Annotated in this window: 56 protein-coding genes, 1 pseudogene and 1 riboswitch (1 of these 58 only partly in view); of the genes and pseudogenes, 20 read left to right on the top strand and 37 right to left on the bottom strand. The window is 72.8% G+C overall.

Translation table 11 applies throughout. The annotated features are described in order from the left end of the window. The 3 genes from AB0L45_RS20250 to AB0L45_RS20240 form a co-directional block, all read right to left on the bottom strand. Nucleotides 1-76 carry the 5' portion of a hemerythrin domain-containing protein gene (locus tag AB0L45_RS20250; protein ID WP_365841713.1) on the bottom strand. 551 nt of this gene lie to the left of the window's left edge, so 76 of the gene's 627 nt are visible here — the first part of the coding sequence; its start codon is at nt 74-76; the stop codon falls past the left edge of the window. Beyond that, complete coding sequence (locus tag AB0L45_RS20245; RefSeq protein WP_365841711.1) at nt 76-1,278, bottom strand: hypothetical protein; 1,203 nt, start codon at nt 1,276-1,278, stop codon at nt 76-78. Before AB0L45_RS20245 ends, AB0L45_RS20250 begins: the two co-directional genes overlap by 1 nt. A gap of 134 nt (nt 1,279-1,412) precedes the next feature. Beyond that, nucleotides 1,413-2,219 (bottom strand): ANTAR domain-containing protein, encoded by an 807-nt coding sequence (locus AB0L45_RS20240; RefSeq protein WP_365841709.1) that lies wholly within the window; start codon nt 2,217-2,219, stop codon nt 1,413-1,415. A 133-nt stretch (nt 2,220-2,352) separates the two neighbouring features. Here AB0L45_RS20240 and AB0L45_RS20235 point away from each other — a divergent pair. Beyond that, nucleotides 2,353-2,637: pseudogene (locus AB0L45_RS20235) on the top strand (helix-turn-helix domain-containing protein); the annotation flags it as partial. Nucleotides 2,638-2,724: 87 nt separating this feature from the next. Here AB0L45_RS20235 and AB0L45_RS20230 read toward each other — a convergent pair. From AB0L45_RS20230 to AB0L45_RS20200, 7 genes are all read right to left on the bottom strand, one after another. Then, complete coding sequence (locus AB0L45_RS20230; protein ID WP_365841706.1) at nt 2,725-3,444, bottom strand: hypothetical protein; 720 nt, start codon at nt 3,442-3,444, stop codon at nt 2,725-2,727. Between the two features lie 189 nt (nt 3,445-3,633). After that, nucleotides 3,634-4,830, bottom strand: a complete 1,197-nt coding sequence (locus AB0L45_RS20225; RefSeq protein WP_365841704.1) for a 4-hydroxybenzoate 3-monooxygenase — start codon at nt 4,828-4,830, stop codon at nt 3,634-3,636. 172 nt (nt 4,831-5,002) lie between these two features. Then, nucleotides 5,003-5,740 (bottom strand): AraC family transcriptional regulator, encoded by a 738-nt coding sequence (locus AB0L45_RS20220; RefSeq protein ID WP_365841702.1) that lies wholly within the window; start codon nt 5,738-5,740, stop codon nt 5,003-5,005. A gap of 186 nt (nt 5,741-5,926) precedes the next feature. Further along, entirely contained in the window at nt 5,927-6,793 is an 867-nt protein-coding gene (locus AB0L45_RS20215) for a GNAT family N-acetyltransferase (RefSeq protein ID WP_365841700.1), read from the bottom strand. Nucleotides 6,794-6,934: 141 nt separating this feature from the next. Next, nucleotides 6,935-7,897 (bottom strand): GNAT family N-acetyltransferase, encoded by a 963-nt coding sequence (locus tag AB0L45_RS20210; protein ID WP_365841698.1) that lies wholly within the window; start codon nt 7,895-7,897, stop codon nt 6,935-6,937. A gap of 87 nt (nt 7,898-7,984) precedes the next feature. Then, nucleotides 7,985-9,181: an alpha-hydroxy-acid oxidizing protein gene (locus tag AB0L45_RS20205; RefSeq protein WP_365841696.1), complete on the bottom strand. Its 1,197-nt coding sequence runs from the start codon at nt 9,179-9,181 to the stop codon at nt 7,985-7,987. A 303-nt stretch (nt 9,182-9,484) separates the two neighbouring features. Next, nucleotides 9,485-10,234 (bottom strand): NmrA family NAD(P)-binding protein, encoded by a 750-nt coding sequence (locus AB0L45_RS20200; protein ID WP_365841694.1) that lies wholly within the window; start codon nt 10,232-10,234, stop codon nt 9,485-9,487. Nucleotides 10,235-10,511: 277 nt separating this feature from the next. Continuing rightward, a riboswitch (cobalamin riboswitch) is annotated at nt 10,512-10,741 on the top strand. Nucleotides 10,742-10,901: 160 nt separating this feature from the next. Here AB0L45_RS20200 and metE point away from each other — a divergent pair. Both metE and AB0L45_RS20190 read left to right on the top strand, forming a co-directional pair. Continuing rightward, nucleotides 10,902-13,220, top strand: a complete 2,319-nt coding sequence (gene metE, locus AB0L45_RS20195; protein WP_365841692.1) for a 5-methyltetrahydropteroyltriglutamate--homocysteine S-methyltransferase — start codon at nt 10,902-10,904, stop codon at nt 13,218-13,220. Nucleotides 13,221-13,320: 100 nt separating this feature from the next. Then, entirely contained in the window at nt 13,321-13,896 is a 576-nt protein-coding gene (locus tag AB0L45_RS20190) for a hypothetical protein (protein ID WP_365841690.1), read from the top strand. A 268-nt stretch (nt 13,897-14,164) separates the two neighbouring features. On the opposite strand, the gene AB0L45_RS20185 is transcribed toward AB0L45_RS20190, so the two are convergent. The 4 genes from AB0L45_RS20185 to fdh are packed head-to-tail and all read right to left on the bottom strand — an operon-like array spanning nt 14,165 to nt 19,851. After that, nucleotides 14,165-14,551, bottom strand: coding sequence for a hypothetical protein (locus AB0L45_RS20185; protein WP_365841688.1), 387 nt, complete (start codon nt 14,549-14,551; stop codon nt 14,165-14,167). Further along, nucleotides 14,548-15,636, bottom strand: a complete 1,089-nt coding sequence (gene nrfD, locus AB0L45_RS20180) for an NrfD/PsrC family molybdoenzyme membrane anchor subunit (RefSeq protein WP_365841686.1) — start codon at nt 15,634-15,636, stop codon at nt 14,548-14,550. Before nrfD ends, AB0L45_RS20185 begins: the two co-directional genes overlap by 4 nt. A 4-nt stretch (nt 15,637-15,640) precedes the next feature. Then, complete coding sequence (locus AB0L45_RS20175; RefSeq protein ID WP_365841684.1) at nt 15,641-16,606, bottom strand: 4Fe-4S dicluster domain-containing protein; 966 nt, start codon at nt 16,604-16,606, stop codon at nt 15,641-15,643. Next, on the bottom strand, nt 16,603-19,851 hold the full coding sequence (gene fdh, locus AB0L45_RS20170) for a formate dehydrogenase (protein ID WP_365841682.1): 3,249 nt from the start codon (nt 19,849-19,851) through the stop codon (nt 16,603-16,605). The genes AB0L45_RS20175 and fdh overlap by 4 nt, the downstream gene beginning before the upstream one ends. 376 nt (nt 19,852-20,227) lie before the next feature. Here fdh and AB0L45_RS20165 point away from each other — a divergent pair, with 376 nt between their 5' ends. The 6 genes from AB0L45_RS20165 (at nt 20,228) to AB0L45_RS20140 (ending at nt 25,396) form a co-directional block, all read left to right on the top strand. After that, the gene (locus tag AB0L45_RS20165; RefSeq protein WP_365841680.1) at nt 20,228-21,706 is read left to right on the top strand and encodes an ornithine decarboxylase; all 1,479 of its coding nucleotides are present in this window, start codon (nt 20,228-20,230) and stop codon (nt 21,704-21,706) included. 1 nt (nt 21,707) lies between these two features. Then, nucleotides 21,708-22,253, top strand: coding sequence for an isochorismatase family cysteine hydrolase (locus AB0L45_RS20160; RefSeq protein ID WP_365841678.1), 546 nt, complete (start codon nt 21,708-21,710; stop codon nt 22,251-22,253). A gap of 116 nt (nt 22,254-22,369) precedes the next feature. Continuing rightward, nucleotides 22,370-22,564, top strand: a complete 195-nt coding sequence (locus AB0L45_RS20155; RefSeq protein ID WP_365841676.1) for a hypothetical protein — start codon at nt 22,370-22,372, stop codon at nt 22,562-22,564. Then, a complete protein-coding gene (locus AB0L45_RS20150; RefSeq protein WP_365841674.1) occupies nt 22,561-23,373 on the top strand; it encodes a hypothetical protein in 813 nt (270 codons plus the stop codon). The genes AB0L45_RS20155 and AB0L45_RS20150 overlap by 4 nt, the downstream gene beginning before the upstream one ends. Next, the gene (locus AB0L45_RS20145) at nt 23,370-24,305 is read left to right on the top strand and encodes a hypothetical protein (RefSeq protein WP_365841672.1); all 936 of its coding nucleotides are present in this window, start codon (nt 23,370-23,372) and stop codon (nt 24,303-24,305) included. Before AB0L45_RS20150 ends, AB0L45_RS20145 begins: the two co-directional genes overlap by 4 nt. Continuing rightward, on the top strand, nt 24,305-25,396 hold the full coding sequence (locus AB0L45_RS20140; RefSeq protein WP_365841670.1) for a serine hydrolase domain-containing protein: 1,092 nt from the start codon (nt 24,305-24,307) through the stop codon (nt 25,394-25,396). The genes AB0L45_RS20145 and AB0L45_RS20140 overlap by 1 nt, the downstream gene beginning before the upstream one ends. A 21-nt stretch (nt 25,397-25,417) precedes the next feature. On the opposite strand, the gene AB0L45_RS20135 is transcribed toward AB0L45_RS20140, so the two are convergent. Continuing rightward, on the bottom strand, nt 25,418-26,038 hold the full coding sequence (locus AB0L45_RS20135) for a YigZ family protein (protein ID WP_365841668.1): 621 nt from the start codon (nt 26,036-26,038) through the stop codon (nt 25,418-25,420). A gap of 156 nt (nt 26,039-26,194) precedes the next feature. Here AB0L45_RS20135 and AB0L45_RS20130 point away from each other — a divergent pair, with 156 nt between their 5' ends. After that, on the top strand, nt 26,195-26,602 hold the full coding sequence (locus tag AB0L45_RS20130) for a CoA-binding protein (RefSeq protein WP_365841666.1): 408 nt from the start codon (nt 26,195-26,197) through the stop codon (nt 26,600-26,602). 189 nt (nt 26,603-26,791) lie between these two features. Here the strand turns inward: AB0L45_RS20130 and AB0L45_RS20125 are convergent, their stop codons facing one another. Next, nucleotides 26,792-27,358 carry a YbaK/EbsC family protein gene (locus AB0L45_RS20125; protein ID WP_365841663.1) on the bottom strand — a complete coding sequence of 189 codons (567 nt, stop codon included), beginning with the start codon at nt 27,356-27,358 and terminating at the stop codon, nt 26,792-26,794. Between the two features lie 107 nt (nt 27,359-27,465). Further along, nucleotides 27,466-28,038, bottom strand: coding sequence for a helix-turn-helix domain-containing protein (locus tag AB0L45_RS20120; protein WP_365841660.1), 573 nt, complete (start codon nt 28,036-28,038; stop codon nt 27,466-27,468). A 101-nt stretch (nt 28,039-28,139) separates the two neighbouring features. Here AB0L45_RS20120 and AB0L45_RS20115 point away from each other — a divergent pair, with 101 nt between their 5' ends. Together AB0L45_RS20115 and AB0L45_RS20110 are read left to right on the top strand one after the other, a co-directional pair. Next, nucleotides 28,140-28,421, top strand: coding sequence for an STAS domain-containing protein (locus AB0L45_RS20115; protein WP_365841658.1), 282 nt, complete (start codon nt 28,140-28,142; stop codon nt 28,419-28,421). Between the two features lie 127 nt (nt 28,422-28,548). Continuing rightward, the gene (locus tag AB0L45_RS20110) at nt 28,549-29,766 is read left to right on the top strand and encodes a cytochrome P450 (protein WP_365841656.1); all 1,218 of its coding nucleotides are present in this window, start codon (nt 28,549-28,551) and stop codon (nt 29,764-29,766) included. 86 nt (nt 29,767-29,852) lie between these two features. Here the strand turns inward: AB0L45_RS20110 and AB0L45_RS20105 are convergent, their stop codons facing one another. Together AB0L45_RS20105 and AB0L45_RS20100 are read right to left on the bottom strand one after the other, a co-directional pair. Next, nucleotides 29,853-31,577: an ATP-binding protein gene (locus AB0L45_RS20105; RefSeq protein WP_365841654.1), complete on the bottom strand. Its 1,725-nt coding sequence runs from the start codon at nt 31,575-31,577 to the stop codon at nt 29,853-29,855. A gap of 31 nt (nt 31,578-31,608) precedes the next feature. Continuing rightward, on the bottom strand, nt 31,609-31,824 hold the full coding sequence (locus tag AB0L45_RS20100; protein WP_365841652.1) for a helix-turn-helix domain-containing protein: 216 nt from the start codon (nt 31,822-31,824) through the stop codon (nt 31,609-31,611). A 99-nt stretch (nt 31,825-31,923) separates the two neighbouring features. On the opposite strand from AB0L45_RS20100, the gene AB0L45_RS20095 reads away from it, so the two are divergent. Next, on the top strand, nt 31,924-32,670 hold the full coding sequence (locus tag AB0L45_RS20095; protein ID WP_365841650.1) for a GAF and ANTAR domain-containing protein: 747 nt from the start codon (nt 31,924-31,926) through the stop codon (nt 32,668-32,670). Nucleotides 32,671-32,679: 9 nt separating this feature from the next. On the opposite strand, the gene AB0L45_RS20090 is transcribed toward AB0L45_RS20095, so the two are convergent. After that, entirely contained in the window at nt 32,680-33,615 is a 936-nt protein-coding gene (locus tag AB0L45_RS20090; protein WP_365841648.1) for a DUF3048 domain-containing protein, read from the bottom strand. Between the two features lie 220 nt (nt 33,616-33,835). Between AB0L45_RS20090 and AB0L45_RS20085 the strand changes: the two genes are divergently transcribed. Then, nucleotides 33,836-34,597 (top strand): Mut7-C RNAse domain-containing protein, encoded by a 762-nt coding sequence (locus tag AB0L45_RS20085; RefSeq protein WP_365841646.1) that lies wholly within the window; start codon nt 33,836-33,838, stop codon nt 34,595-34,597. 21 nt (nt 34,598-34,618) lie between these two features. On the opposite strand, the gene AB0L45_RS20080 is transcribed toward AB0L45_RS20085, so the two are convergent. Next, nucleotides 34,619-35,422 (bottom strand): acyltransferase, encoded by an 804-nt coding sequence (locus AB0L45_RS20080; RefSeq protein WP_365841644.1) that lies wholly within the window; start codon nt 35,420-35,422, stop codon nt 34,619-34,621. A gap of 116 nt (nt 35,423-35,538) precedes the next feature. On the opposite strand from AB0L45_RS20080, the gene AB0L45_RS20075 reads away from it, so the two are divergent. Together AB0L45_RS20075 and AB0L45_RS20070 are read left to right on the top strand one after the other, a co-directional pair. Next, nucleotides 35,539-36,030 (top strand): DUF6328 family protein, encoded by a 492-nt coding sequence (locus AB0L45_RS20075; protein WP_365841642.1) that lies wholly within the window; start codon nt 35,539-35,541, stop codon nt 36,028-36,030. A gap of 156 nt (nt 36,031-36,186) precedes the next feature. After that, nucleotides 36,187-36,792 (top strand): NAD(P)H-dependent oxidoreductase, encoded by a 606-nt coding sequence (locus AB0L45_RS20070; protein ID WP_365841640.1) that lies wholly within the window; start codon nt 36,187-36,189, stop codon nt 36,790-36,792. A 25-nt stretch (nt 36,793-36,817) separates the two neighbouring features. Here AB0L45_RS20070 and AB0L45_RS20065 read toward each other — a convergent pair whose 3' ends face one another. The 3 genes from AB0L45_RS20065 to AB0L45_RS20055 are packed head-to-tail and all read right to left on the bottom strand — an operon-like array spanning nt 36,818 to nt 38,915. Next, complete coding sequence (locus AB0L45_RS20065) at nt 36,818-37,861, bottom strand: SDR family oxidoreductase (RefSeq protein WP_365841638.1); 1,044 nt, start codon at nt 37,859-37,861, stop codon at nt 36,818-36,820. Then, nucleotides 37,858-37,977 (bottom strand): LPFR motif small protein, encoded by a 120-nt coding sequence (locus AB0L45_RS20060; RefSeq protein ID WP_275126499.1) that lies wholly within the window; start codon nt 37,975-37,977, stop codon nt 37,858-37,860. Before AB0L45_RS20060 ends, AB0L45_RS20065 begins: the two co-directional genes overlap by 4 nt. Before the next feature lie 53 nt (nt 37,978-38,030). After that, nucleotides 38,031-38,915: an SDR family oxidoreductase gene (locus tag AB0L45_RS20055; RefSeq protein WP_365841636.1), complete on the bottom strand. Its 885-nt coding sequence runs from the start codon at nt 38,913-38,915 to the stop codon at nt 38,031-38,033. Nucleotides 38,916-39,060: 145 nt separating this feature from the next. Between AB0L45_RS20055 and AB0L45_RS20050 the strand changes: the two genes are divergently transcribed. Beyond that, complete coding sequence (locus AB0L45_RS20050; RefSeq protein WP_365841634.1) at nt 39,061-40,101, top strand: Ku protein; 1,041 nt, start codon at nt 39,061-39,063, stop codon at nt 40,099-40,101. A gap of 29 nt (nt 40,102-40,130) precedes the next feature. On the opposite strand, the gene AB0L45_RS20045 is transcribed toward AB0L45_RS20050, so the two are convergent. From AB0L45_RS20045 to AB0L45_RS20035, 3 genes are all read right to left on the bottom strand, one after another. Then, nucleotides 40,131-40,598, bottom strand: coding sequence for a DUF5709 domain-containing protein (locus tag AB0L45_RS20045; RefSeq protein ID WP_365841632.1), 468 nt, complete (start codon nt 40,596-40,598; stop codon nt 40,131-40,133). Between the two features lie 63 nt (nt 40,599-40,661). Continuing rightward, nucleotides 40,662-41,057 (bottom strand): DUF2795 domain-containing protein, encoded by a 396-nt coding sequence (locus tag AB0L45_RS20040; protein ID WP_365841630.1) that lies wholly within the window; start codon nt 41,055-41,057, stop codon nt 40,662-40,664. Between the two features lie 210 nt (nt 41,058-41,267). Next, complete coding sequence (locus tag AB0L45_RS20035; RefSeq protein ID WP_365841628.1) at nt 41,268-42,017, bottom strand: GAF and ANTAR domain-containing protein; 750 nt, start codon at nt 42,015-42,017, stop codon at nt 41,268-41,270. Between the two features lie 232 nt (nt 42,018-42,249). Here AB0L45_RS20035 and AB0L45_RS20030 point away from each other — a divergent pair, with 232 nt between their 5' ends. Both AB0L45_RS20030 and AB0L45_RS20025 read left to right on the top strand, forming a co-directional pair. Further along, a complete protein-coding gene (locus AB0L45_RS20030) occupies nt 42,250-43,293 on the top strand; it encodes a Ppx/GppA family phosphatase (protein WP_365841626.1) in 1,044 nt (347 codons plus the stop codon). Nucleotides 43,294-43,366: 73 nt separating this feature from the next. Continuing rightward, nucleotides 43,367-43,699 carry an STAS domain-containing protein gene (locus AB0L45_RS20025; RefSeq protein ID WP_365841624.1) on the top strand — a complete coding sequence of 111 codons (333 nt, stop codon included), beginning with the start codon at nt 43,367-43,369 and terminating at the stop codon, nt 43,697-43,699. A gap of 314 nt (nt 43,700-44,013) precedes the next feature. On the opposite strand, the gene AB0L45_RS20020 is transcribed toward AB0L45_RS20025, so the two are convergent. From AB0L45_RS20020 to AB0L45_RS19995, 6 genes are all read right to left on the bottom strand, one after another. Continuing rightward, nucleotides 44,014-44,313 (bottom strand): hypothetical protein, encoded by a 300-nt coding sequence (locus AB0L45_RS20020; protein ID WP_365841622.1) that lies wholly within the window; start codon nt 44,311-44,313, stop codon nt 44,014-44,016. 383 nt (nt 44,314-44,696) lie between these two features. Then, on the bottom strand, nt 44,697-45,659 hold the full coding sequence (gene ligD / locus AB0L45_RS20015; RefSeq protein WP_365841619.1) for a non-homologous end-joining DNA ligase: 963 nt from the start codon (nt 45,657-45,659) through the stop codon (nt 44,697-44,699). A 103-nt stretch (nt 45,660-45,762) separates the two neighbouring features. Next, complete coding sequence (locus AB0L45_RS20010) at nt 45,763-46,296, bottom strand: gamma carbonic anhydrase family protein (RefSeq protein ID WP_365841617.1); 534 nt, start codon at nt 46,294-46,296, stop codon at nt 45,763-45,765. Nucleotides 46,297-46,489: 193 nt separating this feature from the next. Continuing rightward, on the bottom strand, nt 46,490-47,515 hold the full coding sequence (locus AB0L45_RS20005) for an alpha/beta hydrolase-fold protein (protein ID WP_365841614.1): 1,026 nt from the start codon (nt 47,513-47,515) through the stop codon (nt 46,490-46,492). Between the two features lie 633 nt (nt 47,516-48,148). Beyond that, nucleotides 48,149-48,793 (bottom strand): DedA family protein, encoded by a 645-nt coding sequence (locus AB0L45_RS20000; RefSeq protein ID WP_365841845.1) that lies wholly within the window; start codon nt 48,791-48,793, stop codon nt 48,149-48,151. A gap of 406 nt (nt 48,794-49,199) precedes the next feature. Further along, entirely contained in the window at nt 49,200-49,664 is a 465-nt protein-coding gene (locus AB0L45_RS19995) for a DUF4442 domain-containing protein (RefSeq protein ID WP_365841612.1), read from the bottom strand. A 272-nt stretch (nt 49,665-49,936) separates the two neighbouring features. Here AB0L45_RS19995 and AB0L45_RS19990 point away from each other — a divergent pair, with 272 nt between their 5' ends. Continuing rightward, nucleotides 49,937-51,235 (top strand): MFS transporter, encoded by a 1,299-nt coding sequence (locus AB0L45_RS19990; RefSeq protein ID WP_365841843.1) that lies wholly within the window; start codon nt 49,937-49,939, stop codon nt 51,233-51,235. A gap of 53 nt (nt 51,236-51,288) precedes the next feature. On the opposite strand, the gene AB0L45_RS19985 is transcribed toward AB0L45_RS19990, so the two are convergent. From AB0L45_RS19985 to AB0L45_RS19970, 4 genes are all read right to left on the bottom strand, one after another. After that, entirely contained in the window at nt 51,289-52,080 is a 792-nt protein-coding gene (locus AB0L45_RS19985) for a fused MFS/spermidine synthase (protein ID WP_365841841.1), read from the bottom strand. A 234-nt stretch (nt 52,081-52,314) separates the two neighbouring features. Further along, complete coding sequence (locus AB0L45_RS19980) at nt 52,315-53,157, bottom strand: patatin-like phospholipase family protein (RefSeq protein WP_365841610.1); 843 nt, start codon at nt 53,155-53,157, stop codon at nt 52,315-52,317. 252 nt (nt 53,158-53,409) lie between these two features. Next, nucleotides 53,410-54,585, bottom strand: a complete 1,176-nt coding sequence (gene tuf / locus AB0L45_RS19975) for an elongation factor Tu (RefSeq protein WP_365841608.1) — start codon at nt 54,583-54,585, stop codon at nt 53,410-53,412. A 118-nt stretch (nt 54,586-54,703) separates the two neighbouring features. After that, nucleotides 54,704-54,907, bottom strand: a complete 204-nt coding sequence (locus AB0L45_RS19970; protein WP_365841606.1) for a hypothetical protein — start codon at nt 54,905-54,907, stop codon at nt 54,704-54,706. Nucleotides 54,908-55,116 lie beyond the last annotated feature (209 nt).

Genomic DNA, 55,116 nt, shown 5'->3' with positions numbered 1-55,116 from the left:
GGGTGGGATTGCGGTCGGCGGCCGGGTCGGCGGCGGGCGCGGTGGTGCCTTCCCGGGCCTGCTGGGCGGGGCTCATCACCGGCCTCCCCGCAGGTCGGCGACCGGGTGCTCGCCCTCGGTCTGCAGCCGGTAGTCGCCGCCGATCAGCTTGTCGTGCTCGGCCAGCACCTGGTCGCTGGGCGGCGTGGCGCCGCCGTTGAGGGCCTCCTGCATCGCCTCGAACCGCTCGTGCGCCTCGCGCACGTAGCCCGCACCCAGCGTCGTCAGATCCAGCTGGTCGGCGATCAGCTCCCGCAGGTAGCCCTTGTTCGGCTCGAAGGTGAGCACGTTGGGCAGCTCGGGGGCCAGCACCTCGGACGGTTCCCGCCCGTCGTGGCGGCGCATCAGGTCGCAGGCGATGTGCAGGTGCTCCAGCTCCATGTTCAGGTGCAGCTCCCAGATCGCCTTGACCTTGGGGTCACTCTCCTGCTCCATGAAGGAGTGGTAGAGGTAGCACTCGTTGTACTCGTGGTTGACCAGCTGCTCCCACCACGTCTCGCCCGGGTCGACCAGCGACTCGTAGTGCGTGACGTGCTCCTCCTCGATCAGCCCGATCTCCTGGTAGAGCTGACGGGCGATCGGCTCCATGTAGGTGGGGCCGGTGTTCATGTAGAAGTTCATCGTCTGCTGCTCCGCCGACATGATCGTCAGCGCGTGCAGTTTCGACAGCGGGTCGGTCTTGGTCCTGTCGTACGGCTCGCGCACGTTGTCGACCGGGTGGCGGTGGTGCAGCGGGGTGGGGCGGCCCGGCATCACCTCGGTCAGCCCGTCCACGACCGACTCCGCCTTGCGGTGCTCGATCATCTCGTACAGGTTCGCGTACCGGTACAGGTGGTCGAAGTCCTCCAGCACCCCGAACTGGTACGCCTGCTTCAGATAGGGGTCCGGCTCCATCCGCGCCACCCACGCGGTCAGGTCCACGGCCACCTGCTCGTACGCGATGGTCGTCTCCAGCACCGACGAGACGCCCGGCAGCAGCCAGTTGACCGCCTTCTGCTGCTGCGCCTCGATGTAGCGGGTCCGGGCGAGCTGCTGCTTGATCTCCATGTCCGGACAGTGCCGGGCCAGCTGGTGGCTGAAGAGGATCGCCTCCACCTCGATCCCGTTCATGGTGATGATCCGGCACCGGGTGTACGGGTCGCAGTGGTCCGGGTCGATCGGTGTCACATTCAGCTCACGCCAGTTCCGTACCTGCCGGTCGAGCGGGATGCCCCGCTGCTCCAAAGGGTTGAACGACATCAGGCCCTCCAGCCATGCCGTGATGAAGCGGACATGCACCGAGTGCCCCCTCCGCGCCGTTGAAACAGCGGCCATCCCTCACGATGCGCCCGGAGGGCAGGTGCGAGGGGGGTGGGAGTGACGTGTGAAGCGCCTCAGGAGCCGGGCGGGGCGGTGTGCTGTCCGGGCACGCTGCCGCGCCGGGCAGCCGTTTCCGGCGGGACCAGGGCAGCGGCGTCGGCAGCGGCGACCGCGGCCGCCAGCTGCTGCTGGACCGCCGCGGGCAGTGCGGCTCCCTGGAGGCTGCCGACCAGGTCCTGGGCGAGGCGGTGCAGTTTGATGTTGGTCTTCTGGGAGGTGGTGACCAGGACGGTCCAGGCCGCTTCGGGGCTGAGGGAGAAGGTGGCCATCAGGATGCCGCGGGCGAGGTCGATGGCCGGGCGGGTGCGCATGGCGCGGCGCAGCTGGGCCAGCTCCCTGAGCAGTTCCTCGTCGGCGTCCTGGCCGGCGCCCTGGCGCGGGATGCGGCTGCGGGCCGGGGCGCGGGGTGCGCTCCGGTCGCCCGCGGCCGGGGTGTCGAACAGTTCCCGGGTGCCGGTCAGGTCCAGGATGTGGTCGACGGCGGGGCTGCTGGTACGGATGCTGACGGTCTTGTTCAGGTGCAGGGCCCGGTTGCGCAGGCGCAGCAGGATGCCCAGGCCCGCGCAGTCGCAGAAGTGCACGGCCCCGAGGTGCAGGTCGAGACCGTGGGCGGCGTGCCCGAGGGCGGCGTGCAGGGCCGGTTCGACGTGCCGGCCGGTGTCCAGGTCGAGTTCTCCGCGGACCACGACACCGGCGTGGTCACCGTCCGCGGCGACCTCGATGGCCATCAGGCACGGCTCGGGCGGTGCCGGCGCCGCCGGGGCGGCCTGTCCGGGGTCGTGCCCCGGGAGCGGGGGTGCGCTGTGCGCAGGCTCCGGCATGGCCTTCCTCTCCCTTGTCGGTGCACCTGCTTCCGTGTCCAGGCTCGCGCCACCGACCCATACACGTCAACCAATACATGAAGAATATTACGTGCATCTGTGTGCGCGAATTGCTGATCGGCAGGATCGGCACATGAATGACGTGCCCGAGCCGCACTCCGGATGGACCTTCGTGACCCACCACGCCCGGGTGCCGGCCGCGATCGCCGACGACCACCACGCCCGCATCCGCGACATCGCCGCCCGCTGCCGGCTGACGCAACGCGCCGTCCAGAAGATCATCGTGGACCTGGAGGACGACGGCTACCTCTCCCACGTCCGTGAGGGGCGCTCCCACGCCTACCGGATCGAACCCGGCAAGATCCTCCGGCACCCGGCCGAGGCCGGCCTGACCGTGGCCGCACTGCTCTCCCTGCTGTCCAGGACGAGGCGGACCGCACCGCACTCCCCGGCGAGGCTCACCGGGACGGCTCGGCCTGACGCCGGCCGGGAGCGGGGGCGTGGACTAGGGAGAACCGGAAGCGGAGGGGGAGGCGCCGCGACCGATCGGGTCGTACGCCCAGATCCGCAGCTGCATGGTCCGGTTGCGCTCGTCCCAGGAGTAGACCGTACGCCGCTCGTAATCGGCCAGGCCGTCGCGCTCGCGCACGATCAGGTTCCCGCCCGTCACCTCCACCGACACCGGCCGGACGGAGGTGTCCATGATCCGCACCACCTGTCCGTGCCGGACCTGGTAGACCCAGACGGCCAGGTCACGCCCGCTCGTGATGCCGACGATCAGCTCGGGCTTCCCGTCCCCGCTGAGATCCTGGTACCGCGGGGGCCGCACCGGGCACTGCCGGTCGTGCCGCTGGTCCCCGGTGCACCTGTTGATCCGCCGCGTGGTGTTCTCGTCGAACGGCAGCGTGCCGCCCATCGCGACGCTCACCGCCGACTGCGCCTTGACGATCTTGATCCAGGGGGCTTCGCGGATGTCGCCGGACGGCACCTTCGGCACCCCTTCCAGCGGGGTGGGCTCGGACGCGACGTCCTCCGGACTGGACGCGGGCGGCTGTGCGGGCTCCTGCCACAGCCGGGTCGGAGCCGAGGCGGCCTGCGTCCGCCCGGTGCTCCGGGGCTCCCCGGTCGGCGTACAGCCGCTCAGCAGCGCCGCCACCGCCACCGCGGCGAGCAGCGCCGGCCAGGAGGCCCGCAGGTGTCCGGAAGACAGCCGAGAGGGAGGCAAGGGCACCACGATTCCCGTCGGTGGATACACAGGGCAGGCCGCAAGGGCCACGTCGTCACGATGCTGGCTGCCCCGCGTTGCGGCAATCCGGCGGCTGTGTAACGACCACCCGTAAGGGCTCGAACGGTGCCGTAACCGCACGGCGGCCCTGCGGGCGCCCGGCCGCCGGCGGCCCCGTACGGCGGGTACCTAGTTCACCCCGGCGCTGAGTTCGCCGAAGAGCTTGTTGGCCGCCGGAGAGGTGAACTGGCGCACCAGTTCGGCCCGGGCGGTCTGCCGGCGGAACTCCCCCGCGTAGGAAGCGTCGCCGGCGTTGTGCACGAGTTCAGTGATCCAGGCCGCGAATGCCTGGTAGTTCCAGACGTGGCGGAGGCAGGTGTCCGAATAGCTGTCCAGCAGACTCGCGTCGTCGCTCCGGACCTGCTCAATGATGGCGCGGGCCAGGACTTCGGCGTCGTAGAGGGCGAGGTTGAGTCCTTTCGCGCTCATCGGGGGGACGATGTGCGCCGCGTCCCCGAGCAGGTACAGCCGGCCGTGCCGCATGGGGCTGTACACCACGCACCGAAGCGGCACGATCCGCTTGTCGACGATCCGGCCGGGCGGGACGGGAGTGCAGAACCGCGCCGCCATTTCGCTCCAGACGCGCTCGTCCGGCCACTGCGCGGGAGTGTCGTCGGCCGGGCACTGGAGGTAGAGACGGCTGGCGTGCGCGCCGCGGGGAAGCATTCCGGCGAGGCCGCGGGAATGGATCGCCATGCCCAGCGGCTCGGCCGGTACCTCGGCGAGGACGCTGAGCCAGGAATATCCGTACGCGTGGGCGTAGCGGGTGAGGGCGCCGGCGGGGACGGACGCCCTGCTGACGCCGTGGTAGCCGTCGCAGCCGGCGATGACGTCGCAGTTCACGACGTGCGTCGAGCCGGTGGTGTCCCGATAGCGCACGCGGGGACGGGCGCCGTCGATGTCTTCCGGGGAAACGTCGGCGGCCTCGAAGCGCAGGTCGCCGCCGGCCCGCAGGAAAGCATCCGTGAGATTCCGGACCAGAACCTGCTGAGGGCAGAAGATGCTGTCGCGGTTGTCGTTGTCGTCGAATTCCATCGGGAACTCTTCGCCGTCGAGCCAGAAACCGGTACCGGCCTCCGGGACGGGATTGCCCTCCAGCACCCCGTCGAATCCCCACTCACGGAACATGCGCACCCCGCGGCCGTCGATGGCTCCGGCCCGTTGCCGCTGTTCGACGTAGTCCCGGGCGTGCTTCTCCAGAATGACGCACTCGACACCGCTGTTCAGCAGGAAATTGCCGAGCGTCAGCCCGGCCACCCCGGCTCCTACGACAACGACGGTGGTGTGCTCGCCGACGACGGCGGTGTTCTCACTGTTCGTACCCATGAATGGCCGAATCTCCTCGCAGAAAGCGGTGGTCGGGCACGCCGGAACACGGGCGGCCGGGCCGTCCGGACGCCGTCGGCGTGCCGGTCACCACTGTGGAATCCGGCAGGGGTTGCCACCAACCGGTGAACGGCCACCGCGTACCGAAAAGCCGCCAACTCCCGGCCGTGCGCTACATCCGGCCCTCACGCAGGCCCGCCTGGTAGCGGCCCGGGGTCTGCCCGACGACGTCGGTGAAGGCATCGATGAAGCTCGACGGGTTGGACCAGCCGCAGTCCATCGCCGTCTCGGTGACGGACCAGCCGTCGGTGAGGTGGACCAGGGCCTGGTGGATGCGCAGGACGGTGCGCCAGCGGTGGAAGCTCATACCGAGTTCGGTGCGGAACAGGCGGCTCAGGGTGCGCTCACTGGCGCCCGCGCCGCGGCCCAGTTCGGCCAGGGTCGTGTTCCGGCCGGGGTCGGCGTGCAGCAGATCGGTGACGGCACGCAGCCGGCTGTCGCGGGGTTCGGGCAGGTGCAGGGACTGCTCGGGGGCCTCGGCCAGTTCGTCGATCATCACGGTGAGCAGCCGGTCGTACGCGCCGAGGCGGAACTCACGCCGGCCGGTCAGCGCCAGCAGGGTCTCGCGGAGCAAGGGTGTCACCGCGAACACGCTGGGGCGGGGGGCGAGTTGGGTGCACAAGGTGAGCGGTACGGCGACGAGGCGGACGTTGGTCCTGCCGTAGAAGCGATGGGAGTGGGCGAAGCCGGGCGGCGTCCAGGTGACCCGGTCGGCCGGGGCGACCCAGGTGCCGTGTGCGGTCGTGGTGGCCAGGGCGCCGGCGGCCGCGTACACCAGCTGGCCCTGGGGGTGGGAGTGCGGGTCGACGTGGTAACCGTGCGGGAGCCAGCCGCGCCCGGCAGGCGTCATCGACCGCGGTTTCCCGGGCGGCGGGGAAGGGGGGCGGGTTTCCGGCATCGGCCGTGATTCTACGGGCGGTACGGCGTGCGCCGGGCGTACCGCCCGGGTGCCCGCGCACCGTAGCCGCGTAGGTCGGGCGTACCGCCCCGCGTGCTCGCGCACCGTAGTGGCGCAGGCGGACGTGGCCGGTCCGGTTCAGGCGTCCCGGCAGTGGTCGTGAGTCTCGGGGAGCGGCTGGAAGCCGGCCGACAGATAGGGTGCGACGGCGCCGGTGTTGGCACTCGGGGTGCAGACCAGCGCGTTCGAGGAGCCGAGCCGCTGGAGCGCGGCTGCCGCGGCCACGGTGATCGCCGTGCCGTGGCCGCGACCGCGGTGCTCCGGGTGCACGCCCATCGGTTCGAGCAGTCCGGGCTTTCCCGGACCGGCCGACCACACCGTCACCGCCGCCACCGCGTCGCCCCGGCCGTCGTACGCGACCAGGCACCGGCCGTCGGCGTACGGCGGTCCGGCCGCCATCGCCCGCCACCTCTCGGCGGTGAACACCGGACTGCCGAACGCCGCCCGCTGGACGGCACTGCGCACGGCGGCCTGCCGCGGCCCGGTCACCTCGATCCGTACGCCGGGGTCCGGCACCGGCTCCGTGAGGTCACGGCGCAGCGGCGTCCACGGCTCGCCGACGCTCCAGCCGTACTCGCGCAGCAGCTCGTGGGCCCGAGTGCCCATCGGCGCCTCGACGTCCGCCTTCCCCTCGGGCAGTACACCGCGCTCCGGCGCGGTCGCGTCCGCGGCCAGCTGCCGCGCCAGTTCTTCGTCCCGCTGGGCGTCCGGCGCGATCGCCAGGCGCAACAGCCGCGGGCCGTCCAGCAGTCCGACGGCGAGGATCCGTTCGTCCCGGCTCCAGGTCCGGACCGCCGCGGCCGTGGTCTGCGCACCGAAACGCCAGAACCAGCCCAGATCCCCCGGATGCAGTTGCACCGGCGCACTGTTGTGCTGCCATTCCCGCAGCGCGCCCACGACCCCGCTCAGCCCGTCGGTTCCCGGCGTGCCCCGTAGCGTCCTCATGCCGGCGATCCCACACCACCGCGCCGACCGCCCGCACCCGCATTTCGGCGGTGCGTGGCCGGGAAAGCGGCTCGTGGCCATGAACGCGGCACGCGGGCGGGCCGCGCAGCCGTGCGCGCCCGCCCGTTCCGGTGCGTGCGTTCAGAGTTCGCGCCGGAAGGTGACCCGGTCCAGGGACGGGCCGTCGTAGTCCGTGATCGGGGCGGAGGCGGTGAAGCCGAGGGCGCGGTGGAAGGCGATGGAGCGGTCGTTCTGCGGGGAGGTGATCGCCTTGACGACGGTCCGGCCGTGTGCGCGCGCCATGGCGAAGAACCGCTCGTACAGGAAGCGGCCCAGGCCGCTGCGCCGCCAGGCGGGGGCGACCCCGGTGAAGTGGATGTAGGCCTCCCGCGGGTCGGCCGGGGACAGGAAGCCGATGACGAAGCCTGCCAGTTCGCCGTCGCGCTCGGCGATCAGGCTGGTGTCGTGGAAGTGGTTCACGAACACCCGGGTCAGGTCGCGGGAGGCGGCGCGGCCCCACCAGTCGTCGACCACGCCGACGACCGTGTCGAAGTCCTCCGGCACCGCCGCCCGCGTCGTGAAGGGCTCCAGGGTGCGGGCCTCCGGCGCGCCGAGCTTGCGCCGGAAGGCCACCCGGTCCTGGCCGGGTCCGTCGTAATCGGCCTGTACCGGCAGGCCGTTCACCTCCCGGTCGCCCGCTTCCGGCACGAAGCCCATGGCCTGGTGGAAGGCGATGGATCCGGTGTTCCGGGGTGAGGTGATGGCGCGTACCTCGGTACGGCCGGCCGCTGCCGCGCGGTCGAAGAAGGTGGTGTAGAGGCGGCGGGCCACACCCTGCTTGCGCAGTTCCGGGTCCACGCCCACGAAGTGGATGTACGCCTCGTGCGCGTGGTCGGCGGAGTGGAAGCCCACCAGGAACGCCCGGATCCCCTGCTCGTCCTCCAGCACCAGGCTGGTGTCCGCGAAGTGCTGAAGGAACAGCCGGGGCAGCAGCAGTGACAGCTCCCGTGCCTGTTCAGGGGTGCGCGAGTCGCCCCACCACTGCTGGACGCACTCCACGAGCGCGGTGTGGTCGGCCGTGCGGGCCCGGCGTACGTCGTGCATGTCCTGCCTTTCGGTCGGAGACGGTGTCGGCCGAGCGGGCTCCGGTCAGCGCTGAAGCGGTACGGCCGGCCGTCCGTGCCCGCTGGTTCACCGTCGCGCTTCCCCTCCGCCACCGGCGTGCAGCATTTCCGGACCGATGTCCGCGATCGTCGCGCAGCCGGAGAGTCCCATGGTGAGGTCGAAGTCCGCGAGCAGGCCACGTACGACGTGTTCCACGCCCGCGGCGCCGCCGAGGGCCAGCCCGTAGACGTACGGGCGTCCCAGCAGCACCGCCCGCGCGCCCAGGGCCAGCGCCTTGAACACGTCGGCTCCCCCGCGGATGCCGGAGTCGAAGAGCACCTCGGTCTCGGCGCCGGCCTCCGCCACCACGTCGGCCAGCGCGTCCAGGGCGGCCACCGCCCCGTCCACCTGCCGGCCGCCGTGGTTGGACACCACGATGCCGTCCATCCCGGCCCGTACCGCCCGGCGTGCGTCCGCGGGGTGCAGGATGCCCTTCAGGACGATCGGCCCGTCCCAGTGCTCCCGCAGGAAGCCCAGCTCGTCCCAGGTGTGCGCCGTGCCGCTGAAGATCGGCAGCCACCGCATGGCGGCGCCTTGCGGGTCCTCCTCCACCGGCCGGGGCAGCCGGGAGCGGAAGACGGGGTCGGACAGCGGGATCGCCACACCGTGGCCGCGCAGGAACGGCAGGAAGGCCTGGTCGAGGTCGTGCGGCCGCCAGGAGAGCTGCCAGGTGTCCAGTGTGACGACCAGGGTCGTGTAGCCGTTGGCGCGGGCCCGCGCGAGGATGCTGGCGGTCACCTCGTCGTCGTGCGGCCAGTACAGCTGGAACCAGCGCTGCCCGTCGGCGCCGTTGGCCTCCGCGACCTCCTCGATCGTGTGCGAGGCGGCGGTGCTCAGCACCATGGGCACGCCGGTCGCGGCGGCCGCGCGGGCGGTGGCCAGTTCGCCGTCGGGGTGGACCAGGGACTGCACACCGATCGGTGCGAGCACGACGGGGGCGGCCAGTTCACTGCCCAGTACGTTGGTGCGCTGGTCACGGGCGGTGGTGTCGCGCAGCATGCGCGGGACGATGCGGTGCCGGTCGAAGGCGGCGAGATTGGCGCGGGCGGTGGCGCCGCTGCCGGCCGCACCGGCGATGTACCCGTACGGCCGGGGGCCGAGGCGCTCGCGGGCCACGTCCTCCAGCGCCCCGGAGTCGGTGGTGAACGGCGGGAGCTGGTCCTGGAGACCGCGCAAGTAGATCTCGTACTGGTAGTCCGCGTAGCCGCGTTCGGGCGCTGTCATGTGCTGGCGTGCTCCTTTGCGCAGGCGGATGAGCCGGGCGAGGTCACGGCCGGCTGCGCGGTGCCGGACCGGCGTGCACGCCCTCCAAGAGGCGAGGCAACGCGTCGGCGGTGTCCGGGGGCAGCACGGGACGGCGGGTGCGCCCACCGCGAAGTCGTGCTGTCCGGTCGCCGTGGCCAGGGCTTCGCGGGCCCCGTGGCGAGCCCGACTCAAACACCCGTGCAGAGCACCTGTCAATGAATGGCTGACCACTTCATCAGGTCCCACGCACCCCGCGTACCTGCGCGCAGCCACCTGCCGTGTTCAGGCGGACGCCCGCAGCCAGTCCTCGAAGCGGGTCGCGGCCAGGCGGGCGTGGCCCTCCGCGGGAACCAGGCTGCGCTCCGCCAGTTCGGAGCCGAAGTAGCGGGCGTGCGGGTCGGTGACCACCTTGCGCGGGTCGTGCCAGGCACGCAGGGCGCGGGCGATGAGTTCGTCGAAGCGGAACTGCTGGGGGCCGGCCACCTCGGTGACGCCTTTCAGCGGGGCCGCCACCGCGGTCGCGGCCACCGCCTCGGCGACGTCCTCGGCGGCCATGGGCTGGAAGAGCACGGGCGCCACGCGCACGGTGTCGCCCTCGGTGGCGGTGTCGGCGATGCCCCTGACGAACTCGAAGAACTGCGTCGCCCGGACGATCGAGTACGGGACCGGCCCCTGCCTGATCAGGCGCTCCTGGGTCAGCTTCGCCTGGAAGTAGCCGTTGTCGGGCAGGCCGTCGACACCGACGATCGACAGCGCCAGGTGGTGCGTCACGCCCGCCTTCGCCTCGGCGGCCAGCAGGTTGCGGGTGGAGGTGGTGAAGAAGTCGAGCACCGCCGATGCCTCGAAGGAGGGCGAGTTGGCCACGTCCACGACCACCTGGGCCCCGGTCAGCGCGGCGGCCAGGCCCTCGCCGGTGAGGGTGTCGACGCCGGTGCCCGGCGCGGCGGCCACCGCCTCGTGCCCGCGCTCGCCGAGTTTGCCGACCACGGTGCCGCCGATGAGGCCGGTGCCTCCGATGACCACGATCTTCACGTCGTTCGCTCCTCGCGCTGATGACGCCTCGGGGGCGTGCAGGTGTCAGGACTGCCGTGGCACGCGCAGGCGGGCGCGCTGGGCCAGTTCGCCGGGAGACGAGTCCCATTGTGTCCGCAGGCCCGGCCGGCCCGGTGAGCACCGAACCGGACACATCGCCCGGTCGGCAGGCCGGCCGGGCGCTCGCCGTACAGCCGCCCCGCGCGCTTCTCCCCCGGTGTCTCATCTCACGTACCGCCATGTGAGCAGGGGTGTCCGTACGGGGCGTGCTGGATCTACGCTGTGCGGTGCAGCTGGTTCGCCCTGCTCGCCAGGCAGGCGCGTCGCAAGAGGGAACCCGGTGGGAATCCGGGACTGCCCCGCAGCGGTGAGCGGGAACGACCGCCGTCATACGCACTGGATCCGGGCCGCGGATCCGGGAAGCGACGGCCAGTAGGTGTCCGCCGGGCGAAGGTCCGGCAGGCGTGCTCGCGAGTCCGAAGACCTGCCCGTTGCCCGCGTACGTCCATACGTGCGCGGCGTCCGGTGACCTCGAGGGCGGGTCGGCGACCACAGGAGCGAGCACGGGTGCCGTCCGGCGCCGTGCGGCTCGCCGGGTGCGTCCTTCCTTCGCGTTCTCGTCCCGTCACCGGGCTCGGAGAAGATCACGCTCGCGAAGGAGAGTTCCGTGACAGCGAAGCCCGCAGCCGCGGCAGCACGGGCCACCGTGTACGGCTACCCCCGCCAGGGACAGCACCGGGAACTGAAGAAGGCCGTCGAGGGGTACTGGAAGGGCCGCGTGAGCGCGGACGCCCTTCAGGAGACCGCGCGGGACCTGCGCCGTGCGAACTGGCAGCAGCTGGCCGAAGCCGGCATCCACGAGGTACCGACCGGTGACTTCTCGTTCTACGACCACGTGCTGGACACCAGCGTCATGGTCGGTGCCGTCCCGGAACGGCACCGCGCCGCCGTCGCGGCCGACGCCCTGGACGGATACTTCGCGATGGCGCGCGGCACGCAGGACGTGGCGCCGCTGGAGATGACCAAGTGGTTCGACACGAACTACCACTACCTCGTCCCCGAACTGGGCCCCGACACGGTCTTCACCACCGACTCCGGCAAGCAGACCGGCGAGGTGCGCGAAGCGCTCGCGCTCGGGCTGGCGCCGCGCCCGGTCCTCGTCGGCCCGGTGACCTACCTCCTGTTGTCCAAGCCCGCCCCCGGCGTCGCCGCCGGCTTCGATCCGCTGACCCTGCTCGACCGGCTCCTGCCCGTCTACGCGGAGGTCCTGGCCGACCTCCGCGCGGCCGGTGCCGCGTGGGTGCAGCTGGACGAGCCCGCTCTGGTGCAGGACCGCACCCCGGCCGAACTCCACGCCGCCGAGCGCGCCTACCGCGTCCTCGGCACCCTCACCGACCGCCCGAAGCTGCTGGTCGCCTCGTACTTCGACCAGCTCGGCGAGGCCCTGCCGGTGCTCGCCAAGGCCCCCGTCGACGGTCTCGCGCTGGACTTCACCGAGGCCGCCGCCGGCAATCTGGACGCGCTCGCCGCCGCGGGCGGCCTGCCCGGCAAGCGGCTGGTCGCCGGGGTCGTCAACGGCCGCAACATCTGGCTCAACGATTACGAGAAGTCGCTGGCCACGCTCGGTACGCTGCTGGGCCTGGCCGGTCAGGTCGATGTGGCCGCCTCCTGCTCCCTGCTGCACGTACCGCTCGACGCCACTGCCGAGCGCGACATCGACCCGCAGGTGCTGCGCTGGCTCGCGTTCGCCCGGCAGAAGTGCAGCGAGATCGCCACCCTCGCCCGCGGCCTCGCGCAGGGCACCCACGCGATCGCCGCCGAACTGGCCGCCAACCGCGCGGACCTGGCCTCCCGCGCCGGTTCCGCGATCACCCACGATCCCGCCGTACGGGCCCGGGCCGCCGCCGTCACCGACGCCGACGGCCGCCGCTCGGCACCGTACGCCGAGCGGGCCACCGCCCAGCGGGCCCACCTGGGCCTGCCCCTGCTGCCGACCACCACCATCGGCTCCTTCCCGCAGACCGCCGCACTGCGCACCGCCCGGGCCGACCTGCGCGCGGGGCGGATCGGCACGGCCGGGTACGAGGAGCGCGTCAAGAGCGAGATCCGCGAGGTGCTCTCCTTCCAGGAGGAGGCGGGCATCGACGTCCTCGTGCACGGCGAGCCCGAACGCAACGACATGGTGCAGTACTTCGCCGAACAGCTGACCGGCTACCTCGCCACGCAGCACGGCTGGGTCCAGTCGTACGGCACCCGGTACGTCCGCCCGCCGGTCCTCGCCGGAGACATCTCGCGGCCCGAGCCCATGACGGTGCGGTGGACGACGTACGCGCAGTCGCTCACCGACCGGCCCGTCAAGGGGATGCTGACCGGCCCGGTCACCATGCTCGCCTGGTCCTTCGTCCGGGACGACCAGCCGCTCGCCGACACCGCCCGCCAGGTGGCGCTGGCCCTGCGCGACGAGGTCGGCGACCTGGAGGCGGCCGGTACCCGGGTCATCCAGGTGGACGAACCGGCCCTGCGCGAGACGCTGCCGCTGCGCACCGCCGGCCGGGCGGCCTACCTGGCCTGGGCCACCGAGGCGTTCCGCCTCACCACCGGCGGGGTGCGGGACCGGACGCAGATCCACACGCACATGTGCTACGCCGAGTTCGGCGACATCGTCCAGGCCATCGACGACCTCGACGCCGACGTGATCAGCCTGGAGGCCGCCCGCTCCCACATGCAGGTGGCCCGCGAACTGGCGGAACACGGCTACCCGCGGGAGGCCGGCCCCGGCGTGTACGACATCCACTCGCCGCGCGTGCCGAGCGCCGAGGAGGCGGCGAGCCTCCTGCGCAAGGGCCTCGACGCCATCCCGGCCGAGCGCCTGTGGGTCAACCCGGACTGCGGCCTGAAGACCCGCGGCTGGCCCGAGACCCGCGCGTCCCTGGAGAACCTCGTCGCGGCCGCACGCACGGTGCGGGCGGAGCTGCCCTCGTCCTGACGCGGTGGCGGGCCGTCCGCCGCCGGAGGCGGGCGGCGGACGGCCCGCGGCAGAATGTTCCGTAAACTGCTGTTTTTCGCGACGCACCGAGGAACCGCAGTTGACCCCGTATTCCCTGGCGTTCTACCTGGACGTCGTCACCACCGGTACCGTTCTCGGCCTGCGGCACACCGATGCGCCCGGCCGCGTGGCCGAGGTACTGGGGCCGGACTTCGGTGAGAACCTGTTCAGTGAGCACAGCCTGGGCTATTCCTATGCCCTGCCCGAATTCTTCTGGGACCGCGCATCCGGTGACGCGCCCTGGACGGGTCACCATTTCACCTTGCAGGTGCACAGGCTGGCCCACCGGAGTCGTGACCATGTCGACGAGGCGATCCGCGCCCGGTACGGGCGCTTCGCTCCCAGGCTGCGGTTCGAGAAGCTGCGGCGGCTGCTGGAACGGCGCGGCGTTCCGCTGGTGGAGGTCCCGGATCCGTGGAACGCGCCGCACTACCGGATGTTCTGGCAGCCGGAGTCCCAGGTCTCCGTCTGCGTCGTCAGTTGCTACGGCGAGTTCCTCACACCGGACCGTCTGCGGGTCGGCGACGTGTACCACATCCAGGCACCGATGACCGCCGAACAGGTCGAGGCGCGAAGGGCGCGGGCCACCGCTCAGGGGCTTGGGAACAGCGGCTGACCGGCGCGTCGGCGGATTGGCAACGTTGGCAACGGCGCGGGGAAAGATGCGCGGACATTGGCAACAGGCCACGATTGCCGGTCTTCGGCGCCCCTGCGAGAGTCTTCGTACGGCCGGCGGCCGACGGCCGCACACACGGCCAGGGCTGAGGGGCCCTGGCGTGCCGCCGGGGTGAGGGTTCCGGTCGCAGAGCGGGCGGGCGCGGAGCAGGACTGAGGCTGCTCCGCGCCCGCCCGTGGCAGCGACAGGGGGCCGTTCCGAGGAGCGGTCAGCTCTTCTCCGCGCTCTCCAGGACGATCTGCAGCTCGACCTCCTGGTCGCCCGAGACCGTGCCTTCCGTACGGACGGAGAACGCGCGCGTCAGCACGTCCCGCAGCCGGTCCACGGCCAGGTGGCTGCCCTGGAGGTCGGCGGTGACGGCGGCGGACAGGTCCGCGTTCGGCCGGACGTCGCCGCGCACTTCCGAGGTCTCGAACGTCTCGGTCCAGACCGTCGGGTGTCCGGGCTGCTTCCGCTGGTCGTGCGCGGTGTCGCCGTCGGCCCGGTCGGAGGCGAAGCAGCTGCGCAGGGTGCTGAGCACGGTCTCGGCGTCGGCCGTGGACTGTGCGCTGAGCACGACCTCGGCCGGCTCGGCGTTGTGGGGTGTGCGGGTCATGTGGGCTGTGTCCTCTCCGCGCTGTGCTTCGGTGGGGTGCGGCGGGCTTCCTTGGCCGCCCGTTGGGGTACGACGGTGTACTTGGGGTCCTCGGCGGAGGCGATGCCGGCCGCGAAGATCCCGAAGCGGGTGCAGGCGGAGCCGGCCAGCAGGGCCAGGCCGCCCGCGGCCGCCAGCGTGCGGGACCGGCCTCCGCACGCGGCACCCACGGCGGCACCGGCCGCGGTGAGCGTCCGCGCCGTACGGAGCAGTGTGCCGGCCCGCCCCTGGTGCCAGGTCTCCGCGACCATGCCGAGGCGCCGTTCGGCGGCCTTGGTGACCGCTTCGTCGGCGACCGCGGCCAGTACCGCGGCGCAGCGGGCGGGCGCGGTCTCCCGTACGGGGCCGACGACGAGCGCCATGCCGGAGGCGGCGGCCGTCGCCGACGCCGCGAACAGGTACGGGAGTTCGCGGTGCGCGCCGTGCCAGGCGGGGACGGCGGTGTCCGCCGCGAGGACCGCGGTGTAGGTGGCGACGGCCGGTCCGAGGAGCGCGGCGGCGCCGGTCGCCACGGCGCCCGCCCGGGGCAGCCGCCCGGTGACCGCGGAAGCCGCCGCGGCGCCCGCGGCGGGCCCGTAGGCCGCCAGCAGCCAGGAGCCGACGCTCATCGGCGAGGTCGGCTTGAGCACCCGCAGCATGTTCCCGAACCGGCTCGGCCTGCCGAGGTCGTTGACGAGCGCGGCGGTGGACAGGGTGACCGCCGCGAGCGAGGAGACCTTCATGGCGGTGGCGGTGGCGGTGCGTCCGGTCGCGTGCGCTCCGGCGGCCAGCACCGATCCGGCACCGGCCAGCCCGCCGAGGAAGAAGTAGCCGGCGATGTCCCGGGCGCGCCAGGCGGGCGCCTTGATGACGGGTCTGCCGTAGTACGACGCGAACTCGGCGGGCGGCGCCATCAGCTGCTCGCCGCGCCCGCCCCGGCCACGTCTGCCGCCCTTGCGCCGTCCTCGCCCGTCGGCGCCCGGCCCGCCCCGCAGCATCTCCGGCGCGGCGTCGCGCCCCGGGCGCCCGCCCTCGGAGCCCTCGCGGGTCACATCGGAACGGTTCATCCGTTCATCGCCTTCCCTTGCGGACGGTGGCACTGCCGAGGTGCTTCAGCGCGGGCCCGGCGAACGCCAGCGCGACGCCGCCGGCCAGCGTGAGCGCCGCGGCGCCCGCGTGTTTCCACATGGCGGGCAGGTCGCGGGTGGTGACGACGGGGTCCGGTGGCAGCCCGTAGATCTCGGGTTCGTCGAGGAGCAGGAAGAACGCGCCGTCCCCGCCGACGCCGTCGGTGGGCTCGTGCCCGTACAGCCGCGCGTCGGTGACGCCTGCGGCGTGCAGCTGGTCGACGCGGAGCGCGGCCCGTTCGCGCAGTTCGTCCAGCGGCCCGTACTGGATGGACTCGGTCGGGCACGCCTTGGCGCAGGCGGGTTCCTGCCCGGCGCCGAGCCGGTCGTAGCACAGGGTGCACTTGAAGGCGCGGCCGTCGGAGGGGCGTTGTTCGATGACGCCGTACGGGCAGGCGGGTACGCAGTAGCCGCAGCCGTTGCAGATGTCCTCCTGGACGACGACGGTGCCGAATGCGGTGCGGAAGAGCGAGCCGGTGGGGCAGACGTCCAGGCACGCGGCGTGCGTGCAGTGCTTGCACACGTCGGAGGCCATCAGCCAGCGCAGTTCGCCGCCGGAGTCCGCCGTGTCGCTTGCCGTGCGCGCGCCGTCGGTGTCCGTCCCGTCGGCCAACGGCAGTTCCGTACGCCCTTCGGGAGACGGCACCGGCTGTTCGATGAAGGCCACGTGCCGCCACGTCGAGGCCCCCAGCCCCTGCGTGTTGTCGTAGCTCATGCCCGAGAGGGACAGCCCGTCCTCCGGCAGGGCGTTCCACTCCTTGCAGGCCACCTCGCAGGCCTTGCAGCCGATGCAGACCGAGGTGTCGGTGAAGAAGCCCGTCCGGGGCGGTGCCGCGGAGTGTCCGGCGTCTCCGGCCGGGTCCGGCTCGACGCCGCTGAGCAGGTGGGTGCCGGTCAGGTGGTCGGTCACGCGCGTGGCTCCGTTCCAGTGGTCTCGTCGATGCCGGCGCGCCGCCGGTAGGCCGCGACCAGCTCCGGCAGCTCGGGGCCGCGCGGCCGGCGGCCGGGCCGGATGTCGGCGGTGAGCGCCTTGTCCTCCTGGATGTGGGCGTTGGGGTCGAGGGCGATGGCCACCAGTTCGTTGGCGGCGTCGCCGCTGACCACGCCGTTGGGCCCCCAGTGGAAGGGCAGGCCGATCTGGTGGACCGTACGGCCCTGGACGGTCAGGGACGCGATCCGGCGGGTGACCATGACGCGCGCCTCGATGGCGTTGCGCGCGGTGATGATGGTGGCCCAGCCCAGGTGTTCCAGGCCGCGTTCGGCGGCGAGCTGCGGCGAGATCTCGCAGAACATCTCCGGCTGGAGTTCGGCGAGGTAGGGCGACCAGCGGCTCATGCCGCCCGCGGTGAAGTGTTCGGTGAGCCGGTGGGTGGTGACGATGTACGGGTAGACACCGGCGCCGGGTTCGTCGCCGCTGGGGTGGTAGCGGTTGCCTTCGTGGGGGTGCAGGCGGCGGACCGGTGAGCGCGGTGTGGACGGGTACAGGGCGTTGCCGAACGGGGAGTCCTGCGGCTCGTAGTGGGTGGGCAGCGGCCCGTCCACCAGGCCTGCGGGTACGTACAGCCAGCCCTTGCCGTCGGCCTGCATGATGAACGGGTCGTCGCCGCGCAGCGCGTCGGGGCCGGTCGCGCCCTCCGGCGGTTCGTAGCCGGGTGCACGGTCGGGGATGAAGTCCGGGACGTCGTGGCCGGTCCACCGGCCTTCGGCCGCGTCCCACCACACGTACGCCTTGCGTTCGCTCCACGGGGTGCCGTCGGGGGCGGCCGACGCGCGGTTGTAGAGGATGCGGCGGTTGGCGGGCCAGGCCCAGGCCCACTCCTCGGCGACCCAGTCCTGCTCGGTGTGCGGCTTCTTGCGGGCCGCCTGGTTGACGCCGTCCGCGTACACGCCGCAGTAGATCCAGCAGCCGCACCGCGTCGAGCCGTCGTCCTTCAGCTCGGTGTACGCGCTCAGCGGGGCGCCGTCCGGGCCGGTTCCGTTGATCTCGGCGAGCACGGCGTCGGCGACCGGTTCCCGCAACGGCCCTTCCACCGGATAGTCCCAGGTCAGGTCCTGTACCGGCCGATCCATGGGGTCGGTGGAGGCGGCCAACTTCGCCTTGATGCGCCGGCCGAGGTGGTACATGAACCACAGGTCGCTGCGGGCGTCGCCCTCGGGTTCGACGGCCGTGTGGTGCCACTGCACCCAGCGGTTGGTGTTGGTGAAGGAGCCGGACTTCTCGGTGTGCGCGGCGGCCGGGAAGAAGAAGACCTCGGTGCCGATGTCCTCGGTGCGCAGTTCGCCGGTGTCGATCTCGGGACCGTCCTGCCACCAGGTCGCCGACTCGATGAGCGAGAAGTCCCGGACGACCAGCCACTCCAGGTTGGCCATGCCCAGGCGCTGCAGGCGGGCGTTGGCGGAGCCGACGGCGGGGTTCTCGCCCATCAGGAAGTAGCCCTTGCAGACGCCGTCGAGCTGGGCCATGACGGTCTCGTACGTGGCGTGCGCGCCGGTCAGGCGGGGCAGGTGGCCGAAGCAGAAGTCGTTGTCGGCGGTGGCCGCGTCGCCGTAGTACGCCTTGAGCAGGCTGACGAAGTAGGCCCGCATGTCGCCCCAGAAGCCCTTGACCGTACGGGTCGCCTCGACGAACGTGTCCAGGTCCTCGTGCGCGTGGGCGTGCGGCATCGGCAGGTAGCCGGGCAGCAGGTTGAAGAGGGTGGGGATGTCGCTGGAGCCCTGGATGGAGGCGTGGCCGCGCAGCGCCTGGATGCCGCCGCCGGGCCGGCCGATGTTGCCGAGGAGCAGTTGCAGGATGCCGGCGGCCCGGATGTACTGCGCGCCGACCGAGTGCTGGGTCCAGCCCACCGCGTAGCAGAAGGCGCTGGTGCGGTCGCGGCCCGAGTTGGCGGTCAGCTCCTCGCACACCCGCAGGAACGTCTCCCGCGGCACCCCGCAGATCCGCTCGACCATGTCGGGGGTGTAGCGGGCGTAGTGGCGTTTGAGGATCTGGTAGACGCAGCGCGGATGGGTCAGGGTCTCGTCGCGCGGCGCCTGCTGTCCGGTGCGGGCACCGCCGGAGCCGTGCGTCTCGGAGCCGCCGGCCTCCTGGACGCGCTTCTCGTACAGCTCGTCGACCTCGCCCGACGGCGCCTGGACATCGACGCCCTCGTACTGCCAGCTGAGGGTGTCGTAGTGGGATCCGTCCTGGTCCAGGCCGGAGAAGACGCCGTCCAGGTCCTCGGTGTCCCGGAAGTCCTCGCCGACCAGGGTGGCGGCGTTGGTGTAGTTCAGGACGTACTCGCGGAAGTCCTTCTCCTCGGTCAGTACGTGGTTGATGATGCCGCCGAGGAACGCGATGTCGCTGCCCGCCCGGAGGGGGACGTGCAGGTCGGCCAGGGCGCTGGTCCGGGTGTAGCGGGGGTCGACGTGGATGACGCGGGCGCCGCGGGCCTTGGCCTCCATCACCCACTGGAAGCCGACGGGGTGCGCCTCGGCGAAGTTGGAGCCCTGGATGACGATGCAGTCGGCGTGCTGGAGGTCCTGCATGAAGGTGGTCGCGCCGCCGCGTCCGAAGGAGGTGCCGAGGCCGGCGACGGTGGAGCTGTGGCAGACCCGGGCCTGGTTCTCCACCTGGACCACGCCGAGGCCGGTCAGCAGCTTCTTGATGAGGTAGTTCTCCTCGTTGTCGAGGGTGGCGCCGCCGAGGCTGGCGATGCCCATCGTGCGTGCCGTGCAGAGCCCCTCGTCGGACTCCCACTCCCAGGTGCGGCGGCGGGTCTCCACGACCCGGTCGGCGACCATGTCCATGGCCGTCTCCAGGTCCAGCGGCTCCCAGTCCGTGCCGTACGGGCGCCGGTAGAGCACCTGGTGGCGGCGGGAGGACCCGGTGGTGAGCTGGAGCGTCGCCGAGCCCTTGGGGCAGAGCCGGCCGCGGCTGACGGGTGAGTCCGGGTCGCCCTCGATCTGGACGACCTTCTCGTCCTTGACGTACACCTGCTGGCCGCAGCCGACCGCGCAGTACGGGCAGACGGAGCGCACCATCCGGTCGGCGGAGTCCGTGCGGGGGCGCAGCCGCTCCGTGTACGGCGACATCGCGGCGCGGCCACGGCCCAGCGGGTCGCCCCCGGTCAGCTGCCGGTACACGGGCCAGTCGCGAACCCGTTTGCGCACGCCCATCGCTCTTCCTCCAGCGCGTCTGCGGTCTGCCACGGCGGGTGCCCCGGCGGCGGGTGCCTCCTCAAAGGCTCGCCCGCCGGAGCCCTGGCTGCGAGCGGGGGCGGCAAGCGGGGCACCGGGGCGGCGGGCCGGTGCCGCCGGTGCCCGACCGGCGGTGCGAGGGCGGGTTCCCCGGGCCGGGCCGGGGAAACCCGTACGGACCGGCGAAGATCCAACGGAGTCGCGGTGCGCCCGGCCGGTGCCGCCGCCGGCGCGCCCGCGTGCTTGCCGTACGGGTGAGTACGCGCCCGTCCGTCGCCGTACGGGTGAGCGGCGCCACGGGCGGAATCGGGCGGTGCGGTGATTGACCCGTCCGGGCCCGGGGAACCCCTGGCGCATGGCTGTCGATCACACGCAGGCACCGGTCCTGGAGGCGCTGGCCCGCTATCGGGAGGCCGGGGAGGTCTCCTTCACCCCGCCGGGGCACAAGCAGGCCCGCGGCGCCGACCCCATGGTGCGGGAAGTGCTGGGCGACGCGGTCTTCCTCGGCGATCTGCTGGCCTCCGGCGGCCTGGACGACCGGCTGAGCCGGGGCCGGGTGCTGGAGCGGGCCGAGGCGCTGATGGCGGACGCGGTGCACGCCTCGCACACGTTCTTCTCGACCTGCGGCAGTTCCCTGTCCGTCAAGGCGGCGATGCTGTCCGTCGCGGGGCCGCACGAGAAGCTGCTGGTCGGCCGGGACGCGCACAAGTCCGTGGTGTCGGGTCTGATCCTGTCCGGCGTCCGGCCGATCTGGCTGGACCCGCAGTGGGACGCGGAGCGCCGGATCGCCCATCCGCCGTCGGTGGAGGCGTTCGAGCGGGCCTTCGAGGAGCATCCCGACGCCCGCGGGGCGCTGGTGACCAGCCCCACGCCGTACGGCGCGTGCGCGGACCTGAGCACGCTGGCGGAAGTGTGCCACCGGCGTGGGCGCCCGCTGATCGTGGACGAGGCGTGGGGCGCGCACCTGCCCTTCCACCCGGACCTGCCGTCCTGGGCGATGGACGCCGGGGCCGACGTCTGCGTGACGAGCATTCACAAGATGGGCAGCGGGCTGGAGCAGGGCTCGGTGTTCCACCTGGGCGGCGACCTGATCGAGCCGACCGTGCTGAAGTCCCGGGCGGACCTGTTCGACACGACCAGCCCTTCGGTGCTGCTGTACGCCGGTCTGGACGGCTGGCGGCGGCAGATGGCCCTGCGGGGCCGGGATCTCATCGGGCGGGCCCTGGACCTGGCCGCGCGGGTACGGGCCGACATCGAGCGGATCGACGGGTTGCACGTCAACGACCGGGCCGACTTCTGCGGTCCGGGGCTGGCCGACGACTTCGACCCGCTGCCCGTGGTGATCGACGTCAGCGGACTGGGCACGTCCGGCTACCGGGCCGCCGACTGGCTGCGCGAGCACCGCTCCATCGACGCCCACCTCGCCGACCACCGGCGGATCAGTGCCCAGCTCACCCACGGCGACGACGACACGACCGCCGGGATGCTGCTCGACGCCCTGCGCGACCTGTCGCGGCACGCCGCGGACCTGCGGCCGGTCCCGGAGGTCGAGGTGCCGACGCCGGGCGAACTGCGGCTGGAGCAGGTGTGCCTGCCGCGCGACGCCTACTTCGGCGAGGTCGAAGACGTACCGGCGGACGCGGCGGCCGGCCGGATCGTGGCCGAGATGCTGACGCCCTATCCGCCGGGCATCCCGGCCGCGCTGCCCGGCGAACGGCTCGACGAGCCGGTGGTGCGCTACCTGACGAGCGGGGTGCGGGCCGGGATGAACGTGCCCGACGCGGCCGACCCCGAACTGAAGACCATTCGGGTGCTCGTGGAAGGGAACGGCTGACATGCGTACGGCGCTCATCGTGATCGACATGATCAACACGTACGAACACGAGGATGCCGAGCAGCTGTTGCCGTCGGTGCGCGACGCGCTGCCCGGCATGCTGCGCGTGCTGGAGCGGGCGCGCGCGAAGGACTCGGACGTCGAAGTCATCTACGTCAACGACAACTTCGGCCGGTGGCGCTCGCACCACGACGAGATCCTGCGTACGGCGCTGGACGGTCCGCACGCCGACCTGGTGGAGCCGCTGCGCCCCGACGACGCCTCGCTGTTCGTGGTCAAGGCCCGGCACTCGATCTTCTACGAGACGCCGCTGGAGTACCTGCTGGGCCAGCACGGCATCGGGCGGATAGTGCTCTGCGGCCAGGTGACCGAGCAGTGCGTGCTGTACTCGGCCCTCGACGCGCACATCCGCCACCTGGAGGTCACGGTCCCGCGTGACGCGGTGGCCCACATCCACGCCGATCTCGCCGACGCCGCCCTGCGGATGATGGAGCGGAACATGGGCGCGGACGTGACGGATTCGAGGGCGGAGAAGCTGTTCGGGTGAGCCGTGGCACCCCTTCGCACCCGAATGGTCGATATGTCGACTTAGGAGTACTTTGGGAGGTGGCATCGGGGGCATCACCGGACCTTGGTGATGACATCTCTTCGAGGGAGCGAATGATGCTTGCCCAGACTCTCCAGCCCACCGGCCTCACCCTCGACAAGGAAGCACTCGGGTGGGTGGCGGCCCAGCCCGAAGCGCCGCTGAGCGACGCGCCAATTCCCACACCGGAAGCCGTCGGCGGCGGATGGGGCGTTCTGGCGCTGGGCCTCCTCCTCTCGCCCAAGGAGCCGAAGGAAACGAAGCGCCGGTGACCACCGAGCGCTCACGCACCGCCCACAGCGAATCGGCCGACCAGTTGGCCCGTCGCGCCCTCGGCACCCTGCGCGGTGCCGGGGGCGCCACTGTGGCCGCGGACCATGTCGAAGCCTCGGGCGTGGAGGCAGGCGGCGACCCGGCCGTGGCGCTGGGCGCGGTCCGCATCGTGGGAGCGGATGTCCTCGCACCGTATGTACTGACCGGTCAGAGCCCGCCGCCCGGTGAGACATCCGCCATCGGTCTGGCACTGAGTGCCTTGCCGCCGGCCGAGCCGCCTCCCCCGGCACCGCCCGAGGGAGCCGAGGCGGCGTGGACCATGGCCTGGGTCGACTGGGGCCTCGTCACGGTCCTGGCACGCGTCGACCCCGCCGGCTCTCCCGTGCGGGCGGCGCCCCTCCCCCAAGGCCCTCCCCGGTGTGACGACGACGCGCCGCGACGCATGCCGCTCACCGCATCCGGAACCGAGACCGCGGGCAGTGGCATACGGGAAGGCTGGGTGCCTTGGTCCATACGCATGGGAAAGCTGGCCTCGCTCGCCCTGCCGGGACTGGACGGGCCCGTGCACGCCGCCGCCAAGTCCGGCGTTCTGGCGCTGGCCCGCGGTGCCACCCGGGCCACGCTCCGGCGCGACTTCCCGACCGCCGCGCGCATCACCCGCTGGCTGGCCTGGCTGCACGCCGAAGGAGTCCCCGTGCCCTTCGACCCCGCGCCCCTGACGGAACACACCCCCCTGTTCGGCGGCAGCGACCGCGCGGCCCTGGACACCGCGATCGCCCGCCGGCTGCTCGGCCTGGAGCCCGTATGAGCACCGCCCCGGCGCGTACCGCGCACGACATCAGCTCCCGCGCCCTGACCTGGCTGCACGCCAACCGCGAGTACGGGGCGCTCTCCGACATCCCCCGCGCCGACCTCCTCGACGACGCGGACGCCTACAAGGCGATCGGCGAAACGACGCTCGCCGCGTCCCTGGTCCTACGGAGCGGCGTCGCCGGTACGAACGAACTCGCCCTCGCGCGCGAGCTGCTGGAGTACTGCTGGCAGCAACTGGGCGAAGGCTCGCTCCTGTACGAGCGGCTGCTGCGGCATCCCCTCAAGACCGACCCCATCGAGACATACTCCCACTTCGCCCGCGGCGGTTACCAGGTCCCGCAGCTGGACCGGCTGATCGCCCACACCGTCACGCTGCGGTCGACGCACGCCGTGGAACACGTCCCCAACCGGCGGCTCGCGGTGGCCAACGCCGTACGCGTCGTCGGGTTCGACCACGGCCCAGGAGCCCACGACTGGGCGGGCCTGACCCGGGACACCTGGCTCGGCGCGCTGCCCGAGCCCTGGCACATCGACTGGCTGACCGCGTACGCCGTCACCCACACCGTCTTCCACCTCACCGACTGGGGGCGGCTGCCCGACGGGGTGCCGGCGGACCTCGCGGAGTACCTCACCCGGTGGCTGCCGGCCTGGACCGACATCTGGGCGGAGACCGGCCACTGGGACCTCATGGCCGAGCTGATGATCATCGGCACCTGCCTGCCCGAGCCGCGCACCGAGGCCGACGACTGGCACCGGCTGGCCGCCGTCCAGCACGACGACGGGCTGGTGCCCCGCGACGACGAGCCCGTGGAGGGTGACGCGGCCGAGCGCTTCGACGCCCACCAGCACCCCACCGTCGTGGCCGTCGTCGCGGGAACCACGGCCCTCACCCGGGCGCTGGACGCCCCGGCACGGCCCGGTACGTGATGACCGGCACGCCGGCCGCGGCCCACGCCGGGGAACCCGCCCCGGTGCGCGCCGCGCTCGAAGCGCTGCTGTCGGCGGCCCCCGGCGCGAGCGCCGTCGCCGTCGGTCTGTACCGGGGCGGGCAGCGGTGCTTCGCCGTCCGGGGCAGCACCGCGTTCGAGGGCGGCGTGCCGGTCGAGCCGTCCACCCGCTTCGAAATCGGCTCGCTCACCAAGGCGTTCACCGCCCTGCTCTTCGCCGAGCTGGCCGCCAGGGGCGACGCGGGCCACCACGACCCCGCCGCCCGCTTCCTGCCGCCGGGCACGCGCGTCCCCGTACGCGGCACGGAGATCACCCTCACCCACCTGGCCACCCACACCTCGGGCCTGCCCCGGCTGCCTCCGGGGCTGTTGCGCTCCGGTGCCCGCCGGCTCCTCTCGAATCCCTACGCCGCCTTCACGCGCGCGGACGTCCTGCGGGCGCTGGCCCGCACCCGGCCGCGGTGCCGGCCGGGCACCCGGGTGCACTACTCGAACTTCGGCGTCGGCCTCTTGGGGCACGCCCTGTGCGGCGCGTCCGGCGGGCTGCCGTACGAGGACCTGCTCGCCTGCCGCGTCCTGCGCCCGCTCGGCCTGCACGACTCCGGCGCCTCGCCCGACCCGCCACCCGGCGTCACCCAGGTCACCGGCTACTGGCACCGCCGGCCCCGGCCGCCTTTCCGCATCCCGGGCCTGCCCGGCGCGGGCGCCGTACGCGCCAGCGCGCGCGATCTCCTCACGCTCATCGAGGCGCTGCTCGAACCGGGCACGGCCGCCGTCACCGGCGTGCCGTCCGCCCCCATGCGCACCGCCCTGGAGGACGTCGTCCGCCCCCGGCTCGTCGTGCCGCGCGGTACGGCACAGCTCGCCCTCGTCTGGAACATCCGGCCCCGCCCCGACGGCTCACGCCTGTATCACCACTCGGGCGGTACCCGCGGCTGCACGGCCTTCGCCGGATTCAGCCCGCGGCACGGCACCGCGCTGGTAGCCCTGGCCAACTGCTCGTCGGGCCATGGAAACCCCCTGGTCCAGCGGGCGTACGACACACTGACGGACCAGATCCGTACAAGTTGAGAGCCCCGGTCGGCGGCCCGCCTACCCGTACGCCTCCCCGCCCACCTCCAGCCCCGCCGAGCCCGCCGTCGTATCGGCCAGCCAGCCCCGGAACGCCTCCAGGTCGGACTCCGGAAGCCCCACCTCGATGCGTACGTCGGCCCCGTAGGTCACCTCGCGCACGGCCCGGCCGGTGGTCCGCAGGTCGTTCTCCACCCGCCCCGCGCGCTGGTGATCGACCGTGACGGTGACCAGCCGGAAACGCTGCCGGGTGACCGTGCCGAGCGCATCCAGGGCCTCCCCCACGACACCCCCGTACGCCCGGATCAGCCCGCCGGCCCCCAGCTTGATGCCGCCGAAGTAGCGGGTGACCACCGCGACGACGTACCGGACCTCGCGGCGCACCAGCATCTGCAGCATGGGAACGCCCGCCGTCCCCCCGGGCTCCCCGTCGTCACTCGCCTTCTGCACCCCGCCGTCGGCCCCGAGGACATACGCGAAGCAGTTGTGCCGCGCCGTGGGATGCTCCCTGCGCACGCGCGCGATGAAGTCCTGCGCCTCGGCCTCGGTCGCGACGGGGGCGAGCGAACAGATGAAGCGGGACTTGTTGATCTCGATCTCGTGAACACCCTCGCGCGCGAGAGTCCGATACTGCTCCTGCATCAGGCCAGCCTATGCGCCACCGGAACCACCCGTGACCCGGCGTACGCGACCGGCGTCAGCGGGAATCCTCAGCACCTCGCGCACGTTCTCCGGTCAAGACGGCCGCCGGGCGCGGCCCCGGCCGACGGGCCCCGGCCCGACCTACGGGAGGCAACTGTGTACGGCGATCCGGCGACGATCCGCAGGATCCTGCGGGACACCGGCGACACCTGGGCCGTCGTGGGCCTGTCCACCAACCGCGCCCGCGCCGCGTACGGCGTCGCCGGCGTCCTTCAGCGCTACGGCAAGCGCATCGTCCCGGTGCACCCGAAAGCCGAACCGGTCCACGGCGAACAGGGCTACCCGTCCCTGGCCGCGATCCCGTTCCCGGTCGACGTCGTGGACGTCTTCGTCAACAGCGACGCCGCGGGTGCCCTCGCCGACGAGGCGGTGGGCATCGGCGCCAAGGCCGTCTGGTTCCAGCTCGGTGTCATCGACGAGGCGGCGTACGACAGGGTCAGGGGCGCCGGCCTGGACATGGTGATGGACCGCTGTCCGGCCATCGAGATACCCCGGCTGGGCTGAAGGGCGCTGCGTTCGGGGCTGTGCCGCCGGCTCTCAGGGCGCGCGGTCGATCATCCGGTCGGTCCGTCCGGGGCATACGGAGCATACGGGGCGTACGGGCTCTCGCGGTGACGTTCTCGCGGGCTGCGAGCCAGGCCGCGGCCCGTTCGCCGTCCTCGCCGCAGGCGCGGGGCACCGTTACCGCCCGTCCTACTCCCCCGGCACCGTCCCCAGCCCGTCGAGCACCGTGGCGCCGGGGAGTTCAGCGAGGGCCTTGCCCGGGACGATGAGTTTGCCGCGGCGGCTGCCGCTGCCGATGAGCACGGACGGGGTGTCCGCCACGGCGGCGTCCAGGAGCAGTGGCCAGCCTTCGGGGAGCCCGATCGGTGTGATGCCGCCGTACTCCATGCCGGTCTCGCCGACGGCGGTGTCCATGGGGGCGAAGGATGCCTTGCGGGCGCCGAGTCGGCGCCGTACGGCTCCGTTCACGTCGACCCGGGTGTGCGAGAGGACCACGCAGGCGGCGAGCGTGACCGCGCCGCCGCGCTTGCCCGCGACGACGACGCAGTTCGCCGACTGTTCCAGGAGCCACGGGCCGTGGTGCTCGACGAGGACGGCGGTGTCCGCGATGGCGGGGTCGGTGTCCACGTAGTGGAACTGTTCGACGGGTACGGTGCCCTGCCAGCCGCGGATCGCGGCGGCGACCGGGCCGGTCAGCAGGTCCAGGCAGGCCGTGGCGGGCCGTATGCCGTCGAAGGCGTCCATGGGCTCGGGCATGGCGCCAAGCTAACAGTCCGCCCGGACCGTACGACGGGCCGTCTCAGCTGGTGAGCGGGGTGAGCACGGCCCTGCGCACACGGGACGGCACCGCGGCGCCCGGCGTCTCAGCGGTGCCGCTCGATGAGCGTGCGGGCCATGTCCTGCGCCCGCCGGGCGGCCTCGGTGTCGCCCTCGGCCGCCGAGATGATCGAGCCCTTCATGAGGATGTGCCAGGAACGGGCGAAGTTCTCGGTGTCCCGGAGCCCGGCCTCCTCGGCGAGGGTCCGCACGACGGTGCGGATGTTCTCCAGGTGGCCGATGCTCGCCTTGCCCAGCGGGTGCTCCCAGCCCATTTCGAGCAGGACGTTGATGAAGGCGCAGGCGTCGAAGTCGGGCCGGCGAAACCACTCGTCGAACACGTCGAAGACGGCCAGGAGCCGTTCCTCCGGGTCCGCGCCCCGCCGCCGCGCGCCGGCCTCCACGAAGCCCCGGGTCCAGCGCTCCTCGCGGCGTTCGAGGAAGGCCAGCACGAGGGCGTCCTTCGAGGGGAAGTTGCGGTAGAGCGTGGCCTTGGCCACCCGGGAGCGGGCGATCACCTCGTCGACGCCGACCGCGCGGATGCCCCGCCGGGAGAACAGCTCGTAGGCCGTCTCAAGGATGCGCTCGCGTGCCTGGGCGGGCGGACGGACTGCCGGCACCGTGGTTCCGGCGGCCGTCGCGTCCCCTGGAGCCATCGTGTCCCCCTGACAACGTGGTGGTGATTGTGGACAGGCTCGTCCGACCCTGACACGGTAAGGGCATGGCCTCTGAGACAGAACTGTCTGGCCCGGACTTCCTGAACATCTTGACGGTCCGCACCCGCCTGCACGGCGACCGGGCCGTCCTCAGCCCCAGAGGGGAGATCGACTGCGCCTCCGTCAGCCTTCTCGACCAGGCCCTGGCCGGGCTGCCGCCCATGACCAGCAGCGTCACCCTGGACATCGCGGACGTCACCTTCATGGACTCCGCGGGTCTGCACTTCGTGGAGCGGCTGCACGCCTTCGGTCACCGGCGCCGTATCCGGGCCCGCACCCGTAACTGAGGCGGCCAGCCCAGCCGGCTCCGCGCAACCGCCCGCCGTCCCTGACCTTCCCGGTTGTCCGCCGCCGGCCCCGTCCGGGCGGCGCCGGGGGTGGCCGTACCGGGGCGTAGGCGGCTAGCGTCCGCGCATGGATGGAGTGCCGGCAATCTTCGATCCCTGGTCACCGGATTTCGTCGCCGACCCGTACCCGGCCTACGCCGAACTGCGGGCCCGCGGTCGGGTGCACCGCTTCGAACCCTCCGACCAGTGGCTCGTCCCGCATCATGCGGACATCTCGGCCCTGCTCCGCGACCGCCGGCTGGGCCGCACCTACCGGCACCGTTTCACGCACGAGGAGTTCGGACGCAGCGCGCCGCCGCCGGAGCACGAGCCGTTCCACGTCCTCAACGACAACGGGATGCTCGACCTGGAGGCGCCCGCCCACACCCGTATCCGCCGCCTGGTCGCGAAGGCGTTCACGCCCCGTACGGTCGAGCGGCTGCGGCCGTACGTCGCGGAGCTGGCGGACCGGCTGGTGCGGGACCTGGTCGTGGACGGCGGCGGGGACCTCAAGGCGCGGGTCGCGGAGCCGCTGCCGGTCGCGGTGATCGCCGAGATGCTCGGTGTACCGGAGGGCGACCGGCACCTGCTGCGGCCGTGGTCGGCCGCGATCTGCGGCATGTACGAGCTGAATCCGTCGGCCGGTACGGCACGGCGGGCGGTCGCCGCTTCCCGTGAGTTCTCCGCGTATCTGCGGGAGCTGATCGCCGCTCGGCGGGCGGCGCCGGGCGACGACCTGGTCTCCGGGCTGATCGCCGCGTACGACGAGGGCGAGTCGCTCAGCGAGCAGGAGATGGTCTCCACCTGTGCCCTGCTGCTGAACGCGGGGCACGAGGCGAGCGTCAACGCCACGGTCAACGGCTGGTACGCGCTCTTCCGCCACCCGGCGCAACTAGCGGCCCTGCGCGCCGATCCGGCCGGCCTGCTGCCCACGGCCGTCGAGGAGCTGCTGCGTCACGACACACCGCTCCAGCTCTTCGAACGCTGGGTGCTGGACGACATCGAGATCGACGGTACGGTCGTGCCGCGCGGCAGCGAGGTGGCGCTGCTCTTCGGCTCGGCCAACCGCGACCCGGCGGTCTTCGCCCGGCCCGACGAACTCGATCTCACCCGCAGGGACAATCCGCACCTCTCCTTCAGTGCCGGCACCCACTACTGCATCGGCGCCGCCCTGGCCCGTCTCGAACTGACCGCCTCGCTGGCCGCGTTGCTGCGCGGGGCGCCGTCCCTGCGCCTGGCCGCCACCCCGGAGCGCAGGCCGAACTTCGTGATCCGGGGGCTGAAGGAGCTGCTGGTGGAGGTCTGAGGAACCACGCCGGGCCGTGGTCAGTGGTCAGTGGTCAGTGGTCATGGTCAGGGGCAGTGGTCAAGGGCAGTGATCAGGGGCAGTGGTCAGTGGTCCCTGGTCGGCCCCTGCGGCCAGGGCGTCGGATCGGCCACCCAGCGGGCCAGCAGCCGGTCGAGGGCGGCGCGGGTCAGCGGCTTGGCCAGGTGGGCGTCGAAGCCGGCGCGTGCCGACCGGGCGCGGTCGGCGTCCTGGCTGAAGCCGGAGACGGCGATCAGCCGGGTGCGGCCGGGCGGAAGACTCTCGCGCAGTCGGCGGGCGACCTCGTGTCCGTGCACGTCGGGCAGGGCGAGGTCGCTGAGGACCAGGTCGTACGGCGCGGCGTGGGCGGCGGCCAGGCCGTCGCGGCCGGTGAGGCTGACCGTGACCGCGTCACCGTGCTGTTCCAGCAGGGCCCGGTAGGCGGTGGCGAGGTCGGTGTTGTCCTCGATGACCAGGATGCGCAGCGGCGGACGCGGCACGGCGGGGGCCGCCTCGTCCGTCGGCCGGCCGGGGTCCGGGGCGGACGGGGCGACCGGGAGCCGTACGCAGAAGCTCGCGCCGGTGCCGGGGCCGTCGCTGTGCGCCCGTACCGTCCCGCCGTGCAGTTCGGCGATGCCGCGGACGATCGGCAGTCCCAGGCCGAGCCCGCCCGCCCCGGTTCCGGCGCCCTCGGCGGCCCGCACGAAGGCTTCGAAGAGGGTCTCGGCGGTGGCCGGCCCGAACCCGATGCCGTCGCCGCTGACCGTCGTCACGGCCTGGCCGCCGCCGCCCGGCGCGTCCGCCGTCTCCAGCACGACGGCCACCGTCCCGCCGGGCCGGGTGTACTTGCAGCCGTTGCTGAGCAGGTTGGCGGTCATCTGGGCGAGCCGGACACGGTCGCCGTCGACGGGCACCGGCCGGGGCGGGAGCGAGATCCGCAGCTCGCGGTGGTTGCGGGCGTATTCGGGCCGGATGTCGTGGACGGCGGTGGCGATGACGGCCCGCAGGTCGAGGCGTTCCCTGTCCAGGTGGAGACGGCCGGTCAGGGCCTTGGCCGTGTCCAGCAGGTCGTCGGTCATCCGGATCATCTGGGTGAGCTGGCGTTGCAGTACGGCGAGGGCCGGGTGGCCGGCCGGGCTGTCGAGGGCGAGGAGTTCGACGGCGGCCTGGAGGGCGGCCAGGGGGTTGCGCAGTTCGTGCGAGAGGGTGGCGATGAAGCGGTCCTTGGCCTGCTGCTGCACGCGCAGGGTCCGGCCGGCGGCGGTCAGTGCCTCGTTGGCGCGCAGCAGCCGCTGGTTGACCTCCTGGACCTCGCGGCTGCGGGCGAACAGGTCGCTCTCCATCCGCTCCGCGCGCTCGGCCCGCTCCCGCTCGGCCGCGGCGTCCGGCTGCGGGTGCTGTCCGGGGCGGCGCATGAGGACGAAGGCGGTGACGTCCTCGACCCGGTGGACGATGTGGGTGACCGTACCGTCGGCGTCGAGCACCGGGGCGTTGACCGGGCTCCAGTAACGCTCCTCGAACGTCCCGCCGGGGTCGGCCAGGATGTCGTACCGCTGGAGCGCCATGACGTCGTGCCGGCCGGTGGCCGGCACGTTGCGCAGTGAACGGCTCAGGTTGCGCACGCCGTCCGCCGCTGAGTCGGCCGGGTTGTCGGGAAAGGCGTCGAACATCGGGCGGCCGATGAGGGCCCGGCGGTCGGTGTGGGTGGCGGACAGGTACGCCTGGTTGACCTCGACGATGCGCAGCCCGGCGTCGAGGACCAGGCAGGGCGAGGGGGTGGCGTCGAACAGCGCGCGGTAGTCGGGAGTCATGGGCCTCCTCCTCGTCCCCTCCCGTGCGCGCTCAGGAGTCCTGGGCCGCGATGTCGAGCCGGTAGCCGAAGCCGCGTACGGTCGTGATCCGTGGCGTACGGACGCCGGTGGCCGACAGTTTGCGCCGTACCCGGTAGACGTGTTCGGCGACCGTGGCCGGTGTCTGCCAGCCGTCCCTGTCCCATACCTGGTCGAGCAGCTGGGTGACGGAGAAGGTCCGGCCCGGGGTGGTCGCGAGGAACTCCACCAGTGCGCGTCCGGCGGCGCCGTACCACCCGACGGCCCCGCCGCCGTACCACCCAACGGCCCCGCACCCGACAGCCCCGCACCCGACGCGCACCACCTCGTGTTCAGTGCGGCGCTCTCGGACCTGACCGACGTCCGCGGCGGAGCCACCCCGGCCTCGCTCACCCGGCGCCTGACCACGTACTGCGTCGAACTGCTGCCCGTGGACGCCGCCGGTGTCATGCTGCTGAACCCCGCGGCCCCCGGCGCCACCGCGGACGCCCGGCCCGCCGGTCACCGCGTCGAGGTGACCGCGAGCTCCGACCCGGCCCTGCGCGAGGTGGAGCTGTACGAGGCCGGCACCGGGCAGGGCCCGTGCGTCGAGGCCCTGTTCACCGGCCGCCCGTGCGGCGTCGCGGACCTCTCCGCCGCCTGCCCGCGCTGGCCCGGACCGACCGTGCGGGCGGTGGCCGCGGGCTATCGGGCTATGTGGGCCCAGCCGATGCGCCACCTCGGACACTCCGTCGGCGTCGTCAACCTCTACCGCCGCAGCACCGGACTGCTGTCCCCGCACCACCAGGAGCGTGCCCGGAAGCTGGCGCACGCGGCCACCCTCGGCCTGCTGCTGCTCTGGGCCCGGACACTGCGCGCCGAACGCCTGCGGAAGAACCTCGGCTCCCGCATCGTCATCGAACAGGCCAAGGGCATCCTCGCCGCACGTCTCGGCCTGTCCCCGGAAGCCGCCTCCGAGGTGCTGGGCGCCCAGGCCCAGCTGCACCACTCCCCTGTGCCCGACCTCGCCCGCGCCCTGGTCGACCGGCCCGACGGCCCGTGGCCACCGCCGGCCCCCGGCACCCTGCCGCGGTGATCCCGCCCGCTACCCGGCCCCGCCGCGCACCGCTTCCTCCGGTACGTACACCACCCACACCTGGCCGGCCGCGAAGGTGAGCGGTGCGCCCGACTCCGTGGTGAAGTCCGTGCCGCCGCCGGGGGACGGCCGCGACCAACGGGCCTGGTACGCCTTGCCGTCACGCAGCACCCGGGCGGGTCCGGAGCCGGTGGTCTCGGTGTACGGGGAGTAGGCACCCCAGCGGTCGTGGTAGCGCGAGGGGCGGATCCTCACGCCCTGGACGACGACCGTGGGGGCCGCGAGCCGCTGCCCCGAGGCCGTCTTGGCAGGAGTGCCGTCCATGGACACCAGCCAGCCCTGCCGCTGCGCCGACCAGGCGAAGGTGAAGCGGGCGGCCGGGTAACGGGCCGTGTACGACGGCGTGTTGCGGCCGCCCTTCGGCGCGGCGCCGAAGCGGAACCCGATGTCGTGGGCGGTGCTCGCGCCGGGTGCCGCTTTCAGGGCGCGTTCGGGGCGGAGGTAGAGGTTGTGCGGCGCCGCGCGGTCCTGGCCGCGGAAGTAGGCCGCACCGGTCCTGCCCGGCGGCAGCGGGTACAGCGGTGCTGCTTCGACGGCGGGTTCCAGCTTCGCCTGCGTACCGGAGTAGGCGAAGGCGGGGCGGCCGAACTGGCGCAGCAGTTCGAGGTCCGACTCGCGGGCGCTGCGTACGGGGCCGACGGCCGGCGGCAGCCGCGAGGAGTAGACGGCCAGCAGTCGCGACAGCCCCGACTCGACCCGTTCCACGTAGACGATGTCGGCGGCGTCGAGGCCCGTCTGGGGACGTGCGGCGCGGACGTTGTCGATCTTCACGGCGAGTACCGGGGCGGCCCGCGCGGCCTTTCCCGTGAACGGCGAGTGCCCCGCGGGCGTGCCGCTCTGCTGACAGCCGCTGGTCACGCCGGCCAGCAGGGCACAGAGCAGCACCGCCCCGGCCGGCGCCGTAAGTCCCCGCGTACGTCTCCCCGTACGTCCCCTCGTACGTCCCTGCGCGCGCACCGCCGTCCTCCCGTCCGTGCCGCCCCGTCCGTCGAGGACACCACAGGAACGGCCGGGTGGCGAGAGGGCGCAGGCGGCGCGGGTGTCCGGTTTCCGCCCAAGGCGGCCCGGTACGCACCGCCGCGCGCCGCGATGGCATCCTGGCGGCGTGAACCGACCCGAGATCCACTTCACTGTCGCCCCCGAGCTGCGGCTCTTCGTCTCCGCCGACCGCCGCCAGGGCCGCACCGCCCTGCGCACCGACGGAACCTCCACCCTCGGACACGTCGTGGAATCGCTCGGTGTCCCGCTCACCGAGGTGGGCCGCCTGCTCGTGGACGGGCGGGAGGTGCCGGTCTCGCACGTGCCGCGGGACGGCGAGTCGGTCGAGGTGTGCGCGGTCCGGCGGCCGCAGGAGGTGCCGGGCGCCCCGCTGCGGTTCCTGCTCGACGTGCACCTGGGCACCCTCGCACGGCGGCTGCGGCTGCTGGGTGTGGACGCGGCGTACGAGAGCGCGGACATCGGCGATCCGGCCCTGGCCGCGCGGTCGGCAGCCGAGCGGCGGGTGCTGCTGTCCCGGGACCGCGGTCTGCTGCGGCGGCGCGAGAACTGGGCGGGGGCGTACGTCTACAGCGACCGCCCCGACGAGCAACTGCGCGACGTACTCGGCCGGTTCGCGCCGCGGCTCGCGCCGTGGACCCGGTGCACCGCCTGCAACGGCCTGCTGGAGGAGGCCGAGAAGGGCACGGTCGAGGAGCGGCTGGAGGGCGGTACGCGGCGTACGTACGACGTGTTCGCCCAGTGCACCGTCTGCGACCGCGTGTACTGGCACGGCGCGCACCACGCCCGGCTGGAGGCGGTCGTCGACGCCGCGGTACGCGAGTTCGGCGGCGCGGCGGCGGCCCGGGGCGGCTCTGCCGCACAGGGCTGAGCCGCTCTCCGGGCCCGGCCCTCAGGAAGCGTCGGCGGCCGCCCCGGAGACCGGCGTGGCGCGCCCCGGCTCGCCCGCCGGCGCGCCGTCCGGGCCGGCCTCCAGCGCGGCCAGGGCCATGAGTTCCCTGGACGTCACGCCTTCGGGCACCGGTACCGGCGCCGGGGTGCGCAGCGGCGGCTGCCACCCCGCTTCGGGATCCCAGGAGCGGACGACCCTGGCGGGCGCCCCGGCCACCACCGAGTGGTCGGGCACCTCGCCCCGTACGACCGCGCCGGCCGCGACCACCACGTTGCGGCCCAGCCGGGCGCCCGGCAGTATCACCGCGCCGGTCCCCACCCAGCTGCCCGGACCGACGGCGACGGGCTCGCTGCGCGGCCACTGCTTGCCGACCGGCAGTTCGGGGTCGTCGTAGCTGTGGTTGGTGGTCGTGACGTACACGCCGGGGCCGAAGAAGCAGTCGTCGCCGATGGTCAGCCGGACGTCGGCGATCACATGGCTGCCGCGGCCCAGGACGACGCCGTTGCCGAGGGTGAGGATCGGGTCGGCGCCGAGGTCGAGGCCGGGCATCATCCCGGCGGTCAGCGTGACGTCCTGGGCGATGATGCAGTACTCGCCGATCTCGATCCACGGGTCGCCGAAGACGGTGCCCTGCGGGTACGCCAGCCGGGCGCCCGCGCCGATCCGCCGGAAGCGGTACGGTCCGGGGCGCTCGGCGGTGACGGCGCCCGCCTCCCGTACCCAGCGCGCTCCGCGGTGCACCGCGCGGGACACCGTCCGGCGGCGCCACGCCGCCACGGATGAGAACACGTTCTTCTTCGGCACCCGCTCACCGTACTCAGACCGGTGCGGCACCGGCCCCGCCACCCCCTGTGATCTTCACCCCACCGGCGGCCCGGCGCCGACGGGACAGGGCCCGGCGGCCCGCCTATCGTTGGGACATGGAACCCGCCGCGCAGGCCGCCGACGGCCGTCGCGAGTCGGCCGAGGAGCGCGCCGACCGGCGGTGGACCGAGCTGCTGCAAGAGGTCAGGGTGGCCCAGACCGGTGTGCAGATCCTCTTCGGCTTCCTGCTCACCGTGGTCTTCACCCCGCGCTTCGCCACCCTCCTGCCGGTCGACAAAGCGATTTACGTGGTGACGCTGTGCCTGGGCGCGGCGGCCAACGGCGCCCTCATCGGGCCGGTCGCCTTCCACCGGTTCGTCACCGGGCAGCACCTGAAGCCGCAGACGGTCACCTGGGCGTCCCGGCTGACCATCGTCGGCATCGTGCTGCTGCTCGCCACGGTCGTCTCGGCGTTCCTGCTCATCCTGCGCATCGCGCTGCACGACAGCGCCGTCCCGTGGATCGTCTCGGGTGTGGTGGCGTGGTTCCTGCTGTGCTGGTTCGCGCTGCCCGCCTGGGCGCGGCACCGCTACGCGGGCGACAAGTGAGCCGCCGGACCGGCCCGCCCCCGCTGCCCCGTCCGTCCGCCCCGTCCGTCGGCCCCGTGTCGGACGGCGGGCCGCGGGCACCCGGGGTAGCGTCCACACCACAGGTGACCGGAGCACCACGGTGTGCTCTCCCCCTGTCGACCCCGAGGAGCCGCCATGATCCGCGCCCTGGCCTTCGTCTGCACCCTCAACCCCTCCCCCACCTCCTCCAGCAGCCAGCTGCTGGCCGACCAGGTGCTGGCCGAACTGTCCGGTCTCGGGGTGCAGTGCGAGTCCGTACGCGTCGCCGACCACGACGTGCGTCCCGGCGTCGCGGTGGACATGGGCAACGGCGACGCGTGGCCGGGGCTGCGCGAGAAGATCCTGGCGGCCGACATCGTGCTGCTGGCCACCCCGATCTGGCTCGGGCACCCGTCCAGCCTGTGCCAGCGGGTGCTGGAGCGGCTGGACGCCGACATCTCCGAGACCGACGATCAGGGGCGGCAGCTGATGTACGGCAAGGTCGGCGCCGTGGCGGTGGTCGGCAACGAGGACGGCGCGCACAAGGTCAGCGCCGACCTCTTCCAGGGCCTCAACGACCTCGGCTTCTCCCTCGCGCCGAACGCCGTCACGTACTGGGTGGGCGAGGCGCAGCACGGCACGGACTACCAGGACCTGGACGAGCGGCCGAAGACCGTCGCGTCCACGACGCGCACGCTCGCCGTGAACGCCGTGCACCTGGTGCGGCTGCTGCGCCAGTACTCCTTCCCGCCGTCGTCGTGACGGCACCGGCCGGCGGGCCGCCGGATCAGCGGCCGCGCCGGTTGCGCCGCGCCGGCCCCAGTACGGCGGTCACCGCCGCACCCGCCGCCGCCGAGGCGGCTGCCACGAGCACGGGGTGGCGCGCGAGGGCCGCCTGGGGCGAGTGCGGATGGGAACTGTCGTCGAAGACGCCGTGCGCGCCGTGGTCGGTGCCGTCCGGGCCGTCGGCCGGCTGCCACAGGTTCTCCGGCCGGCCCGCGTCCGCCCGTTCGTCCGTCTGCTGCGAGTCGTACCCCGTACGGGCGAGATAGCGGTCCAGCAGGGCGGGCGCGAGCCGGTTGGCGAGGATGGTCGCCACGGTGGAGGCGCCGACGTAGTACTGCTTGCGCCGCGGGTGCGCCGCCGCGTACAGCACGGCCCGGGCGGCGACCTCCGGCTGGTAGACCGGGGCCACCGGCCGGGGCGTCTTCGGCAGCCGGGACAGCACCCAGTCGAACTGCGGCGTGTTGACGGCCGGCATCTGGACGACGGTGACGGCCACGTGGCTGCCCTGGTGGAGCAGTTCGGTGCGGAGGCTGGACGTGAAGCCGTTGATGGCGTGCTTGGCACCGCAGTACACCGACTGCAGGGGTACCGAGCGGAAGCCCAGCGCCGAGCCGACCTGCACGACCGCGCCCGCGTCGCGGGGCAGCATCCGCCGCAGCGCGGCCCGGGTGCCGTTGACGAACCCGAGGTACGTCACCTCGGTGGCGCGCCGGTACTCCTCCGCGCCGACCTCCGTGAACGGCGCGAACACCGTGCTGAAGGCGTCGTTGACCCACACGTCGATCGGCCCGAAGGCGTCCTCCGCCGCCTGCGCCGCCGCTTCGACCTGGTCCGCGTCGGCCACGTCGGTGGGCAGCACCAGCGCCCGGCCGCCCCGCTCCTCGACCTCGGCCGCCGCGGCGTCGAGCCCGGTCCGGCCGCGGGCGACCAGCGCGACATTGGCGCCCCGCGCGGCGAAGAGCCGGGCGGTGGCCCGGCCGATCCCGGCGCTGGCTCCGGTGATGACGACGGTCTGCGGTCCGGCGGGCCGGTTGCGGCGGCTCACCGGGCACCGCGCGAGGCGCCGCCGAAGAGGCGGGCGAGGGCGCGGAAGGGCAGGGTGACGACGGAGGCGAGCGTGCTTCCGATGGCGCGGAACACGTCGGCGATGGCGCTGAGCATGGGAACCTCCCTGGGCTGCGGTACGGCGGTGGCGCTCCGGTCGCGGCGCTCGGTCAGGGCAGCGGCGTGCCGCCGGTCGCGTTGACGATCTCCGCGGTGATGTAACTGGCCTGCTGGGACGCGAGGAAGACGTACGCGGGCGCCATCTCCACGGGCTGGGCGGCCCGCCCCAGCGGACTCTGCTTGCCGAACTCGGTGGTGTCCGGCAGCGTCGAGGGGATCAGCGGGGTCCACACCGGCCCGGGCGCCACCGCGTTGACACGGATACCGCGTTCGGCGAGGTTGCCGGCCAGCGCGTGGGTGAAGGTGACGATGGCGCCCTTGGTGGTCGCGTAGTCCAGCAGGTGCGGGCTCGGCTGGTACGCCTGGACGGACGTGGTGTTGATGATGCTGCCGCCCTCGGGAATGTGCGGCAGCGACATCTTGGAAAGCCAGAACATACCGTAAAGATTGGTGCGCACCACCCGGTCGAACTGCTCCGTGGAAATGCCCTCGATACCCTCGGACTGCGCCATCTGATAAGCCGCGTTGTTGACCAGGACGTCGATACGGCCGAATTCCCGCACCACCTGGTCCACCAGGGCGCGGCACTGTTCCTCCTCGCGGATGTCGCACGACACCGCGAGGGCCCGCTGCCCCGCTTCCTCGACCAGCCGGGCGGTTTCCCGGGCGTCCTTCTCCTCTTCCTCCAGATAGGTGAAGGCGACATCCGCCCCTTCCCGGGCGAAGGCGAGCGCGACCGCGCGCCCGATGCCCGAGTCACCGCCGGTGATCAGCGTGCGGCGGTCCCGCAGCTGCCCCGAGCCCTCGTACGACGTCTCGCCGTGGTCCGGGCGCGGCGTCATGTCCTCCGTCGCGCCCGGATGCGGCTGGTCCTGCTGGGGGAATTCCGGCTTCGGGTGCTCTTCCACGGGATTTCGCTGGTCGTTACCGGTCATCGTGGATACCTCCAAACGCTTGTGGTCTACGCGGTACCCGTCCTGCGCGCGGGAACACGTGGCGGTTTCCTCCCCGCCGTGTGCCGCTGCCGGGATGCGGCGGGCCGGTAACCGGCGTGCGATGGTCGCGGAGGTGGTGCAGGCCATGGCACGAGCCATTTGGAGCGGATCCCTGTCTTTCGGGCTGGTCAATCTGCCGGTACGGATGTACGCGGCGACCGAGAGCCACACCGTGCATTTCCACCAGATCCAGCGCGGCACGTCCGACCGCATCCGCAACAAACGGGTCAATGAGCGCACCGGGAAAGAGGTGCCCGCCGAGGAGATCGTCAAAGGCGTCGACGCGGGCGACGCGTACGTCCTGGTCGAGCCGGAGGAACTGGACGACATCGCACCCGGCCGCTCCAAGGCGCTGGAGATCAGCGGATTCGTGGACCTCGACGACGTGGATCCGGTCTATTTCGACACCACGTACTATCTGGGCCCGCGGGGCAAGGACTACGGCAAGGTCTACGCCCTGCTGCACAAGGCCCTGAAGGAGTCCAACAAGGCCGGTGTCGCCACCTTCGTCATGCGGCACCGCGAATATCTCGTCGCGGTGCAGGCGGAGGGCGACATCCTCACGCTGCACACCCTGCACTGGGCGGACGAGATCCGCGACCCGCGCGACGAGATCGGTGACCTGCCCGGCCGGACGAAGATTCCGGAGCGGGAGCTGAAGACCGCGGTGCAGCTCGTCGAGGCCCTGAGCACCGCGTGGCGGCCCGAGGAGTACCACGACACGTACCAGGAGAAGGTACGCGCGCTGATCGAGGCCAAACGCAAGGGCGAAACGGTGGAGAAGGCGCAGGAGGCGCCGGAGTCCACGAATGTGGTGGACCTGATGAGCGCGTTGCAGGCCAGTGTGGATTCGGCCAGGGGCTCGGGGAAAGGGAAGGGCGAGGGAGGAAAGCCGAAGGCGGTGGCGGCGAAGCGCCGTTCCGGAAGCCGCTCGGAAAACCGTCCCGGCGGGAAGGGCGCGGGCCGGCCGTCCGCCACCGACCTCTCTCAGCTCAGCAAGGCCGAGCTGTACGAACGCGCCACCGAGGCCGGCGTCCAGGGCCGGTCCTCGATGACGCGGGACGATCTCGTCGAAGCGCTCTCCGGCAGCGGCGGCGGCCGGAACCGCGCGAAAAAGGCCTCCTGACCCGCGGCGGCGGGCGCCCGGCCGGGCCGTCAGCGCGAGAGGTCGGGATCGTCGACGATGTGCACCGCGGCCTCCTCGGCCGACGCCGCCCCGCCGTCGATGCCGACGTCCCGGCCCACCTCGTCGTTGCGCAGCCGCAGCGCGTCGCCCTCGTCGGTGCCGGTCATCCGCCCGGCGCGCTCGTCCCCCACCTGGCGGTCGACGGGCTCGCCCGCGGCGTCCTGCTGGTCGCCGATGCCGTCGCCGTCCGGGGGCTCGACGTCCGGTTCCTCCTTGGCGAGCCGTTCGTCGAGGCTCTCGCCCGCGCGCTGCTCATTCGCGGTGGTGCCCGTCCGGTTCACCGCCAGGGGCTTTTCGGGGGGCGAATACCCCTGGTCCAGCATCTCGTCGTAGTCCGGCTCGTCGATGGCGTCCTCCATGTCGACTTCGTCGGACAGTCCCTGTTTGTCGGACGCGGCCGGCTGATAGACCTCGTCGCCCATCGCTTCATCGGACATGACAGCTCTCTTTCCAGCGCAGTGACGGTTTTCCGGGTGCTGTTCTCGCGGTCGGGGGTTCCGTTACCTGCTGAGCCCCAGTGATTCCACGATGCGCTGCGCGTTCTCGTACCGCTCGTTCTCCGGAAGGCGTTCGGCCAGCGCGACCAGCCGGTCCGGGGCGTGGTTGCGCCGGAGCGTGCCGATGATGGTGTCGCGGTCGGCCGGATACAGACTGCGGCCCAGGTGCTGAGCCATTTCGGTACGGATTTCCACGGCCTCCGGCGTCATACCGTCCGGGACGCTGCCCGGCGCGGTGGTACCGGCGGTCCGGCTCACCGGGGGCTGGTCCTCTCCCGACGGCTCCAGTTCATGGGCCTCTTCGGCGCGCAGTGCCCGGTCGGCCTTCAATTCGCCCTGGAGCTCCTTCTTCATCATGTCGTCCCGGGCCGGGCCGGCCTTGTTCGTACCGTGATCCATTGCTTTTCTGCCTCCAGGACTCACCGATTGCTTTCCGTCCCCGCCCCGCACGTCCGAGCCCTCCCGTGCCTTGCGTTACGGAGTGCCCGTCGGCCCTCGTGCGAAACAGCCCGAAGCCGAGAGCGAACGAGGGCGGCGCCCGCTCCCGGCCGACCGGGCCGGGGACGTATCCGCCGGTCAGCGGCCCGGAGCCGGGTACGGGCCGTCCGGTCAGCCGGTTCCGGGCCGGGCGAACGGACCGGAGTCGGCCGGCCCGCCGATGACCTGCCGGGCGACCTCGGTCAGCTTGCGCTGATTGGCGCGGGCATAACCGCGCATCACCTGGAACGCGTCGTCGGGTGTCCGCCCCTGGCGCTCGGCGAGCGCGCCCTTGGCCTGTTCGATGACGATCCGGCTGTCCAGGGCGGTCTGGAGCTGCCCGGTCCGGTCCCGCAGGCTCTGGAGTTCGCGCAGGTCCGTGCGGTACGCCAGCCCGATCGCCACGGCGTCGGCCAGCGCCTGGCCCGCCGTGACCTCCCGCTGGGCCAGCGCCCGGTGTTGGTGGAAGAAGTTGAGGGAGCCGAGCCGCCTGCTCCGGTAGCGCACCGGCAGGGCGGTGGCCGCGCTGAAGCCCTCGTCCAGCGCCTGGGTGGTGAAGCGCGGCCAGCGGGCCCGGGAGTCCGGGTGGCCCAGCGGTACGTCGGTGAGCCTCCTCCCCGTACGCCAGGCGTCCCGGCAGGGGCCCTCGTCGAGTGCGGCCTGGACGCGCTGAAGCGGGCTGCCCGCGTCTCCGAAGCCCACCGCCAGCGCGGGCCGCTCCTGATCGCGCGCCATCAGTACGCCGCCCGCCTGCACTCCCGGGAGCCGTACGCAGTACGCGGCGAGCCGTTCCAAGGGGCCGGTCGTGTCCTCGCCCGCGGCCGGGTCGGCGAGTTCGAGCAGGGCGGTGATCAGCGATTCTTCCCGGTCGGAGGCTGACATGACGGTTCTCCCTTCGGCCTGCCGCACCCGCGGCTACCGCTCATGGGCGGGTATGGCGCCCCGGATATGCCTCCTCGGGTATCCCGGAACCGGCCGTACACGCGCCTGTCCACCGCCTCCGGCAGCAGGCGCCCGAACGGGCCGGGACCGGGCCGCGACCGGGCCGCGCGTGCGCCGGGACCGGACTGGGACTGAGGCGCTGAAACGGGCCGGATGGGGTACCCGCTCAGACATGCGCTTAGCCGTCCTCGACGCCGGATCCAACTCCGTACATCTGCTCATCAGCGAGGTGGTCGGCGGCGTGCCGTTGCCCGCGCACTCCCTGAAGGACCCGGTCCATCTGGCGGAGCACGTGGCCAGGGACGGAACGGTGCCCCCGAAGGCGGCGCAGCGGCTGGCGGCAGCGGTGGCGCAGGCCCGGGAGCAGGCGGACCGCTGGCGCTGCGACCGGCTGTTCGCGTACGCCACGGCGGTGGTCCGGGACGCGGCCAACCGCGACGAGGTGCTGGAGACGGTGCGCGCCGCGAGCGGCATGCGGCTGGCGGTGCTGCCCGGGGAGGTGGAGGCGGAGCTGACGTTCCGCGCGGCACGGCGCTGGATCGGGCTGCAGGCCGGTCCGATGGCGCTGCTGGACATCGGCGGGGGTTCGCTGGAGGTCGCGTTCGGCCGCGGCGCCCTGCCGGACTTCGCCTTCTCCCTGCCCCTGGGCGCGGGGCGGCTGACCCGGGAGTTCCTGCCGGGCAAGGGCAGACCCGGCCGGGAGGCGCTGCGGGAACTGCGCCGGTACGTGCGCGCGACGCTCAAGGACGTGGCGGCCCGGGTGCGCTGGGAGGAGCCGCACACCGTGGTGGCCACGTCCCGGATGTTCCAGCAGCTGGCCCGGCTGTGCGGAGCCGCCCCCGGCCGCGACGGCCCGTTCGTCACGCGCCGGCTGGCCCGTACGGACCTCAAGGAGGCGGTACGGCGGCTGTCGGCGCTCACCGCCGCCGAGCGGGCGCAGTTGCCCGGCATCTCGGCCGCCCGCTGCCGCCAGGCACCGGCCGGGGCCGTCGTCGCCCACCAGGCGATGAAGAGCATGGGGATCGACGAGGTCACCATCTGTCCGTGGGCACTGCGCGAGGGCGTACTGCTGCGCCACCTGGAGCAGGGCGGTCAGGACTGGTGGCCGAATCCGGTAGCGCGGTACGGGGACATCGAGGCCGGCGGCGCGCCCGGCAACGGCGCCGCGCCGCGCGTACCACGGCGCCTGCCGCTCGCCCCGGAGTCGGTCCGCTGACCGTGCACGTCCGTACGCCCATATCATCCGAGCCGAACCGCACCGGGCGTTCCGCGCCCGTGCTGGAGTCATCATGCACCTGTCGAACTACCACATCGCCGACCGCCTCGTGATCGAGGTTCCCGAGATCATCGACATCGCCAACAACGGCCAGGTCGCCGCCGGACTCCAGGGCCTGCTGCGCGAACCCGAGGCCAACGGGGTCGTCATCGACCTGCGCGCCCCCATCATCACCGTGGCGGGGCTCCAGACCCTGCTGAGCTGCCAGCGGACCGCGCGGGAGCGCGGGGTGACGCTGAGCGTGGCCGCGGACCGCCCCATGGTCCGCAAGGCGTTCCGGCTCACCGGGGTGCACCGCACCATCCCGCTGCACAGCTCGCTGGCGGACGCCCTCGCCGCGGCATGACCGTACGGAACAGCTCGTCCCGGCCGTCACTCAAAAGGGGTGTTTACCGACTGGGGCGATGAGTTACCCGTCCCCCAGCCTTCCGCAAGCGGCCGCCGGAAGGCAGGCGCCGGGCCGGTTGAGACCACAGCCGCCGGCGCCGCTCCCCCTTCCGCCGTCGCCGGCTGCCGAGCGCCGAACGGCCGACAGGTCAGGGCGGCAGCCGGACAGGACGACAGCTGGTCGGGACGCCAGCCGGACGGGACGACGACAGCCGGACGGGACGACGACAGCCGGACGGGACGACGACAGCCGGACGGGGTGACGACAGCCGGTCAGGACGACGGCCGGTCGCCGTGACGCCGGGGAAGCCGCTGCGGCGCCCCGGACCGGAGCACCAGCGGATGGGCGGGCAGCCGGCTCAGCGGCGAGGAATGCCGGTACCGGTCGATGGAGGCGGCCCGGCCGTACGGGCCCGGCCTGCGGTACTGCCGCCCGCGAGCCGCCGCGTCCGGTGGTTCGGCGGAGGGCGGCCGGTGCGGCCGACGGGGACGGAGCAGGGCGTCTTCGTACCGGCCCAGGGCGATCACGAGTCCGAGCATCGCCAGAGGCCAGAGGGCGGCGAGCAAGGGCATGGCCGCTCCCTTCCTTGCCGGTCGTACACGCTGGCTGGAGCTTTACGTCGTCTGCCGGGTCACCCTGGGGCGACGGGGCAAACCACCGGGCGCGCGCGACCACTCCACCGGTCCCGCGGACAGTGACTTTTCCGGCCGACGTTCCCGGGGCCCGCCGGACGGGGAACCGCCAGGTCAGCGCAGTGCACCCGGGCGGCGGCGCCCACCCGTTCCGGCGTGGAAAGCCTTTCGGCGACTTGCGCGGACCTGACGACCGTGCCCGCTCTCGGACGATCGTCTCGCTCCGGGACGACCGTGCGCGCCTTCGGACGACCGCGTCCGCCTTCGGACGACCGTGCCCGCCTTCCTCAGTCCTCAGCCCTCAGTCCGCCCTCGGTGCGGCCTCAGTCCAGCCGGGTGAGATCGGGCCGCAGGCGGTGCCAGGTCGGCTGCCGGAGGCGGTCGGCCGAGGTCCATCCGGAGAAGGTGACCTCGGCGACGAGCCGCGGCTCCGCCCAGTGGGCGCCCGGCACGTCGACCGCGTTCACGAAGGGTGAGGTGTCCCGCCGTACGACGTCCAGGTACCCGGCCAGCTCCCGGCGTTCACGGCCGGAGAGCCCCGACCCCACGGAGCCGACGTACCGCAGCCCGCCCGGCTCGTCCACGCCCGCGAGTACCGCGCCGGGCAGCCCGGCGAGGCCGCCGCGGCCCTCCGTCCAGCCGCCGATGACCACGTCGAGGGTCACCAGGTGCTTGGTCTTGCGCCACTCGGAGGACCGGACGCCGGGGGCGTAGCGGGAGGTCAGCCGTTTGGCGACGACCCCCTCGAAGCCGGCGTCCAGGGTCGCCTGCCAGGTCGCCCGCGCGTGGCCGGTCACGTACGCCGGCACCGACCAGTGCGGCCCGTCACCGAGCCCCAGCCCGGACAGGGCGGCGCGGCGTTCCACGTACGGGAGTTCCAGCAGCGGCAGCCCGTCGAGGCGCAGGACGTCGAACAGGACGAGGTGGACCGGGTGGTCCGCGACCAGGGCGGCCGCGCGGCGCCGGCTGGTGACGCCCATCCGGCGCTGGAGCCGCCCGAAGTCCGGCCGTCCGCCGTCGTCCAGGACGACCACCTCGCCGTCCAGGACCGCGGACCGGCCGCGCAGCCGTTCACCGAGCGGCGCCAGCTCGGGGTACGTCCCCGTCGCGTCGTTGCCCGCCCGGGTGACCAGCCGCAGCGTCCCGTCCCCCGGCGCATCGGCCAGGCACCGCGCCCCGTCCCACTTCGTCTCGAACGCCCACTCCCCCTCCTCCGCCACGGCGGGCAGCGGACCGGGCGTGGCCAGCATGGGTCTGAGGGCGGACGACGCCGCGGACGGGGCCATGCCCCGATGATCGGCCGCCGCCCCGAGCCCGGCCACCGGGCGCGGGCGTCAGGCGCGGGGCCGAGCCGGCCGGAGGTCGCGGACCGGGAGCGCGCGGCAGCCGCTACCGGTCCTCCGCCACCGCGCGGTGGCTCTTCGCGAGCTCCACGTACATCGTGGCGTTCAGCCGGATGCCGTCGCGCTCCTCCTCGGTCAGCTCGCGCTTGACCTTGGCGGGCACCCCTGCGACCAGCGAACCCGGCGGCACCCGCATCCCCTGCGGCACCAGCGCCTGCGCCGCGACCAGCGATCCGGCGCCGATGTGCGCACCGTTGAGTACGGTGGCGCCCATACCGATCAGTACGTCGTCCTCGACCGTGCAGCCGTGCAGGACGGCGTTGTGCCCCACCGAGACCCGCTCGCCGACCGTCACGGGAAAGCCCGGATCCACGTGCACGGTGCAGTTGTCCTGGATGTTGCTGTCCGCGCCCAGCACGATCGGGCCGCAGTCGGCGCGCAGCACCGCGTGGTACCAGACACCGGCTCCCGGGCCCAGCGTGACCTCGCCGATCACGACGGAGGTCGGCGCCGTGAAGGCCGCCGGGTCGACCGACGGCTCCTTGCCGCCCACGCCCGCGATCAGTGCTCGCTGCTCCATGCCGTACTCCTCGCTGCCGGACCGTTCGGGTTCGCGCCTGGGGGCACAGTAAGCGACGGGCCCACGGGGGCCGCGGGCGGGACCGGGCCCACGGGGGCCGCGGGCGGGACCGTGATCAAGGACCCGACACGACCGCCGTCACGGACCGGACGGGACCACCATCACGGCCCCCACCGCCCCCGCACGGCTCGGTTCAGGACTTCGGCCGGCTCTCCATCGGCACCGGTCCGAGCATCTGCTCGCTGATCCAGTGCAGCGACTCCGGCATCCGCTGGATGTAGGTGTGGCCGCTGTGCTTGCCGTCGGGGATCTCGAACAGCGTGTGGTGGATGGGGCCGCCGGTGTGTTCCCGGATGAACTTCTTCACGTACGGCACCGCCTCCTCCTTCGATCCCAGCTCGAAGGCGACGTAGACCTCGGGGCCGCCGTTGGCCTTGAGCTGGTCGGCCAGCCGGCGCGGGTCGTTGGCGAGCTTCTCGGCGGGGTGCCCGTTCCACATCGGCGAGTCCGGCACGGTGTCGGGCCCGTTCGCGATGACCGCCTTGAACTTCTTCGGGTACTTCAGTACGGCCTTCAGGCCCGCGAAGCCGCCCGAGGAGGACCCCATGAAGGCCCAGCCGTCGCGGTTGTCGTACGTGCGGTAGTTCGCGCGGGCGAAGGCCGGCACGTCCTCCGTCAGCCAGGTGCCCATCTTCGGCTGCCCCGGGATGTCACTGCCGTCGTGGTACTTCTTCTTCGGGTTCAGCACCGGCATGACCAGGATGAACGGCAGCGTCTTGCCGGACTGCGACCACTCGGCGATCTTCTCCTCCAGCTTGAAGTCACCGCCGATCCAGTAATTGTTCGGGTACCCGTAGGAACCCGGCAGCGCTATGAGGACCGGGAAGGCGCTCTTGGCGTACTGGGGCTCGTTGTACTGCGGCGGCACCCAGGCCCATATGTCACCGGTGAACCCCGACTTCTTACCGTGCCACCGGGTCTTGACTATCTTCGTCCCGTCGTCACCCGTGGTGCGCTGGGTCACGAAGTGCGACCGCGGCCCGGTGGGCATCACGACCTTGGCGCTCCCGCTGCTCGCCTCGCGCGCCTGCTGCCGCAGCTGCGGCACGTGGGAGGCGTCGACCTCGTCCCGGTCCTTGCTGCCGCAGCCGGCCACGAGCCCCATCGCCAACAGACTCACCGCGGCGACGGCCGCGGTACTGGTACGCAGGCGCTTCATCGGGACGAACTCCTTGCAGACTCGTGTCCGGCGGGGCAGCGGGCCACCTCCACCGCTTCAGGCGAAAGACACCAGAATAAGATCCGCCGGCCGGCCGCCCGCGGCTCCCCCAGGGGCACCGGTCCGGCCGCCCGCCGAACAACGGCGTCACGGTCGCGCACGCCGTCGTGCGTTTCCGAGGGTATGGATGTCGAAAGGCGGGTTCAGGTTCCCTCGATCGGTATGCCGGGTTGTGGTTGATTCGCCTGTCGGCTCCGGGCACCGTGTTCTTCCGGACGGCGACGGCGCGGCACGAAGCGGCGCCGCGGACGGGGTGACCGGTGGGCACAGGGCCCGAAAACCCGCCGCCTCTTGGGATCTTGAAGCGCGCGGCGGAGCGCGGCGCACTGCGCGAGCTGCTCGCCCGGGCGCCGCTGGTGACCGTGGCCGGACCCGCGAACGTGGGGAAGAGCACACTCGCCGCCCGCGCCACCCGGCACGCCGACCTGGACACACCGGCCCGTGTCGTACACGTCGCCGGCACCGTCACCGTCACCGTCGCCGCCACAGGTGCCGCCGCACACGACAGAGCCCGCAGCGGCCCCTTCCGGGGCCTACCGCGGGCTCCACCTCACCTGACGGACGGTCCGCCCGTCACTCCGCCATCGCGTCGGCCGGCTTGGCCGTGGTCGCCTCGCGCCGGGCCGCCGCCTTCGCCGCGCGCCGCTTCATGAGGACGAACGAGCCGATACCGAACAGCACCGCGGCCACCAGGCCCACCCAGGAGAACCGCTTGAGCCAGGACTCGGCGACGACGCCCACGTAGTAGATCAGCGCGGTCGTGCCACCGGCCCAGACGATGCCGCCGAGCACGTTGGCGATGAGGAACTTCCAGTAGGGCATCTTCAGCACACCCGAGAGCGGGCCGGCGAAGATGCGCAGCAGGGCGATGAAGCGGCCGAAGAAGACCGCCCACATGCCCCACTTGTCGAACTTCTCCTCGGCCATCGCGACCTGGTCGGGCCCGAAGTGCTTCGGGAACTTCCGCCCGGCCCAGTTGACCAGCGGCTGTCCGCCCTTGCGGCCGATCAGATAGCCGATGGAATCCCCGATGATCGCGCCGGCGGACGCGCAGGCACCCAGTACCAGCGGGTTGATGTGGTCCTGCGTCGCGGCCAGCAGCGCCGAGCTGACCAGGACGATCTCACCGGGCAGCGGAATGCCGAGGCTCTCCAGGCCGATGACCAACCCCACCAGGAGGTACACGCTCACGGCCGGTACCGTCTCCAGCCATTCCATCTGCAACGCCGCATCCTCCACTAGGTGTCCGGCCCCCGTGGGCCGCCGCCCGGCGTCCGGCGACGCCGTCGATGATCGCGTTTCCCGCGCGCGCCACGGCGCGCCCGGGAAGCCTACTCGATCGCTTCGGGCCGTCCCGCCGGCCCGGCGGCATGACCCCGGCCCGTCGCAGCGGGTGCGACGGGCCGGGGTGACGCATCGGGCAGCGAGCCGGTGACCGGGCCTTTCTCCGTCTCTCCGTACGAGTGCTCGGCACGGGCTCATGGGTGCACGAGTGCTCCGTCACTCCGCGAGAACTCTTCGTACGAGACGCGCCCCGGCAGCGGGAAGTTGCCTCGGACCTGGAGGAGATTGCGTACGGCCGCCGTGCGGGCGGCAGCGCCCCGCCCCGTACGCGGCCGTTCCGTTACCCGGCGGGTGTGTTCGGGCGCAGCGTCCACACGATGGTCATCTCGCCGGTGACGGCGCCGTCCTCCCTGGTGATGGCGACGTTCACCGGGAATTCCGGCCGCTGCCCCGCGTCCAGTTCGGCGACGATGTCGGCGACCGGTCGGCCGAGCTCGGCGGCGGCGGTGACCGGGCCCATGGCCAGCTTCTTGTAGCCGATCTCGGCCCGTACGGCGAGCGGCACGGCCCGCGAGAGCTGGTCGCCGAAGGCCGCGAGCACGATCGCGCCGCTGGCCGACTCGGCGAGCGTGAACATCGCGCCGGCGTGCGGGCCGCCGACGTGGTTGTGGTAGTCCGCCTGGTCGGGCAGCCGGACCACGGCCCGTTCGGGGGTGGTCTCGGTGAACTCCAGGTGGAGCGTACGGGCCATCGGCACGGTGGCCGCCATTATTTCGCCGATCGACGGCTTGGTCTCGGAGGACATGGCGGCATGTTACCTACGAGTAGCTTGTGGGGGGAAGCCCCGCCCGGCTTTCCGGCCCATCGGGTGGGGCGCATATCGTGGTGGCCCATGTGGCCAGGTCAGCAGCCGCCCGGAGGCGAGCAGAACCCGTATCCCGCGCGGCACGCGCTCCCGTCACGGTCCCGGGTGCGCCCGTGCTGACCGACACCGACCGCGCGGACGACCACCACGGCACCCGCCGCCCCCACCGCCCCCGCTCCCGCCGCCCCGCCTGGGCCGGCCGCAACTACACCCTGCTGACCACCGCCGCCGTGGTCGCCGGCCTCGGCAGCGCCGGATCGCTGATCGCGGCGGCGTTCGCGGTGCTCGGCACCGGCGGCTCGGCCACCGACGTCGGCCTGGTCGCCACGGCCCGTACGGTGCCGCTCGTCGTCTTCCTGCTGATAGGCGGCGCGGTCGCCGACCGGCTGCCGCGCCACCGCGTCATGGTCGCCGCCAACGCGCTCAACTGCGTCTCGCAGGGCCTCTTCGCCGTCCTCGTCCTGACCGGCGAGGCGCGGCTGTGGCAGATGGCGGTGCTGGCCGCCCTCGGCGGCACCGGGCAGGCGTTCTTCGCGCCGGCCTCCGAGGGGATGGTCCTCTCCAGCGTCTCCGGCGAGCACTCGGGCCGGGCCTTCGCCTTCTTCCGTATGAGCATGAACGGCGCGAACATCGGCGGCGCCGCACTCGGCGGCGCCCTGGTCGCCGCCGTCGGGCCGGGCTGGGTGCTGGCCGTCGACGCCGCCGCCTTCGCCGTGGCGGGCGCGCTGCGCGCCTTCCTCGACGTCGGCCACATCGCCGGGCGCGCCCCCACCGCCGGGCTCTTCACGGACCTGCGCGACGGCTGGCGCGAGGTGGTCTCCCGGCCCTGGCTGTGGGCCGTGATCGGACAGTTCGCGGTCGTCAACGCCGTCGTGGTGGCGGCCGAGGCGGTGTACGGGCCGATGGTCGCCGAGGAACACCTGGGCGGCCCCCGGCCGTGGGGCCTCGCGCTGGCCGCCTTCGGTGCGGGCACGGTCGGCGGCGCGCTGCTCATGATGCGGTTCAAGCCCCGCCGGATCCTGCTCACCGGCATCCTGTGCGTCTTCCCGCTCGCCCTCCCCTCGGCCGCGCTCGCCGTTCCGGTACCGGTCACCGTCCTCCTCCTGGTGATGTTCGGCACCGGCGTCGCGCTGGAGGTGTTCGGGGTGATGTGGATGGTGGCGCTGCACCAGGAGATACCGGAGGAGAAGTTCTCCCGGGTCTCGTCGTACGACTGGTTCGGCTCACTGGCGATCACCCCGGTGGCCACCGCGCTGGCCGGCCCCGTACAGGACCTCATCGGCCGGACCGCCGCCCTGTGGGGCTGCTCCGCACTGATCGCACTGCTGACGGCGGCGGTGCTGTGCGTACCGGACGTCCGGAGGCTGCGGCGACGGGTGGTTGGGGGGTCGGGGAGCTCAAGGGATTCGGAGGACTCAAGGGGTTGGAAGGACTCAGGGGGTTCGGTGGGCTCAGAGGGTTCGGCCCTCACCGCCGATCCGGCTGCCGAAGCTTCCGTCGCGCGCTCTTAGTTCCCTCCCCTCCTCTCCCCTTCCCCCTCCCCCCTTGTCCCTACGCCCCCGGCTCAACCGATGCTGAACGCGCCGTCCGGCGGGCGGGGCGACGGCACGGCCTGCGCATCGTGCACGGGTACGGCGTCACCGATCAGCCGCCGCAGCCCGTCGCCGTGCTCGACCCGCGCGGGGAACACATCGGCGGCGGCGCGCCGGGCCACCTGTGTGAGCGGCAGCTCGACGCGGGACGCGGCCAGCACGACGTTGCCGAAACGGCGGCCGCGCAGCACGGCCGGTTCGGCGATCACGCAGAGGTGGCCGAAGACGGTCGCGCAGTTCGCCAGCTGGGCGCGCAGGAAGCCGAAGGGCGCGCTGTCGGCGAGGTTCGCCGTGTAGATCCCGTGCGGGCGCAGTACGCGGGCGGCGGCCCGCACGTACTCGACCGAGGCCAGGTGCGCGGGCACCCGCGAGCCGCCGAAGACGTCCGCCACGATCACGTCCGCGCTGTGCTCCGGCGCCGTTTCCAGCGCCGTACGCGCGTCCTCGGCCCGCACCGCGATGCCGCAGTCCGCGGGCAGCGGCAGCTGTTCGGCGACCAGCGCGAGCAGCCCCCGGTCGGCTTCGACGACGTCCTGGCGGGAGCCGGGGCGGGTCGCGGCCAGATAGCGCGGCAGGGTCAGCGCCCCGCCGCCGAGATGCAGCACGTCGAGCGGTTCGCCGGGGGCGCCGGCCGCGTCGAGGACGGCCGCGAGCCGGCGCGCGTACTCGAATTCGAGGTCGGTCGGCGCGTCGAGGTCGACGTAGGACTGCGGGGCGCCGTCCACGGTCAGCAGCCAGGCGCGCGGCCGGTCCACGTCCGGCATCAGCTTGGCGGTGCCGCAGTCGACGACGCGGGTGACGGGCACCGGCTCGGCCGTCCCGCCCTCGGCCGGTGCGCCCGGTAGCGGGGTGCCCGGTATCTGCTCGGCTGCTTCATCCACCGTCCCATTGTGCCGGTACGGGAGCGCACAGCGACCCTCCCCGAACCGGCCCCTGCCGCCACCCCACCCCGTCGCCCCGCCTCATCCCATCACCTCACCTCATCCCATCACCTCACCTCATCCCGCCCAGACCGACGCGACCTCCTTCAGATGCGCCGCGGCCTGGCGGCGTCCCGCGCGAGCCGCGTCGGCACGTTTCGCCGGATCCAGGACGTTACGTCCGAAGGCGGCGCGCGCCGCGCGGTCGGGCACCAGTACGCACACCCGCGCGCCGCACCGTGCCAGCGCCGCGCCCTGCGACCGCGCGGTGGCGATGGGCCCACCGCCGGACGCCACCGGCGCCAGGACGACGACCCGCCCGTACCCGGCGGCGAGGTCCGCGTTGGCGCTGGAGTGCACCCCACCGTCGATCCACCACTTCCCGCCGATACGCACCGGCGGCCACACACCGGGCACCGCGCAACTGGCACTCACCGCGTCGACCAGGTCCGCCCCACTGGTGTCGTCGAAGGCCGTCCGCTCCCCCGTCGCCGCGTCCACCGCCGTGATCATCAGTCGCCCGGCCGGCCAGTCGTGGCTGACCAGGCGCCGTGCGAGGGCGTCGCGGCGGTCGGGCCCGGCTGCCGCGCGGGAGCTGAGCGCGAGGCGCCCCATCCGCGCGCCGAAGTCCACCGCGTCACGCGAGCGCAGCGCCAGGTACAGGAACCGGGCCAGCTCCCGCGCCCCCATGCGCGCCGCGGTCTCCCCCGTGACCGGGGCCAGCTGGCGCGCGAACAGTTCGTCCGGTGTCAGCCGCCCCGACGTGAGCTGGGCGCCCACGATCGCACCGGCCGAGGTGCCGATGACCGCGTCGGCCGACGGGAGGTCGACACCGGCCTCGACGAGTCCGGCGAGCATCCCGATCTCCCACCCGATGCCCGTGTAGCCCCCACCCCCGAGTATGAGCGCCGTTCCCGTCATCGCGGTCCCCTCTCCCGGTTCCCCGCCCCCTGTACGGCAGTGTGGCAGCCCCGGCCGGTGCCGCCCCGCCTCCGAGCCCGTACCGCTCCGTCCCCACCCGCACGGAACGGAGCGGTACGTACTCCCGGCCTGCCCTACTCCCGCCCCCTGTTTTCGTACTCCCCTGTTTTCGTACTCCCTGTTTTCGTACCCCCTGTTCTCGTACCCCCTGTTCTCGTACTCCCCAATGTTTTTGTACTCAGGCCTCCCCGGCTACATCTCGGCGACCGTACGGACCGTGCCGGCCCCCACCGTCCTGCCGCCCTCACGGACGGCGAACCCGAGGCCGGGCTCCAGCGGGATGTCGCGCCCCAGCTCGACGGTCATCGTCACCGTCTCGCCGGGCCGGGCGATGCCGCGCTCGCCGAGGTCGATGCCGCCGACCACGTCCGCCGTACGGATGTAGAACTGCGGGCGGTAGCCCGTGGAGAGCGGGGTGCGGCGGCCGCCCTCCTCCGTGGACAGCACGTACACCTCGGCGGTGAAGCGCCGCCGCGGCGTCACGCTGCCCGGCGCCGCGACGACATGCCCCCTGCGCACCTCGTCCCGGTGCAGGCCGCGCAGCAGCAGGGCGACGTTGTCCCCGGCCTGGGCGGACTCCATCGGTTTCCCGAAGGTCTCCACACCGGTCACCGTCGTCTCCGCCCCGTCGCCCAGCACCGCCACCCGGTCGCCGACACGCACCGTGCCGCGCTCGACGGCGCCGGTGACGACCGTGCCGCGCCCGGTGATGGTCAGGACGTTCTCCACCGGCAGCAGGAACGGCGCGTCCAGATACCGCTCCGGCGTCGGCACGTAGGTGTCCACCGCGTCGAGCAGCGCCTCGATGGCCTGGCTCCAGCGGGGGTCGCCTTCCAGGGCGCGGAGCCCGGAGACCCGTACGACGGGTACGTGGTCCCCGTCGTACCCGTGCGCCGACAGCAGCTCGCGGACCTCCAGCTCCACCAGGTCGGTCAGCTCGGGGTCGCCCGCGTCCGCCTTGTTCAGCGCGACGACGACGTACCGGACGCCGACCTGCTTGGCGAGCAGGACGTGCTCGGCGGTCTGCGGCATGATCCCGTCGAGCGCGGAGACGACGAGGATCGCGCCGTCGAGCTGCGCCGCGCCGGTGACCATGTTCTTGATGAAGTCGGCGTGGCCCGGCATGTCGACGTGGGCGTAGTGCCGGGTGTCCGTCTCGTACTCGACGTGCGAGATGTTGATGGTGATGCCGCGCGCGGCCTCCTCCGGAGCCCGGTCGATCCGGTCGAAGGGCACGAAGGTGCCGCTGCCCCGCTCACTGAGCACCTTGGTGATGGCGGCGGTCAAGGTGGTCTTCCCGTGGTCGACGTGGCCCATGGTGCCGATGTTCAGGTGCGGCTTGGTCCGCACGTATGCCGTCTTGGGCATGGCTGTTCTTCCTCGCGAGTGCGATGCGGTGAGTACGGCGGCGTGACGCGCCGCCGTGGGAACCCCTGAGCCCCACCGACCCTCCCCCTGCGGGGTTCGCCGGTCGATCCGGAGAGGGTCAGCTTCGCGCGCCGCCGGCCGCGGATGCGGCGGGAACGGCGGCGGCAGTGCCTGCCGCGACGGGGTCGGCGGCGACGGTGGTGCCGGGGAACGGCACGGCATCGGCCTTGAGCGCGGCGATCAGCGCCGCGAGCGAGTCGACGGCAGCCTTCGGCGCGTCCGCGACTGCGGACGTGAGCGCGAGGTAAGGCTGCCGGAACATGCGCCAAGGATCTCGCGCGGCACGCGCCACGTCGAACGATTTTCCAGCCCCGGCCTGCCCGCTCCCCCCTTCCCCCACCCCGCCCCTCCCCACACCTCCTACTCTCCTCCCCCCACACCTCCCACATCTCCCGCCCCCCCTTCCCTCACCCCGTCCCTCCCTCCCCCGTCACCCCACAGCGACCGCGAATACACCTCCACGCCACACTC

The organism is Streptomyces sp. NPDC052496 (genome assembly GCF_040679095.1).
GTDB lineage: Bacteria > Actinomycetota > Actinomycetes > Streptomycetales > Streptomycetaceae > Streptomyces.
The sequence above is the reverse complement of the archived record's forward strand: the minus strand, read 5'-3'. Positions and strand labels throughout refer to the sequence as shown.

Coding starts and splice junctions, on each gene's coding strand:
- AB0L45_RS20160 (WP_365841678.1), top strand. CDS start 21,708: ATGCGTACGGCGCTCATCGTGATCGACATGATCAACACGTACGAACAC.
- AB0L45_RS20220 (WP_365841702.1), bottom strand. CDS start 5,740: ATGACGCCTGCCGGGCGCGGCTGGCTCCCGCACGGTTACCACGTCGAC.
- AB0L45_RS20210 (WP_365841698.1), bottom strand. CDS start 7,897: ATGCACGACGTACGCCGGGCCCGCACGGCCGACCACACCGCGCTCGTG.
- AB0L45_RS20060 (WP_275126499.1), bottom strand. CDS start 37,977: ATGCTCAGCGCCATCGCCGACGTGTTCCGCGCCATCGGAAGCACGCTC.
- fdh (WP_365841682.1), bottom strand. CDS start 19,851: ATGGGCGTGCGCAAACGGGTTCGCGACTGGCCCGTGTACCGGCAGCTG.
- AB0L45_RS20035 (WP_365841628.1), bottom strand. CDS start 42,017: ATGTCAGCCTCCGACCGGGAAGAATCGCTGATCACCGCCCTGCTCGAA.
- AB0L45_RS20075 (WP_365841642.1), top strand. CDS start 35,539: ATGGAACCCGCCGCGCAGGCCGCCGACGGCCGTCGCGAGTCGGCCGAG.
- AB0L45_RS20040 (WP_365841630.1), bottom strand. CDS start 41,057: ATGGATCACGGTACGAACAAGGCCGGCCCGGCCCGGGACGACATGATG.
- AB0L45_RS20165 (WP_365841680.1), top strand. CDS start 20,228: ATGGCTGTCGATCACACGCAGGCACCGGTCCTGGAGGCGCTGGCCCGC.
- AB0L45_RS20135 (WP_365841668.1), bottom strand. CDS start 26,038: ATGCAGGAGCAGTATCGGACTCTCGCGCGCGAGGGTGTTCACGAGATC.
- AB0L45_RS20225 (WP_365841704.1), bottom strand. CDS start 4,830: ATGGGTACGAACAGTGAGAACACCGCCGTCGTCGGCGAGCACACCACC.
- AB0L45_RS20245 (WP_365841711.1), bottom strand. CDS start 1,278: ATGTCGTTCAACCCTTTGGAGCAGCGGGGCATCCCGCTCGACCGGCAG.
- AB0L45_RS20000 (WP_365841845.1), bottom strand. CDS start 48,793: ATGGAATGGCTGGAGACGGTACCGGCCGTGAGCGTGTACCTCCTGGTG.
- AB0L45_RS20055 (WP_365841636.1), bottom strand. CDS start 38,915: ATGACCGGTAACGACCAGCGAAATCCCGTGGAAGAGCACCCGAAGCCG.
- AB0L45_RS20155 (WP_365841676.1), top strand. CDS start 22,370: ATGCTTGCCCAGACTCTCCAGCCCACCGGCCTCACCCTCGACAAGGAA.
- AB0L45_RS19980 (WP_365841610.1), bottom strand. CDS start 53,157: ATGACGGGAACGGCGCTCATACTCGGGGGTGGGGGCTACACGGGCATC.
- AB0L45_RS20105 (WP_365841654.1), bottom strand. CDS start 31,577: ATGACTCCCGACTACCGCGCGCTGTTCGACGCCACCCCCTCGCCCTGC.
- AB0L45_RS20005 (WP_365841614.1), bottom strand. CDS start 47,515: ATGAAGCGCCTGCGTACCAGTACCGCGGCCGTCGCCGCGGTGAGTCTG.
- AB0L45_RS19995 (WP_365841612.1), bottom strand. CDS start 49,664: ATGTCCTCCGAGACCAAGCCGTCGATCGGCGAAATAATGGCGGCCACC.
- AB0L45_RS20045 (WP_365841632.1), bottom strand. CDS start 40,598: ATGTCCGATGAAGCGATGGGCGACGAGGTCTATCAGCCGGCCGCGTCC.
- AB0L45_RS20110 (WP_365841656.1), top strand. CDS start 28,549: ATGGATGGAGTGCCGGCAATCTTCGATCCCTGGTCACCGGATTTCGTC.
- AB0L45_RS20050 (WP_365841634.1), top strand. CDS start 39,061: ATGGCACGAGCCATTTGGAGCGGATCCCTGTCTTTCGGGCTGGTCAAT.
- AB0L45_RS20205 (WP_365841696.1), bottom strand. CDS start 9,181: ATGACAGCGCCCGAACGCGGCTACGCGGACTACCAGTACGAGATCTAC.
- AB0L45_RS20020 (WP_365841622.1), bottom strand. CDS start 44,313: ATGCCCTTGCTCGCCGCCCTCTGGCCTCTGGCGATGCTCGGACTCGTG.
- AB0L45_RS20240 (WP_365841709.1), bottom strand. CDS start 2,219: ATGCCGGAGCCTGCGCACAGCGCACCCCCGCTCCCGGGGCACGACCCC.
- nrfD (WP_365841686.1), bottom strand. CDS start 15,636: ATGAACCGTTCCGATGTGACCCGCGAGGGCTCCGAGGGCGGGCGCCCG.
- AB0L45_RS20070 (WP_365841640.1), top strand. CDS start 36,187: ATGATCCGCGCCCTGGCCTTCGTCTGCACCCTCAACCCCTCCCCCACC.
- AB0L45_RS20185 (WP_365841688.1), bottom strand. CDS start 14,551: ATGACCCGCACACCCCACAACGCCGAGCCGGCCGAGGTCGTGCTCAGC.
- ligD (WP_365841619.1), bottom strand. CDS start 45,659: ATGGCCCCGTCCGCGGCGTCGTCCGCCCTCAGACCCATGCTGGCCACG.
- AB0L45_RS19985 (WP_365841841.1), bottom strand. CDS start 52,080: ATGCCGGACGTGGACCGGCCGCGCGCCTGGCTGCTGACCGTGGACGGC.
- AB0L45_RS20140 (WP_365841670.1), top strand. CDS start 24,305: ATGACCGGCACGCCGGCCGCGGCCCACGCCGGGGAACCCGCCCCGGTG.
- AB0L45_RS20115 (WP_365841658.1), top strand. CDS start 28,140: ATGGCCTCTGAGACAGAACTGTCTGGCCCGGACTTCCTGAACATCTTG.
- AB0L45_RS20025 (WP_365841624.1), top strand. CDS start 43,367: ATGCACCTGTCGAACTACCACATCGCCGACCGCCTCGTGATCGAGGTT.
- AB0L45_RS20010 (WP_365841617.1), bottom strand. CDS start 46,296: ATGGAGCAGCGAGCACTGATCGCGGGCGTGGGCGGCAAGGAGCCGTCG.
- AB0L45_RS20145 (WP_365841672.1), top strand. CDS start 23,370: ATGAGCACCGCCCCGGCGCGTACCGCGCACGACATCAGCTCCCGCGCC.
- AB0L45_RS20125 (WP_365841663.1), bottom strand. CDS start 27,358: ATGCCCGAGCCCATGGACGCCTTCGACGGCATACGGCCCGCCACGGCC.
- tuf (WP_365841608.1), bottom strand. CDS start 54,585: ATGCCCAAGACGGCATACGTGCGGACCAAGCCGCACCTGAACATCGGC.
- AB0L45_RS20215 (WP_365841700.1), bottom strand. CDS start 6,793: ATGAGGACGCTACGGGGCACGCCGGGAACCGACGGGCTGAGCGGGGTC.
- AB0L45_RS19970 (WP_365841606.1), bottom strand. CDS start 54,907: ATGTTCCGGCAGCCTTACCTCGCGCTCACGTCCGCAGTCGCGGACGCG.
- AB0L45_RS20030 (WP_365841626.1), top strand. CDS start 42,250: ATGCGCTTAGCCGTCCTCGACGCCGGATCCAACTCCGTACATCTGCTC.